Annotated in this window: 57 protein-coding genes and 3 tRNA genes (1 of these 60 running past the window's edge); 21 read left to right on the top strand and 39 right to left on the bottom strand. The window is 62.4% G+C overall.

Annotation, left to right across the window (positions count from 1 at the left end; genetic code table 11):
- On the top strand, positions 1–439 hold the 3' portion of the coding sequence (locus tag P8Q88_RS10335) for a peroxiredoxin (protein WP_278323756.1). It extends 41 nt beyond the left edge of the window; 439 of the gene's 480 nt are visible here — the last part of the coding sequence; its start codon lies beyond the left edge, outside the window; its stop codon occupies positions 437–439.
- Between the two features lie 34 nt (positions 440–473).
- Entirely contained in the window at positions 474–1,403 is a 930-nt protein-coding gene (locus tag P8Q88_RS10340; protein WP_278323757.1) for a phosphatase PAP2 family protein, read from the top strand.
- Here P8Q88_RS10340 and folE read toward each other — a convergent pair.
- The 3 genes from folE to P8Q88_RS10355 are packed head-to-tail and all read right to left on the bottom strand — an operon-like array spanning position 1,397 to position 4,060.
- On the bottom strand, positions 1,397–2,005 hold the full coding sequence (gene folE, locus P8Q88_RS10345; RefSeq protein ID WP_278323758.1) for a GTP cyclohydrolase I FolE: 609 nt from the start codon (positions 2,003–2,005) through the stop codon (positions 1,397–1,399). The genes P8Q88_RS10340 and folE overlap by 7 nt on opposite strands.
- Entirely contained in the window at positions 2,002–3,543 is a 1,542-nt protein-coding gene (locus tag P8Q88_RS10350) for a phospholipase D-like domain-containing protein (RefSeq protein ID WP_278323759.1), read from the bottom strand. The genes folE and P8Q88_RS10350 overlap by 4 nt, the downstream gene beginning before the upstream one ends.
- A gap of 25 nt (positions 3,544–3,568) precedes the next feature.
- Positions 3,569–4,060 carry a hemerythrin domain-containing protein gene (locus P8Q88_RS10355; protein WP_278323760.1) on the bottom strand — a complete coding sequence of 164 codons (492 nt, stop codon included), beginning with the start codon at positions 4,058–4,060 and terminating at the stop codon, positions 3,569–3,571.
- 124 nt (positions 4,061–4,184) lie between these two features.
- On the opposite strand from P8Q88_RS10355, the gene P8Q88_RS10360 reads away from it, so the two are divergent.
- On the top strand, positions 4,185–4,544 hold the full coding sequence (locus P8Q88_RS10360; RefSeq protein ID WP_278323761.1) for a metallopeptidase family protein: 360 nt from the start codon (positions 4,185–4,187) through the stop codon (positions 4,542–4,544).
- Between the two features lie 83 nt (positions 4,545–4,627).
- Here the strand turns inward: P8Q88_RS10360 and P8Q88_RS10365 are convergent.
- Together P8Q88_RS10365 and P8Q88_RS10370 are read right to left on the bottom strand one after the other, a co-directional pair.
- A tRNA-Arg gene (locus tag P8Q88_RS10365) sits at positions 4,628–4,704 on the bottom strand.
- 44 nt (positions 4,705–4,748) lie between these two features.
- Complete coding sequence (locus tag P8Q88_RS10370; protein WP_278323762.1) at positions 4,749–5,180, bottom strand: NUDIX domain-containing protein; 432 nt, start codon at positions 5,178–5,180, stop codon at positions 4,749–4,751.
- 73 nt (positions 5,181–5,253) lie between these two features.
- On the opposite strand from P8Q88_RS10370, the gene P8Q88_RS10375 reads away from it, so the two are divergent.
- Positions 5,254–5,433: a Flp family type IVb pilin gene (locus tag P8Q88_RS10375; protein ID WP_278323763.1), complete on the top strand. Its 180-nt coding sequence runs from the start codon at positions 5,254–5,256 to the stop codon at positions 5,431–5,433.
- 118 nt (positions 5,434–5,551) lie between these two features.
- Complete coding sequence (locus P8Q88_RS10380; RefSeq protein WP_278323764.1) at positions 5,552–5,731, top strand: Flp family type IVb pilin; 180 nt, start codon at positions 5,552–5,554, stop codon at positions 5,729–5,731.
- 75 nt (positions 5,732–5,806) lie between these two features.
- Here the strand turns inward: P8Q88_RS10380 and P8Q88_RS10385 are convergent, their stop codons facing one another.
- From P8Q88_RS10385 to P8Q88_RS10405, 5 genes are all read right to left on the bottom strand, one after another.
- Entirely contained in the window at positions 5,807–7,279 is a 1,473-nt protein-coding gene (locus tag P8Q88_RS10385) for a M48 family metalloprotease (protein WP_278323765.1), read from the bottom strand.
- A 108-nt stretch (positions 7,280–7,387) separates the two neighbouring features.
- A complete protein-coding gene (locus P8Q88_RS10390; RefSeq protein WP_278323766.1) occupies positions 7,388–8,332 on the bottom strand; it encodes an acetyl-CoA carboxylase carboxyltransferase subunit alpha in 945 nt (314 codons plus the stop codon).
- A gap of 10 nt (positions 8,333–8,342) precedes the next feature.
- Positions 8,343–9,230: a tyrosine recombinase gene (locus P8Q88_RS10395; RefSeq protein ID WP_278323767.1), complete on the bottom strand. Its 888-nt coding sequence runs from the start codon at positions 9,228–9,230 to the stop codon at positions 8,343–8,345.
- A gap of 30 nt (positions 9,231–9,260) precedes the next feature.
- The gene (locus P8Q88_RS10400) at positions 9,261–11,123 is read right to left on the bottom strand and encodes a hypothetical protein (RefSeq protein ID WP_278323768.1); all 1,863 of its coding nucleotides are present in this window, start codon (positions 11,121–11,123) and stop codon (positions 9,261–9,263) included.
- The gene (locus tag P8Q88_RS10405; protein ID WP_278323769.1) at positions 11,120–11,254 is read right to left on the bottom strand and encodes a hypothetical protein; all 135 of its coding nucleotides are present in this window, start codon (positions 11,252–11,254) and stop codon (positions 11,120–11,122) included. Before P8Q88_RS10405 ends, P8Q88_RS10400 begins: the two co-directional genes overlap by 4 nt.
- 75 nt (positions 11,255–11,329) lie before the next feature.
- Between P8Q88_RS10405 and P8Q88_RS10410 the strand changes: the two genes are divergently transcribed.
- Genes P8Q88_RS10410 through P8Q88_RS10425 form a run of 4 tightly spaced genes read left to right on the top strand, consistent with a single transcriptional unit; the run spans position 11,330 to position 14,369 of the window.
- Positions 11,330–11,896, top strand: coding sequence for a shikimate kinase (locus tag P8Q88_RS10410; protein ID WP_278323770.1), 567 nt, complete (start codon positions 11,330–11,332; stop codon positions 11,894–11,896).
- On the top strand, positions 11,887–13,008 hold the full coding sequence (gene aroB, locus P8Q88_RS10415) for a 3-dehydroquinate synthase (protein ID WP_278323771.1): 1,122 nt from the start codon (positions 11,887–11,889) through the stop codon (positions 13,006–13,008). The genes P8Q88_RS10410 and aroB overlap by 10 nt, the downstream gene beginning before the upstream one ends.
- Before the next feature lie 32 nt (positions 13,009–13,040).
- On the top strand, positions 13,041–13,811 hold the full coding sequence (locus P8Q88_RS10420; RefSeq protein WP_278324479.1) for a cyclase family protein: 771 nt from the start codon (positions 13,041–13,043) through the stop codon (positions 13,809–13,811).
- Entirely contained in the window at positions 13,812–14,369 is a 558-nt protein-coding gene (locus P8Q88_RS10425) for a chloramphenicol phosphotransferase CPT family protein (protein WP_278323772.1), read from the top strand. It abuts the gene before it with no gap.
- Here P8Q88_RS10425 and P8Q88_RS10430 read toward each other — a convergent pair.
- From P8Q88_RS10430 to P8Q88_RS10495, 14 genes are all read right to left on the bottom strand, one after another.
- Positions 14,366–14,626, bottom strand: a complete 261-nt coding sequence (locus P8Q88_RS10430) for a hypothetical protein (RefSeq protein ID WP_278323773.1) — start codon at positions 14,624–14,626, stop codon at positions 14,366–14,368. The genes P8Q88_RS10425 and P8Q88_RS10430 overlap by 4 nt on opposite strands.
- Positions 14,627–14,806: 180 nt before the next feature.
- A complete protein-coding gene (locus P8Q88_RS10435) occupies positions 14,807–16,861 on the bottom strand; it encodes an acetyl-CoA carboxylase biotin carboxylase subunit (RefSeq protein ID WP_278323774.1) in 2,055 nt (684 codons plus the stop codon).
- Between the two features lie 75 nt (positions 16,862–16,936).
- Positions 16,937–17,383 carry a hypothetical protein gene (locus tag P8Q88_RS10440; RefSeq protein WP_278323775.1) on the bottom strand — a complete coding sequence of 149 codons (447 nt, stop codon included), beginning with the start codon at positions 17,381–17,383 and terminating at the stop codon, positions 16,937–16,939.
- Positions 17,384–17,518: 135 nt separating this feature from the next.
- The gene (locus P8Q88_RS10445; RefSeq protein ID WP_278323776.1) at positions 17,519–18,301 is read right to left on the bottom strand and encodes a heme-dependent oxidative N-demethylase family protein; all 783 of its coding nucleotides are present in this window, start codon (positions 18,299–18,301) and stop codon (positions 17,519–17,521) included.
- Positions 18,298–18,516, bottom strand: coding sequence for a hypothetical protein (locus tag P8Q88_RS10450; protein ID WP_278323777.1), 219 nt, complete (start codon positions 18,514–18,516; stop codon positions 18,298–18,300). Before P8Q88_RS10450 ends, P8Q88_RS10445 begins: the two co-directional genes overlap by 4 nt.
- A complete protein-coding gene (bioB, locus tag P8Q88_RS10455; protein ID WP_278323778.1) occupies positions 18,513–19,535 on the bottom strand; it encodes a biotin synthase BioB in 1,023 nt (340 codons plus the stop codon). Before bioB ends, P8Q88_RS10450 begins: the two co-directional genes overlap by 4 nt.
- Positions 19,532–20,074, bottom strand: a complete 543-nt coding sequence (locus tag P8Q88_RS10460) for a hypothetical protein (protein WP_278323779.1) — start codon at positions 20,072–20,074, stop codon at positions 19,532–19,534. Before P8Q88_RS10460 ends, bioB begins: the two co-directional genes overlap by 4 nt.
- Positions 20,071–22,227 carry a methylmalonyl-CoA mutase gene (gene scpA, locus P8Q88_RS10465; protein WP_278323780.1) on the bottom strand — a complete coding sequence of 719 codons (2,157 nt, stop codon included), beginning with the start codon at positions 22,225–22,227 and terminating at the stop codon, positions 20,071–20,073. Before scpA ends, P8Q88_RS10460 begins: the two co-directional genes overlap by 4 nt.
- Positions 22,228–22,235: 8 nt before the next feature.
- A complete protein-coding gene (locus tag P8Q88_RS10470) occupies positions 22,236–22,847 on the bottom strand; it encodes a glutathione S-transferase family protein (RefSeq protein WP_278323781.1) in 612 nt (203 codons plus the stop codon).
- A gap of 23 nt (positions 22,848–22,870) precedes the next feature.
- On the bottom strand, positions 22,871–23,332 hold the full coding sequence (mce, locus tag P8Q88_RS10475; RefSeq protein WP_278323782.1) for a methylmalonyl-CoA epimerase: 462 nt from the start codon (positions 23,330–23,332) through the stop codon (positions 22,871–22,873).
- Positions 23,333–23,412: 80 nt separating this feature from the next.
- Positions 23,413–25,452, bottom strand: coding sequence for a S9 family peptidase (locus tag P8Q88_RS10480; protein WP_278323783.1), 2,040 nt, complete (start codon positions 25,450–25,452; stop codon positions 23,413–23,415).
- Between the two features lie 170 nt (positions 25,453–25,622).
- Entirely contained in the window at positions 25,623–26,093 is a 471-nt protein-coding gene (locus tag P8Q88_RS10485; protein WP_278323784.1) for a hypothetical protein, read from the bottom strand.
- Between the two features lie 9 nt (positions 26,094–26,102).
- Positions 26,103–27,635: an acyl-CoA carboxylase subunit beta gene (locus P8Q88_RS10490; protein ID WP_278323785.1), complete on the bottom strand. Its 1,533-nt coding sequence runs from the start codon at positions 27,633–27,635 to the stop codon at positions 26,103–26,105.
- Between the two features lie 54 nt (positions 27,636–27,689).
- Positions 27,690–28,427, bottom strand: coding sequence for a TlyA family RNA methyltransferase (locus P8Q88_RS10495; protein ID WP_278323786.1), 738 nt, complete (start codon positions 28,425–28,427; stop codon positions 27,690–27,692).
- A 34-nt stretch (positions 28,428–28,461) separates the two neighbouring features.
- Here P8Q88_RS10495 and P8Q88_RS10500 point away from each other — a divergent pair, with 34 nt between their 5' ends.
- Positions 28,462–29,019 carry a hypothetical protein gene (locus tag P8Q88_RS10500; protein ID WP_278323787.1) on the top strand — a complete coding sequence of 186 codons (558 nt, stop codon included), beginning with the start codon at positions 28,462–28,464 and terminating at the stop codon, positions 29,017–29,019.
- A gap of 433 nt (positions 29,020–29,452) precedes the next feature.
- Positions 29,453–30,532, top strand: a complete 1,080-nt coding sequence (locus tag P8Q88_RS10505; protein ID WP_278323788.1) for a branched-chain amino acid aminotransferase — start codon at positions 29,453–29,455, stop codon at positions 30,530–30,532.
- On the opposite strand, the gene P8Q88_RS10510 is transcribed toward P8Q88_RS10505, so the two are convergent.
- The gene (locus P8Q88_RS10510) at positions 30,529–31,458 is read right to left on the bottom strand and encodes a LysR family transcriptional regulator (protein WP_278323789.1); all 930 of its coding nucleotides are present in this window, start codon (positions 31,456–31,458) and stop codon (positions 30,529–30,531) included. The two genes, P8Q88_RS10505 and P8Q88_RS10510, sit on opposite strands and share 4 nt — an antisense overlap.
- Before the next feature lie 106 nt (positions 31,459–31,564).
- On the opposite strand from P8Q88_RS10510, the gene P8Q88_RS10515 reads away from it, so the two are divergent.
- Together P8Q88_RS10515 and P8Q88_RS10520 are read left to right on the top strand one after the other, a co-directional pair.
- Complete coding sequence (locus tag P8Q88_RS10515; RefSeq protein ID WP_278323790.1) at positions 31,565–32,266, top strand: pirin family protein; 702 nt, start codon at positions 31,565–31,567, stop codon at positions 32,264–32,266.
- A gap of 15 nt (positions 32,267–32,281) precedes the next feature.
- Positions 32,282–32,875 carry an FMN-dependent NADH-azoreductase gene (locus P8Q88_RS10520; protein ID WP_278323791.1) on the top strand — a complete coding sequence of 198 codons (594 nt, stop codon included), beginning with the start codon at positions 32,282–32,284 and terminating at the stop codon, positions 32,873–32,875.
- A 58-nt stretch (positions 32,876–32,933) separates the two neighbouring features.
- Here the strand turns inward: P8Q88_RS10520 and P8Q88_RS10525 are convergent, their stop codons facing one another.
- The 3 genes from P8Q88_RS10525 to P8Q88_RS10535 all read right to left on the bottom strand — a co-directional run bounded on the left by P8Q88_RS10525 (position 32,934) and on the right by P8Q88_RS10535 (position 36,963).
- Positions 32,934–33,821 carry a DMT family transporter gene (locus tag P8Q88_RS10525; RefSeq protein ID WP_278323792.1) on the bottom strand — a complete coding sequence of 296 codons (888 nt, stop codon included), beginning with the start codon at positions 33,819–33,821 and terminating at the stop codon, positions 32,934–32,936.
- Between the two features lie 4 nt (positions 33,822–33,825).
- Positions 33,826–35,895: an NAD(+) synthase gene (locus tag P8Q88_RS10530; RefSeq protein ID WP_278323793.1), complete on the bottom strand. Its 2,070-nt coding sequence runs from the start codon at positions 35,893–35,895 to the stop codon at positions 33,826–33,828.
- A 63-nt stretch (positions 35,896–35,958) separates the two neighbouring features.
- Positions 35,959–36,963 (bottom strand): DNA topoisomerase IB, encoded by a 1,005-nt coding sequence (locus tag P8Q88_RS10535; RefSeq protein ID WP_278323794.1) that lies wholly within the window; start codon positions 36,961–36,963, stop codon positions 35,959–35,961.
- A gap of 94 nt (positions 36,964–37,057) precedes the next feature.
- Here P8Q88_RS10535 and yghU point away from each other — a divergent pair, with 94 nt between their 5' ends.
- Positions 37,058–37,909: a glutathione-dependent disulfide-bond oxidoreductase gene (gene yghU / locus P8Q88_RS10540; RefSeq protein ID WP_278323795.1), complete on the top strand. Its 852-nt coding sequence runs from the start codon at positions 37,058–37,060 to the stop codon at positions 37,907–37,909.
- Positions 37,910–38,035: 126 nt separating this feature from the next.
- Here the strand turns inward: yghU and P8Q88_RS10545 are convergent.
- The 6 genes from P8Q88_RS10545 to P8Q88_RS10570 all read right to left on the bottom strand — a co-directional run bounded on the left by P8Q88_RS10545 (position 38,036) and on the right by P8Q88_RS10570 (position 41,442).
- A tRNA-Gln gene (locus P8Q88_RS10545) sits at positions 38,036–38,110 on the bottom strand.
- A gap of 44 nt (positions 38,111–38,154) precedes the next feature.
- Positions 38,155–38,231, bottom strand: a tRNA-Met gene (locus tag P8Q88_RS10550).
- A 124-nt stretch (positions 38,232–38,355) separates the two neighbouring features.
- Positions 38,356–38,880, bottom strand: coding sequence for a 2'-5' RNA ligase family protein (locus P8Q88_RS10555; RefSeq protein WP_278323796.1), 525 nt, complete (start codon positions 38,878–38,880; stop codon positions 38,356–38,358).
- A complete protein-coding gene (mltG, locus tag P8Q88_RS10560) occupies positions 38,877–39,851 on the bottom strand; it encodes an endolytic transglycosylase MltG (protein WP_278323797.1) in 975 nt (324 codons plus the stop codon). The genes P8Q88_RS10555 and mltG overlap by 4 nt, the downstream gene beginning before the upstream one ends.
- A gap of 1 nt (position 39,852) precedes the next feature.
- Entirely contained in the window at positions 39,853–41,112 is a 1,260-nt protein-coding gene (gene fabF / locus P8Q88_RS10565; RefSeq protein ID WP_278323798.1) for a beta-ketoacyl-ACP synthase II, read from the bottom strand.
- Between the two features lie 93 nt (positions 41,113–41,205).
- Positions 41,206–41,442 carry an acyl carrier protein gene (locus tag P8Q88_RS10570; protein WP_006834437.1) on the bottom strand — a complete coding sequence of 79 codons (237 nt, stop codon included), beginning with the start codon at positions 41,440–41,442 and terminating at the stop codon, positions 41,206–41,208.
- 151 nt (positions 41,443–41,593) lie between these two features.
- Here P8Q88_RS10570 and P8Q88_RS10575 point away from each other — a divergent pair, with 151 nt between their 5' ends.
- Both P8Q88_RS10575 and P8Q88_RS10580 read left to right on the top strand, forming a co-directional pair.
- On the top strand, positions 41,594–43,573 hold the full coding sequence (locus P8Q88_RS10575) for a serine hydrolase domain-containing protein (protein WP_278323799.1): 1,980 nt from the start codon (positions 41,594–41,596) through the stop codon (positions 43,571–43,573).
- A 97-nt stretch (positions 43,574–43,670) separates the two neighbouring features.
- Positions 43,671–44,102, top strand: a complete 432-nt coding sequence (locus P8Q88_RS10580; RefSeq protein WP_278323800.1) for a ferritin-like domain-containing protein — start codon at positions 43,671–43,673, stop codon at positions 44,100–44,102.
- 56 nt (positions 44,103–44,158) lie between these two features.
- Here the strand turns inward: P8Q88_RS10580 and aspS are convergent, their stop codons facing one another.
- Entirely contained in the window at positions 44,159–46,024 is a 1,866-nt protein-coding gene (aspS, locus tag P8Q88_RS10585; protein ID WP_278323801.1) for an aspartate--tRNA ligase, read from the bottom strand.
- A 156-nt stretch (positions 46,025–46,180) separates the two neighbouring features.
- Here aspS and rnd point away from each other — a divergent pair, with 156 nt between their 5' ends.
- From rnd to P8Q88_RS10600, 3 genes are all read left to right on the top strand, one after another.
- Positions 46,181–47,383 (top strand): ribonuclease D, encoded by a 1,203-nt coding sequence (rnd, locus tag P8Q88_RS10590; RefSeq protein ID WP_278323802.1) that lies wholly within the window; start codon positions 46,181–46,183, stop codon positions 47,381–47,383.
- On the top strand, positions 47,380–48,288 hold the full coding sequence (locus P8Q88_RS10595; RefSeq protein WP_278323803.1) for a hydrogen peroxide-inducible genes activator: 909 nt from the start codon (positions 47,380–47,382) through the stop codon (positions 48,286–48,288). The genes rnd and P8Q88_RS10595 overlap by 4 nt, the downstream gene beginning before the upstream one ends.
- 149 nt (positions 48,289–48,437) lie before the next feature.
- On the top strand, positions 48,438–50,435 hold the full coding sequence (locus P8Q88_RS10600; RefSeq protein WP_278323804.1) for an acyltransferase family protein: 1,998 nt from the start codon (positions 48,438–48,440) through the stop codon (positions 50,433–50,435).
- Between the two features lie 24 nt (positions 50,436–50,459).
- On the opposite strand, the gene pgsA is transcribed toward P8Q88_RS10600, so the two are convergent.
- A complete protein-coding gene (gene pgsA, locus P8Q88_RS10605; RefSeq protein WP_278323805.1) occupies positions 50,460–51,053 on the bottom strand; it encodes a CDP-diacylglycerol--glycerol-3-phosphate 3-phosphatidyltransferase in 594 nt (197 codons plus the stop codon).
- Between the two features lie 116 nt (positions 51,054–51,169).
- Here pgsA and P8Q88_RS10610 point away from each other — a divergent pair, with 116 nt between their 5' ends.
- The gene (locus P8Q88_RS10610) at positions 51,170–52,507 is read left to right on the top strand and encodes an MFS transporter (RefSeq protein ID WP_278323806.1); all 1,338 of its coding nucleotides are present in this window, start codon (positions 51,170–51,172) and stop codon (positions 52,505–52,507) included.
- A 5-nt stretch (positions 52,508–52,512) separates the two neighbouring features.
- Here P8Q88_RS10610 and P8Q88_RS10615 read toward each other — a convergent pair whose 3' ends face one another.
- Positions 52,513–52,707 (bottom strand): hypothetical protein, encoded by a 195-nt coding sequence (locus P8Q88_RS10615; protein WP_278323807.1) that lies wholly within the window; start codon positions 52,705–52,707, stop codon positions 52,513–52,515.
- A 133-nt stretch (positions 52,708–52,840) separates the two neighbouring features.
- On the opposite strand from P8Q88_RS10615, the gene P8Q88_RS10620 reads away from it, so the two are divergent.
- The gene (locus P8Q88_RS10620; protein WP_278323808.1) at positions 52,841–54,508 is read left to right on the top strand and encodes a thiamine pyrophosphate-binding protein; all 1,668 of its coding nucleotides are present in this window, start codon (positions 52,841–52,843) and stop codon (positions 54,506–54,508) included.
- 59 nt (positions 54,509–54,567) lie between these two features.
- Here the strand turns inward: P8Q88_RS10620 and P8Q88_RS10625 are convergent, their stop codons facing one another.
- Both P8Q88_RS10625 and P8Q88_RS10630 read right to left on the bottom strand, forming a co-directional pair.
- On the bottom strand, positions 54,568–54,738 hold the full coding sequence (locus tag P8Q88_RS10625; protein ID WP_278323809.1) for a CsbD family protein: 171 nt from the start codon (positions 54,736–54,738) through the stop codon (positions 54,568–54,570).
- A 130-nt stretch (positions 54,739–54,868) separates the two neighbouring features.
- The gene (locus tag P8Q88_RS10630) at positions 54,869–55,618 is read right to left on the bottom strand and encodes an SDR family oxidoreductase (RefSeq protein ID WP_278323810.1); all 750 of its coding nucleotides are present in this window, start codon (positions 55,616–55,618) and stop codon (positions 54,869–54,871) included.
- Between the last annotated feature and the right edge of the window lie 3 nt (positions 55,619–55,621).

The raw sequence follows: 55,621 nt of genomic DNA on the forward strand, positions 1-55,621 counted from the left end.
GGTCAAGGCGACCGAGGACGGCCCCGAACAGGTCCAGTCGAGCGAATACTTCAAGGGCAAGACCGTGGCGCTCTTCTCCGTTCCCGGCGCCTTCACGCCGACCTGTTCGGCGCGACACCTGCCCGGCTATGTCGACAAGGCAGACGAGCTTAAAGCCAAGGGCGTCGACGAGATCGTCGCGACAGCCGTGAACGACGCTTTCGTGATGAGTGCGTGGAAATCCGCCAACAATGCCGAACCCGTGACCATGCTGGCCGATGGCAATGGCGATTTCGCCGAGGCTATCGGGCTGACCATGGACGGTTCGGGCTTTGGAATGGGCAAGCGTGGCCAACGCTATTCGATGATTGTCGAAGATGGCGTGGTGAAGCAGTTGAATGTCGAGGCCCCCGGCGACTTTTCCGTCTCCAGCGCCGAACACATGCTCGGCCAGCTTTAGACTTCTCTAAGGCTTTGCGATTTATGGGGATGGCGTGTCCGATATAGCCATCCCCTATTCACCCGCGATCGCAGAGCACGGCCGCGCACAGCCTGATCCCGTTAGTCTTGCCATTGTCACTGCGCTTGTGGCGGGGCTTGCTGCCGCTTCGATGATCGTCGCAATCGGCGCGATTACAGTAGACTACCTCGATTTTCTGCCATTCGTGATCGTAGCCGCAGCCCTTCTTTTGCTTGCGCGGTATGCAGAGTGGCGCCGTCTCCATTATCTGACTTACGACGCGGCCCGGATGAGCGCTTACGCCACGCTGGGGCTGTTGGCGTGCGGTTTCGTCGCCAATGCGGGCCTGCGTCTGGGGTTTCCACTGATTGATGCCGACCTTGCGACAATCGACGCAGCGATAGGCTTGGACGTTGCTGCTGCCACACGTGCTGCAGCCGAGCATACAGCCGCAATTCAATTTCTTGCAGCAGTTTACAATGCCTCGCATATCGCTGTTGCGGCCCTGATCGTCGGACTTCTTTTTTGCGGACAGAGGGTCATTGCCTGGGAAATGGTGGCAACCGCCATCATAACGATGCAGGCCGTCGCCATCCTGTCCGTTTTCATGCCTGCTATCGGAGCGATGGCCCATTTCAACTTGCTTGACTTGCAGGGGAACGGATTGCCCGTGGGGGCCGGCGTCTATCATCTTGCCGCCTTCGAAGCCGCTTATTCGGGTTCAGATCAGGTGTTCGAGCTTGCCGATATGGAAGGCCTCGTGACATTCCCATCGTTTCATACGGTCCTGGCACTGCTCTTGACCCAAGGCTTGGCTCACACGCGTCTGCGTTTACTCGGCGTGGCCGCTACGTGCGCGGTGATTGTCTCAACCGTTCCGATCGGTGGGCACTACGTCATCGACCTGGTGGCGGGGTTCGCAATCTGGGCTCTTACCGTCACTGTCATCCGAAGAGTTCAATAGCCCATCAGGCTTAGCACTTCCTTGCGGCTGCGCTGGTCCTTCAGGAACGTGCCCATCATCCGGCTGGTAATCATGCCAACACCAGGCGTGCGGACGCCGCGCGCGGTCATGCAGCTATGCGCGGCTTCGATAACCACCGCGACGCCCTGGGGCTCAAGGTTCTGCCAGATACAGTCGGCAACTTCCGCCGTCAGCCTCTCCTGCACCTGCAGCCGCCGCGCGAAACCATGCAGCACGCGGGCGAGTTTCGATATTCCGACCACCCGATCCTTCGGCAGATAGGCGATTGCCGCCTTCCCGATGATCGGCGCCATGTGATGTTCGCAATGCGACTGGAACGGGATATCCTTCAGCAGGACGATCTCGTTGTAACCGCCGACCTCCTCGAACACCCGATCGAGGTGCACTGCGGGATCCTCGTCATAGCCGAGGCAGTATTCCTTCCATGCCCGAGCCACACGCGCCGGCGTGTCGAGCAAGCCTTCGCGCGAGGGATCGTCGCCCGCCCATTCGATCAGCGTGCGGACCGCGTCCTGTACATTCTCCGGAACTGGCGGCTTTCCCCGCGGATCGTCTTCGTCTGGTCCGACCAGGCTACTCATTTACCCCAGATCCTTTTCACTTTCCTGCGGATACGACCCAGGCGGCTTCCATTGCTGAACGGCCCGTCTTTTGCAAACGGCTCGAAGAGATCCTCGGGATCTTCGGGGTCGAGTATCCCGCTTTGCGCGATCGTTTCCTCAACCTCGTTAAGGTCGGGTGGATGATACCGGCATAGCCTGCGCCCGTCCGTTTTCGCCAGCTGGTCGATCGTCGCGGCCATCGTCTCGTGAACGTCGAGCATTTGCGCGATCGCATCAATGTCCAGACCGGTGTGTTCAGCCAGAAGCGTCAATCGGATGCGCCGTATCGCCTCTGCGGCATGCTCGTTTCCTTCGCGCGTCGCATCGATGAAGATGTCACATTCACTGTCGAGGCCCATGGAACGGTTGTTCATATTGGCCGACCCGATGCGAAGGACCTCGTCGTCCACGATCATAATTTTTGCATGAACATAGATGTCCGTATCCCCATTGCGAGGACACCAGATGGAAAAGCAGTGCTGCTCGTCCACCTCCTCGATGCAGCGGACGATTTCCGCGCGTGTGTGGTCCATCGCCTGCGATTCAAGCCAGCCGTCGGCCGAAGCGGGATGGACGATCAGCACTTCGGGCGGATCGTCTTCTTCCATCCGCTCGATGATGGCTTCGGCAATTGCCTGAGATGCGAAGTACTGACTTTCCGCGTAGATGAACTTCTTTGCCCGCTTGATATGCTGGACAAACAACGTCTCGATTTCGCGCACCGCTTCCCAGTCGCGGTATTTCGCGCGTGTGCGCGCAATACCTACCTCGACATTCTCGAAATCAGGCTCGAGCTCATCGGGCCACAGGCTCTCGTCCGGCGCTTTCAAGGGAACGAGTGGCTTGCCGCCAGCCCTGATCCAGCGATCCCGCGCGAGGTCGCTGATGGCATCGGAGACGTCCCCCTCCATCATCATCGAGGCATCGTGCCAAGGCATGTATTCGAAACCCGATGGCGTCTTGCGCCTCGGGTCATTCTCGCGGTGCTCGCTCGTGTCCCAGCGCCTGGCGGTCATGTCGATGCCGCCACACACTGCCAACGAATTGTCGAGCACAGCGATCTTCTGGTGATGGCTGCACCCCACGGGATGGGCCGTATCGAACTTGAAATCGATCCGTCGGTGCCGGAACCAGCGCAGCAGATCCCACCACATCGAACCGCGGAACGTGAACTTGAAGACGCCAAAACTCCATTTGAGAATCCGGATTTCGAGCGTCTTGTTGTGCCGCACCATCCACGCGAAGAAGGCGCCCAGTCTGCGCGGGTAGCCTTTCTTGAAGGGCCGTTCGTACCAGCGACGCCCCTGATCGAGGTGGATGCGGGTGTCGAAATCCCACCCGACCAGGAAAATACGATAGCGGGCATTCAACATGGCGCGCTGCATCGCCGCGAAATAATCTTCGGCGTCGATCAGAACCTTGGCGCGCTTGGCTTGCACGTAGCGCCAAACCCCCGGTTCGACGCCATCGTCGAGCCGGGAGACCGTTTTCGGATCGGGTTCCTCGTCTTTTGTCACACCCCTCCAGCGAACGCGCGAGCGCCTATTCCTTCGCCTCTTCCTTCTTCTCTGGCGTCACTTCGGCTTCCGCCTTTTCCTCTTCTTTGCGACGATCGAAGACACTGCGCATGTGGTCCATGTCCTTGTCGTCGAGGTAGTTTTCGAAGTCGGGGAAGTGATCTTCCTCTTCCTCGTTGATGTGGTGGCGGTACCGGTGGTCGAATTCCTTGAATTTCGTGAGCCAGGCCCCCGAAGCCATGTCGGTCGCGGCCAGATCGTTTAGCGCTTCGTCGATCTCATGGTGCTCGGCAACCGAGTGACGTGTCTCGTCGGTGGTAGGTGGCTTGCGCAGCATCGTCGAATACAAGGCCTGCTCCTCAGCTGCTGCGTGACTTTTCAGTTCCTTCGTCAGCTCGGTGAACAGCTTTTCGCGCTCATCTGTTTCGCCGCTGGTTTCAAGCAGCTTGTCGAGCAACTCGCGGTGGCGATCGTGATCCTGCTTGAGGCGATCGAAAATTTCGGTGGTGTCAGCCATGACTGCTCTCCTTTGCAACACTAACAGGCAAACCCAACGCCGGTTCCGCCAGCTTGCACACGAACGGAAGGCGTCCCATCTCTTCACGATGATGCACGACCGCCAGGGCCCGAGCGCCGTTCAGATGCAACAGATGGCAGAAGCGGTCGTCCGCTCTTTGCCCGAGGAATTCCGCGACCAGATGGGCGAGATCGTCCTGCAGGTGGAAGACTTCGCGACACCGGAACAGCTCGCATCGGTGGACCTGACTGACAAATGGACGCTGACCGGGCTGTACGAAGGGGAAGCCCTGCCCGATCGCTCGATCTGGACCAGTGGCCGAATGCCAGCGCGTATCTGGCTCTTCCGCGAGCCGCTCATCGCCGAATGGCGGGCGACCGGGGTTCAGATGGACGATCTGGTGCGCCATGTCGTGGTTCACGAAGCCGGCCATCACTTCGGCTTCAGCGACGATGACATGCACCGGCTGGAGGATGAAGCCTAGTAAGGCGCTCCGACTGCGGTTTCGCATTCGTTATAACGACCCACCAAAAAAGCCCACGACCCTAAGCGGGTCATGGGCTTTTTTGGCGCGCCAGGAAGGATTCGAACCTCCGACCGCCTGATTCGTAGTCAGGTACTCTATCCAGCTGAGCTACTGGCGCGTTGGAGGGCGCCACATAGGGGGGGCTTGCAAACTTGGCAATCCCTAAACCTCCACTTTTTCGAACAGACTGCGCGCCAAAGCAACATCCAGCGGTGGCTTGGCGAGAAGGCATATTTCAGCCGGCTCGAACCACCTGACCATCCCTCCCTCGCACGCACGGAGTTCGCCCCCGGTCCATCGGGAGGTGTAAAGAAGTATGACAATCGGCCGCGCACCGGCTTCCTGCGCAAATGCTGCTGGCACAAGCGTTTCAGGGTCAAGCCGGTAGTCGAGCTCTTCCTTGATCTCGCGGACCAGCGCAGCCACGGGCGTTTCGCCCGACTCGACTTTACCCCCAGGAAATTCCCACAGGCCCGCATGCGCCTTGCCCGGAGGGCGTTGATGCATCAGCCAGCGACCGCTCGCGTCGGAAAGCGCAAGGGCGACAACCGGTATCCATGTCGGAATATTTTCCAGGTTCTCTGCTCCCTTCAACTTTTTCTTAACGGACTGCCCCGTATCCAGCCGATGTCAGCTTCGACAAAGTGACAATTGGGGCAACGGAAAAATGGTCAAATTCCTGAATAAACTGGGACGCGACGAAAGCGGTGCCACGGCTGTCGAATATGGGCTGATTGTCGCTCTTATCTTCATCGCAATGCTTGGAGCAGTGACATCCTTCAGCAATGCGAACATCGCAACATACACCGCAATTGAAACCGCGGTAACCAGCGTGACTGGAGCATAGGGGCAGTTTTGTTGCGCAGGTGTTAGGAAATTCTCAACACCTCGGCTGCAAAACGGAAAACAGCTCGAACCGTATGTCGGAGCGAGCCGGGAATGAAGACTGAACCAGGAGACATATTATGAAGTTCATCAAGCAGCTGCGTCGCAACGAAGAAGGCGCCACCGCTATCGAATACGGCCTGATCGCCGCTCTCATCGCTGTCGCGGCCATTTCGGCGCTGACCGGCCTCGGTACCAAGGTTTCGGGCACCTTCAAGGCTGCCGGCGACGCAATGCCGGCGGCTGCTGCTAACGCCTAAGCCAAAGCAGCAACGCAAAAAAGGGCGGCGGGGAGCAATCCCCGCCGCCTTTTTTGTTTATCGACGCGATTTATCTCAACGCCCCCGAACCACGACCTTGACCTTCTGGCCCGGCGTCACGTTTTCGTTCGACGAAAGGCCGTTGAGAACCCGGAAGCGCGCCACCTGATTGTCGTCATAGGCCATGTTTCGCGCCAGCGAGGCGACGGAGTCTCCGCTGCGTACTGTGACGACGTCGATCTGCCGGGGAATTACGCGGGCCGCTTGTTGCGCGCCGATGCGACGCATTGACGAGAACATCGGATTGAACGCGCTCGCCTGTCCGGCCGGGGTGATGGCGAGAAAGTGGTAGGCCCGGTCGTTCGCGAACTCATAGGCGAAGACCGTCACATCCACATTGCCATTGCCCGACTGGACGCGCGTGGTGCCATAGGCGGCGGGCAGACCGTTCACAGTCGTGCGCTGGATCGAATCGGGCCGCAGATTGCGCTCTTCGGTCATACTGGCAAAGACCGTCCCGACATAATTGCCGAGATCGCCATTATAGGGTGCCAGCGTAAGCTGAGCGCGCCCACTCTGCCCGTTGATCGTGACCGCACGGGTGCCGTTGACCATGTAGAATCCTTGCGGTGCCGTGAAGGCGAGACGCAGATCGGGATGAATGAACTCCCGCCCCTCGATGACGCCCTGCGCCGGGTCATCGCCATACAGCAAGCCATCGATGCGGCTGAGGAAAGTGTCGCGATTCGTCACGCCGGTCATGCCCTGCGCCTTGGACAGCGCTGTCTGCACGCGACTTGCCGGATCCGGGTGAGTCGACGCCCATTCCGGCACGGTCGCATTATCGCGCCCCTGCACGCGCGCATCCAGCGCGTTCTGCGCGGCAAGGCTCGACAGCACGGTCGCCATGGCCCGCGGATCGTACCCCGCCTGATTGAGATAGCGGATGCCCAGCTCGTCAGCCTCCAGTTCCTGCTCGCGCGAGAAGCGCAATGTCAGGAGCTGCGAGCCCTGCAACAGGGTCTGGCCGACCTGCTGGCCGAGGCCCGAATTGCCGAGCAGAATGCCCGACAGGATTGCCCCGGCGGCGCCCAGCAATGTGTTGCGCTGAGCGGCCTGCTGGCGGCGTTGCGAGTGCCGTGCGGCCACGTGGCCGACTTCGTGACCGAGTACCCCGGCCAATTCCGCCTCATTATTCATCAGCGCGACGAGCTGCCGGGTCGTGTAAACGTAGCCACCGGGCACGGCGAATGCATTGTTGACCGAGCTGTTCAGCAGCGAAACGGTGAAAGCCGAGCGCGCATTCCCAAGCCCCGATTGAACAGCGATGTTCTGGCCCACCTGCTCGACATATTGCGCCTGGCTGCCGGTCATCGCGCCACCGAATTCCGCCAGCAATTGCGGATGGGCCTCCGCGCCAATCTGCGCCTCGCTTTGCGTGATGGGTGCGGAGGAATCGGGGATCGGTCCCCCAACCGCAGCGCAGCCTGCCAGCGAGAGCGATAGCGATGCAGTTGTTGCGGCGAGTAAGGTCTTGGTGCGCGACATTGAAGGGCTCCCCATGCGTCCGGGCGGCCACCAATGGCGCCCTTGGTTCAGTCTCTGGGTTGGAAAACCGGACTGTGGGGTGCTTTGTTCCCGCGCTGTTGCAAGGGCTTACCCGGCGATGCGCAGAAAGCGTTCCTCGCGCATGCGACGCAGTTCAGGGCCGGATTGGCGCGTGAGTTTGTCCAACTCCTCGGCGATGGCCCCGCCCAGCGAGATCGCCGCAGCGCGCGGATCGCGATGCGCGCCGCCGACAGGTTCCGGCACGATCCTGTCGATCACACCCAGTTCGGCGAGATCCTGCGCCGTTACTTTCATCGCCTCGGCCGCATCGGGCGCCTTTTCCGCCGTCCGCCACAAGATCGACGCGCATCCTTCGGGAGAGATGACGGAATAGACCGCATGCTCCATCATCAGCACGCGTTCCGCGCTGGCAAGCGCCACGGCGCCGCCCGAACCGCCCTCGCCCACGATCGCGGCGACCATCGGAACCGGAAGTGCCAGGCACGCCTCGGTAGAGCGGGCGATCGCTTCTGCCTGCCCGCGTTCCTCGGCCTCCACACCTGGAAAAGCACCCGACGTATCGACCAGCGTCACGACCGGCAGGCCAAACCGCCCAGCCAGTTCCATCAGCCGGATTGCCTTGCGATAGCCTTCGGGCTTGCCCATCCCGAAATTGTGCCGCAACCGGCTCGCGGTATCATTGCCCTTTTCATGGCCGATGAGGACGATCTTGCGCCCGTCGAGCTTGGCGAACCCGCCGAGGATCGCTTCATCCTCGCCGAAGGAACGGTCCCCGCCCAGCGGCACGAATTCGTCGAATGCGTGCTCCACATAGTCGCGAAAGTGCGGGCGCGAAGGGTGGCGCGCAACCTGCGTTTTCTGCCACGGGGTCAGCGCCGCATAGGCGGTTTCGAGCAGAGCGGCGCTTTTCAGTTCGAGGCGCTGCAATTCGTTCGAGATATCAACCTCGTCGCCTTCGGCAGCGGCACGAAGCTCGGCTATCCGCTGTTCGAGTTCGGCGACCGGTTTTTCAAATTCGAGGTAGGAAATCATCGCGCCGTCGCTAGTCCGATGTGCCCCGTTGCGCAAGCGGATGACGCTCGTTCACCAGCTTCACCAGGCGGGCCGCATCGACGTGCGTGTAAATCTGGGTCGTGGAAATGTCGGCATGGCCCAGCAATGTCTGAAGCGCGCGCAGATCCGCCCCACCCTCCAGCAGGTGCGTCGCGAAGGCGTGGCGCAGGACATGCGGGCTGAGTTTTTCGGGCGGCAGCCCGGCGCGAACCGCCAGAGCCTTGACCAGCTGGAACAGGCGGACGCGGGTCAGGTGGCTTTTGCGCGAAGGGAACAGCCACGGCGATTCGCTGTCTCGCTGTTCCAGCCAGCGCGACAGGGCGACCCGCGCGCGCCGGCTGACCGGAACGATGCGCGCCTGCCCGCCCTTTCCGGTGACAGTCAGGAAAGGCTCATCACGCGGCACGGCCGACAGCGGAAGCGAAACCAGTTCGGTTGCCCGCAAGCCCGATCCATAGAGCAGTTCGAGCAGAACCAGCATGCGAATGCCCGCAGCAGACCCGCCCGCTGCATCCTCCTCTGCCTGCGCAAACAATTCCGCGATTTGGTCGTGCGAAAGAATCTTCGGCAATGGACGCCGCGCCGCCGGTCGTGCCAGCGCGCTCGTCGGGTCGTCGCTGCGCAGTCCCTCGTCTGCCAGGAAACCGAAGAACTGCCGAAGCGCGGATAGCTTGCGGGCGACTGTCGATGGAGCCAGCGCAGACCAGCGTTGGGCCAGCTGGCCCAGTTGCGCGGAACTTGCGGCATCGAGCCGACCGACCTGCTCCTGCGCCAATTCGAGATCGCGACGATAGGCAAGGATCGTGTTGCGCGCGGCACCGCGCTCGGCAGCCAGCATTGCCAGAAAATCGTCGATCGATGCTCCCGAGGCGCTCATTTCCAGCCTGGAACCAAGTCAGGCATCATCTCAGGCGCGCGCGACCGCCTCCGCGGCGATCATGCGCGCTTCCGCCTCCAGCCCGACACGGCGCAGGGCAGAGACGATATGATAGAGGTGACGCGGGGTCATCCTCTCCCAGCTGTCGCCCTGCATGCCGAGCCCTGCGAGGATGGCGACAAGCGCCGGATTTTCGACGTCAGCCGCCGCGCTGATCATGCGCGTCCAGCGTGTCTGCCCTCCAAGGCTCATTGAAAGTCGCCGGCTGTATTCGCCGATCTCGTCCGAACCGGCCCGGTCGAGTCCGGCAAGCCCCGCCACGAGCATACGCGACTTCCGCTGCCCCGCAGATTGGTCGGCGTCCACGAAGCTGTCGAGTTCGCCATCGCTTATTGCGGACGCGTGACCTGGGGCAGCCAGCGCGAGCAGCGCCCAGCCAAGCGAGCCTTCTTCGACCACGCCCGACCAGCGCATGGCATCGCGATCGAGGCCGGCAGTCAGCATCGAAGCGATCAGTTCCCCGGCATCACTATCAAGCGCGTCGGAGGCGGGAAGCCGGGCGGCAGCGTAGGCGGTAAGGACCTTGCGACCGTAGGCGGTTTCACCGGCATCGTTCCAGAGGTCGCGAATGGCAGCGAAGCGGGCAGCAGGGTCGGCTCCGACATAGGCTTCGCGCAGACGCGAGGCGCGACGATAGGCGTCGCTATCATCCCCGCCCGCAGCATATATCTGGCTGTAGAGATCGACCATCGCATTCGCGGAATAGAGGCCGCTCTGGGCAGCAAGATCCGCGGCATCAACGCGCTCTGCCGGTGCGAGCGCGGGTGTGAGTGCCGCGCTCTTCAAGAGGTTGGCGCCGAGGTCTTCGGTGAGCCCCTCGGGCACCGGCTCGCCCAGCGCATTGGCCAGCGCAAAGCGCCACGGTGTCAGGTCCTCGACCCCGTCCCACTCGATCGTCACGGCCCGGCGACCGGTTCCAGCCGCTCCTGCAAATCGCTGTGCAAAGAGAATATCGATCGCCTCGCCCTCGCCACGAGACTGGAGGCGACGCAGATCGTTCTGGGCGCGCGTCTCCTCCCCCGCATAGGCGGCGCAGATGCCGGCCAGCATCTGCCACTGCGGAGTGTCGCGACCGCTCTGTGCGAGACGCACGGCCGGGCATGCTCCCACGATGTCCGCCGTGCCGATATAGGCATCGATCGCCGCATCGGTGAGTTCGGGCGAGTAATTCGCTGTGTCGATATCCTGCACCAGCGCGCGGGCAACCGCATGTTCGCCCATGGCATTGAGTGCCCGCACGCGCAGCGTGGCGAACTCGGCCGGGTCCATGCCGTCGGGCGCGGCAAGACGGCTGGCGAGCGCGCGGCGCAAGAGAATGTGGCCCCAGCGCGACACCACCGGCCCGGTCATCCCCGCTAGCGCCGCACGCACCAGGGCTGAAGGCTGTCGGCCCAGCGATCCGGCGGGCATGCCGCCTTCCGCGGGCGCCAGCAGACCGGCTTGCGCCATCGACCGTTGGGCAGCCGGTGGAATGTCGAACTTCGGCTTCAGCCCGAGCAACTCGTCAAGCTCGTCGGTGGACATGCGCTCGAGTTCCTCGAGCGTTGGAAGATTTGCCAGATCGAAGCCGTCGGCACTCGGAGTGGGTCCACCGTCCGATCGATCCGGAAGCGGCTGGACGATCTCGCCCGGGGTCCGGTTCACGCCGTCGGCTCCAGGCGTGGCGGTCGGCGTCGCCGATGGCGTTGCCGGGGATTGTCGCGGCGTCGGGCTCGGGCTGGGCGAAGGTTGGTCGAAGCCCGGCGGCAGAAGGTCCGCCGGCGCGGATTGTGCCCATACTATCGAGGAACACAGAGCCAGGGCGCCGCCGCCGATCAGCCAGCCGGTCTTCATCGCGCGGCTCCCGGCGTCGCAATCTCCTGCTCGATCGGGTGGAGCGGCTCCTGCCCGCCATCGATCCATGCAACGACCAGCAATACACCGATGATCGTCGCCACGACGCCCATGATACGCTTCGAGTTCATCGCCAAGATTTTCGCGTCCCGCCTGAAGTGCTGATACCTTGCCCGCGCCCTAGCGCATCTCTAGGCACGGCGGCAATGACCCACGCGCACGCCCTGCCCCTCGACCGTGTCGCCGCGATTGCCGGACGGATAGATCGCCCGATCGTGCTGGTCGGCCTGATGGGCGTGGGCAAATCGACCGTGGGGCGAAGGCTTGCCGCGCTTCTGGAGACCGGTTTCGTCGACGCGGATGAGGAGATCGAGCGCGCTGCCGACCGAAGCGTCGCCGAAATATTCGATGCGCATGGCGAAACCTATTTTCGCGAGGGCGAACGCCGCGTGATCGCGCGGCTGATGGAAGAAGACCATGGCGTGATCGCCACCGGGGGCGGCGCCTTCGTCAATGCCGAAACGCGGCGCCTGATCCTCGACACCGCGATTGCCGTTTGGCTCGATTGCGACATCGACACGCTGGTCGAGCGGACCGGTCGGCGCAACACCCGGCCGCTGTTGCAGAAGGGCGACCCCCGCGAAATCCTGACCGGGCTTAAGGATCAGCGCAGCGCCGCCTATGCCGAGGCGCAGATTCACGTCGTGACCGACGACGGTCCGCACCAGCAGACGGTGCTACGCATTCTGGAGGCGATCGACGCATGGCTATAATCCCGGTCGAACTGGCAGGCCGGAGCTACGACGTGCATGTCGGTCATGGCCTGCTGGACAATGCGTTGGTTAAGGCCCGCAAATTCGTGGAGCCCTTTTCCGGGCGCAAGGTGCCGGTCGTGGCCGACCGTAAAGCCATGGATCACCACGGCGAACGCCTGGCGCAGTCGCTGGCTGTGGACGGCTACGCAATCGAATGGTTCGTGGTCGAGCCGGGAGAGACGGCCAAGAGCTGGGCCGGCCTCGAAAAGCTCGTCGACTGGCTACTGGCACTCGGCATAACGCGCAGCGACCATGTTTTCGCCCTCGGTGGCGGCGTGGTCGGCGACCTCACCGGCTTTGCCTGCGCGATCGTGAAGCGCGGATGCGGGTTCGTGCAATTGCCGACCACCTTGCTGGCGCAAGTCGACAGCTCGGTCGGGGGCAAGACCGCGATCAATACCGCGGCGGGCAAGAATCTCGTCGGCGCGTTCCACCAGCCGTCGCTCGTACTCGCCGATCTCGATACGCTGGCCACCCTCCCGCCGCGCGAGTTGCGCGCAGGCTACGCCGAGGTGCTCAAATATGGCGTGCTGGGCGATGCGGAATTCTTCGATTGGCTGGACGATCGTGGCGGTGCAGTTCTCGCGCTGGGCGACGAGGCGCTGGAGCAGGCTGTCGCCACCAGCGTCGCAGCGAAGGCACGGATCGTCGCCGAGGACGAGCGCGAGACCACCGGGACCCGCGCGCTGCTCAATCTAGGGCACACGTTCGGCCATGCGCTGGAGGCGGAGACGGGCTTTTCAGACCGCCTGCTGCATGGCGAAGGGGTGGCGCTGGGAATGGTGCTGGCGGCGCGCTATTCGGCCCGCCGCGGCAATCTGAGCGACGATAGTGCCGCGCGCATCACGCGTGCTATCGATGCGGCAGGGCTTCCGGCAGAGATTTCCGCTCTTGGCCTCGACTGCGATGGGCAGGCATTGGTCGCACATATGCTGCACGACAAGAAGATGGAATCCGGCGGCACCCTGCCCTTCATCCTCCTGCACGATATCGGCTCGGCCTATCTTGCGAAAGACGTCGATCTGGCAGATGTCGCCACATTCCTCGATGGGCAGTTGCAGGCACATTGACGCGCGAAATTGCTGCGCCCATGCTGCGCAGCATGACGCGGTTCGTCGACCTTTCGATCCCCATCACGAACGAGGTCGTTTCCGACCCAGAAGTCATGCGCCCGAAAATCCAGTACATGACCCACGAAAACACGTGGGAGCAGATCGCGATGTTCTTTCCCGGGCTGGAGAAGGAGGATCTGCCGGACGGCGAAGGCTGGGCGGTCGAGATGCTGGAACTGTCCACTCACAATGGGACGCATATGGACGCCCCCTGGCATTATCACTCGACCACCGATGCCGGCGCACGTCCAGCTCCCAGCATCGACGAGGCGCCTCTCGACCGCTTCCTGCGGCCCGGGGTCAAACTGGACTTCAGCCATTTGCCGCACGGCCACGTGGTCAGCAGCGCCGAGGTTGAGGACGCATTCGACGCGATCGAATACGAACTCCGGCCACTCGACATCGTGCTGGTGCAGTCGGGTGCGGTCTATGGGACGGAAAATTTTACCGACCAGGGCGTCGGTCTCGGCGCCGAAGCGACGTTATGGTTGACGGAACGCGGCGTGGAGGTGGTCGGCACGGATGCCTGGAGCTGGGATGCACCGTTCAGCCACACGGCGAAACGCTGGGCCGAGACCCACGATCCGGCGATCATCTGGGAAGGTCACAAGGCCGGTCGCACCCGCCCCTATTACCAGATCGAGAAGCTGACCAATCTCGAGGCGCTGCCCCCTCATGGCTTCACAGTCAGCTGCTTCCCGGTCAAGATCGAACGCGCCAGCGCCGGATGGATCCGCGCAGTGGCGATGATAAAGGACTGATTGGCTCGGGTTATTGTCCTCAATGGGGTGAGCAGCGCAGGCAAATCCTCACTTGCAAAGGCCATGCAGGATCATGCCGGACGCGACTGGCTGCACGTTTCGCTGGACGACTTTATCTCGATGATTCCACCAAAACGAGAGTCTGCGCCCCGTTGGTTTCGCGTCGAGAATGTGGGAGAGCCCGACGCGCCTCCCGAGGTTGCCTTTACCAATGGCCGGTGCGGGGCCGCTCTTACGCAAGCAATGCGCGATTTTGTTGCCGCGGCCGCCAATCACGGGCTCGACATTATAGTCGACTACGTTTGCACGGAGGAGGAAATGGCGGACTATCGCCGCCAGCTAAAGCGACACGAATTGGCGATCGTCCGCGTCGATGTGCCGCTTGAAACGGCCGAGCGGCGCGAGCGGGCACGCGGAGACAGGATGGTCGGACTAGCCCGGCAGCAGCACGCTCGTATTCACGCTGACATTAAGTATGATTACCAGATCAACAACGAGGATGGCGGATTGCAGACGTGCGCAGCCGCAATCCTGGCCAAGTTCGATCGCCTCGACTAGCCTACCCGCGGCTCCAGCCGTGTGACCTTCGCCCCGGCACCGACCGGTTGATAATCGGCCATCATCGCATCGTGTTCGGCAAACAACCGCTCGATCTCGCTGCGCCGTTCAAGCAGCATCTGGGCGATGCCGGGCGCAAGGCTGTCGCCCTCGCCGATCTTGCCGAGGATACCGGCGAGGTCCGCGACCGTCGCCTCTTCCGGGGTCTTGTGATAGTGACCCCGAGTATCGAAAAACCCTGTTCCCCTGTGTGCCATGCGAAACTCCTGTGCGTGGTGCTGCAGAAGCGAACCGAAGGCCAACAGTATCTCCGGCTATGCGATTCGGTAAAAGTCGATTTACCAAGATTCGTAGCGAATCATGCAATTTCGCAAGGAAACGGACGTCTCGCTTTACGGAGATTTCACGCGATTTTCGTTAAGCGCGCGCGGCGCTTGTCATTCGAGTTCGAGAATCACCGCATCGACCGCGAGGCTATCGCCCTCCTCCGCGTTGATCTTGCTCACCACGGCTTCCTTTTCCGCACGCAGGATGTTTTCCATCTTCATCGCCTCGACCGTTGCCAGCGGCTGGCCGGGCTGCACCTCGTCGCCCTCGCCGACATGCAGTTTGACCAGCAGGCCGGGCATCGGACAGATCAGCATCTTCGAAAGATCGGGCGGCTCCTTTTCGATCATGTGCGAAGCAAGATGGGCGATCCGGCTTTGCAGGATGCGCAGTTGGTGCGTGGCGCCTCGCGTGGTCATCGCGTAGCCGGTGCGCGTCGGCGATAGCTGCAGGGTGAACGTTTCGCTCACCTCACCATCGCTCCCGCCAAATTCGACTTCTATCATGACGTCGCCGGGTGTGTATTCCATCTCCAGCGAAACCGGTTCGCCGTCGACGGTGATGGCGTCTTCACCAAGACGAACCTCGAAGGTCGAGGACTCCGCTTCGCGCTCGCCAATACGGATTGACCATTCGCCCGGCGCGTAAAAATCACCGTCAAGCTGCTGATCGATCCGCCGGGCACGGTCGGCATCCGCGGTGGCAATCACTCCGCCAACGGCGGCAAGCACACGCATCAGTTCGTCCGATGCCGGCGCGCCTTGGAACCCTTCCGGATACTCTTCCGCTATGAAGCCGGTCGTCAGGTCACCGGAACGGAAGCGCGGATGCTGCATGATCGCGCTCAGGAAATCGACATTGTGACCCAAGCCTTCGATCCGGAAAGCGTCGAGCGCCTGAACCTGCAGATCCGCCGCCTCGTCGCGCGTTTCGCCCCAGGTGACCAGCTTGGCGATCATCGGGTCATAGTGGATCGACACCTCTCCGCCCTCATAGACGCCATCGTCGACGCGGATGCCATCCACGCCGCGGCGGCCGTTCTCTGCCCCGTCGTCGGTCCAGGGTTCGACCGGGGGCTGGTAATGCACCAGCCGCCCGATGCTGGGCAGGAAACCGCGATAGGGATCCTCGGCATAGACGCGGTTTTCGATCGCCCAGCCGTCGATCTTCACATCATCCTGCGTCATGCCGAGCTTCTCGCCCGCAGCGACACGGATCATCCATTCGACCAGATCGACCCCTGTGATCATCTCGGTCACCGGGTGCTCCACCTGAAGGCGGGTGTTCATCTCGAGGAAGTAGAAGCTCTCGCCGGTCTTGTCGGCCCCGCTGACGATCAGTTCGACCGTGCCCGCGCTGTGATAGCCGACCGCCTTCGACAGGGCGACGCATTGCTCACCCATCGCCTTTCGCATCTTCGGCGTGACGAAAGGCGATGGCGCTTCTTCCACCACCTTCTGGTGGCGACGCTGGATGCTGCATTCGCGCTCGTTCAAGCAAAGCACATTGCCGTGCTTGTCGCCGAGGATCTGGATCTCGATGTGGCGCGGATCCTCGATGAATTTCTCGATGAAGACGCGGTCATCGCCGAAGGAATTGAAGCCCTCGCGCTTGGTCGCCTCGAACCCTTCGCGCACGTCCTTCTCGCTATAGGCGAGGCGCATGCCCTTGCCGCCGCCGCCAGCGCTGGCCTTCATCATCACCGGATAGCCGATGTCGTTGCTGATCTCGACCGCGTGATCGGTATCGCGGATTTCACCGACAAAGCCGGGTACCACATTGACGCCAGCCTCGCGGGCGATCTTCTTGGATTCGATCTTGTCGCCCATCGCGGCGATCGCGTCGGCCGGTGGTCCGATGAAGGCGATGTTCTCTTTGGAGAGCGCTTCGACGAAGCTCGCCCGTTCGGACAGGAAGCCATAGCCCGGATGCACCGCCTCCGCGCCTGTCTGCTTGCAGGCGGCGATGATCTTGTCGGCGACGAGATAGCTTTCGGATGCCTGCGCCGGGCCGATATGGACCGCCTCGTCCGCCATCTTCACGAAGGGCGCGCGGGCATCGGCATCGGAATAGACCGCCACCGTGGCAATGCCCATCCGCTTGGCGGTCTTGATCACGCGACAGGCAATCTCGCCGCGGTTGGCAATCAGAATTTTCGTGAACATTCAGGCTCCGGAAGGCGGCTCGGTTCTTGAGATGCCTATGCCGCCCCCGGGATGCCACTTCAAGTCGAACGCGCCTCAATAGGTCGCGTGGGCATGTCCGACATAGCTGGTCTGCGTCTGAATCAGCGAATCAAACTCCTCGATTATCGCCATCGCCTGTTCCTGCCCGCCGGCCAGCTTGGCCATTTCACCCATCCACGCAATATCGTCGGGCGAGGTGGCCCACGTCATGTCGCTGGGCCCGCCATTCATCGGAAAAACATAAACCGCGTCCCAGTCGCCAGTGTCGAAGTGGATGCCATGGATGCCGCTGTCCCGCCCGGTCTGATTGTCGGCCTTGGCAAAATAATTCTCGATGATCTCCATCGCGCGGGCCCGCTTGCCCTGCTTGAATTTCGTCATGACGACGCGCGCCCAGGTTACGTCCTCCATGCGCTGCGGTGTGTTTGCCTCCTGCGCGGCGGCGGGCACCATCGGCATGGCCAGGCCAAGCGCGGCGGCGATCATAACAAGCTTCTTCATCAGTCCTCTCCCCTTTCGAAGGATAACGACCCTGGAAGCGATCCGGTTTTTATTGTGATGCTGCGTAACCAGCAGGCTTGAGAACAGGCCCAATTCGAGAGCGAGTCAAGCCGCCCGTTCAAGCGACTGGAACCGCTAGACTTTCCCTGCGAAGCCAATCAACGCCTGCGCATAGTGCTCGGCGCCTCGGCGCTCTCCCTCGCCCTCGAGCAGCTTCTCTATGGCGGAGGCGAGTCGCTCGATATTCATCGCGGACAACTGGCCGAGTGGCGAGACGTAGATGCCGATGGTAAAAAGGATAGCGCCGGTTTCGGGCAAGCGGCGCAGGGTCTGGCGCTCGGAGCGCACGAACAGCGTCTTCCCCGCGTTCTCGGGCGTCACGTGCGCAAAGGCGCGTTCGGGCGGTTCGGCAATCCAGCGGCGCTTCCCGGTCGCGGCGATGAACCAGTTGCAGCGCCCGTAAATCGCACCCGGTTTCAACTTGGCCATGAAATTGTCGACGCCGCTTGCCAGCTGCTCTTCATAGCCCTGGATCGGAGCATGAAGCGCGCGCAGCGGCAGGCCCAGTTTCTCGGCAGGCACCCAGTCGGATGGCCATGCGACTGCCGCACCGACAAGCCGGTACTGCTCCTCGCAGGGCGCGAGCGTTAGGAGGCACATGTCCTCGTGATGCGCACGCGCCGCTTCGGGCAAACCGCCGGACAGGCCGAGCAAGGTGGCGAGCTCCGCGCCGGGCGCTTCTGCTTCAGGTGCGAGCTGGATGCCGTCGGGATATGTGGCAAACCCCTCGGCGCGAGCGGCGAGATCGGGTTCGGGCTGGAGCCATTCGCTCTCGTCCAGCCTGGCGAGCCCCATCTTGAGCGTCCCACCACCGCGGGCACGCGGAAGCAATTCATCCACCGAAAAACCGAGACTCATTTTCTCGCTTCGGTCCGGAAGACAAGCAGAAACAAGACGCTCAACGCAAGGCTGGCAATCGCGAGGCCGCCGTAAAGCGGGCCGTAATCGCTACAGAAATCCTGCCCCCACTGGCACTCGAACCGCGGAACGGCGCTGAACCAACCGACAGCGAAAACCAGCGCAACCCCTGCCATGACCGCGCTGGCCAGAAGTGTCGCAGCGCGACGGATCACTCAGCTGGCTCGCCAATCCTGCATGCCTGGCCGGCGGCCCGCATCGGTTCTTGCTGCGCCAGTGCCGTCAGTCCCAGCTTGGCAAACAGCGCAGCATCGCTGTCGTCACCCGCATTGGGCGCTGTCAGCAGCTTGTCGCCGGTGAAGATCGAATTCGCGCCCGCCATGAAGCACAACGCCTGCGTGGCCTCGCTCATGCTCTCGCGGCCTGCGGACAGGCGCACCATGCTCATCGGCATCGTGATACGTGCCACTGCCACGGTGCGGACGAATTCGATATCGTCGATCTTGGCGAGCGGCGTATCGGCCAGCATGTCGCCCAGCACCGTGCCCTTGACCGGCACCAGCGCATTGACCGGCACGCTTTCGGGATGGCGTTCGAGCGTGGCGAGCGTGTGGACGAAGCCCACCCGGTCCTCGCGCGTTTCGCCCATGCCGACGATCCCGCCGCTGCACACATTGATGCCCGCATCGCGCACGTTCTGCAGCGTGTCGAGCCGGTCCTGGTAATTGCGGGTCGAGATCACGCGCTCGTAATATTCCGGCCCGGTGTCGACATTATGGTTGTAGTAATCGAGGCCCGCTTCCTTCAGCATATCCGCCTGTTTCGGCGTCAGCATGCCGAGCGTCATGCAGGTCTCCAGCCCCATCGCACGCACGCCCTTCACGATCTCGACGATGGCGGGCATGTCGCGGTCCTTGGGGTTGCGCCATGCCGCGCCCATGCAGAAGCGCTGGCTACCCTGATCCTTGGCCCGCGCGGCAGATTGCAACACCTCGCGCACATCCATCAGCTTGGTCGCCTCGACGCCGCTATCGGCTTTCACCGACTGCGAGCAATAGCCGCAATCCTCCGGACACCCGCCGGTCTTGATCGACAGCAGCGTGCACAGCTGGACCTGCTCGGGCGGATGGAACTCGCGGTGGACCGTGGCGGCCTGGAAAAGCAGCTCAGTGAAGGGAAGGTCGAACAGCGCCGCGATTTCATCGCGGGTCCAGTTCATGCGGATTTTGTTCATTCAGCAACCTTGGAAATAAATAGGAATAGCTCGGGTTCTTTGTCAGCCAATATTCCGATGTAATCCGAGCCAGAAAAATTTGTGTAGTGACCGATATCCGACGCATCAAAAACCGGTGCTAGAACTGCGCCGAAGTAATGATCAGCCTCATCGGCCTCAATCCGCTCAGCATCGTTGATCGCCAAGCGCATACATTCGTGAAGCTGACTTTCAGTTGATCTGTTCCAGGCTCTTTTGAACTCGAATGCATAGGATTCGGTACCCGCGACGAACCATAGGTCGCCTCTTCCGTCAGCAACGCGCCTTTTATCTGCAGTCTTCCGTTTTTGCGTCTGGTATTCTGAGATTGGATAGTATCCTGCAGAAGCGGCGGCACCCAACAAAAGGCTTACTCCGGGAACTTCGAGTTCTTCGAATGGACGGTAGTCTGGAGCATAATAACGAATTCCTTGAAGGAGCGTGGCTGCTTCACGCAACCATCGCTCTAGGATGCGGTAGTCGTCATCATTCTCTTTTTTTGGCAAAAGGGAGTGCTTCACTCCGCCGCCTCGTCCAAATCTTCGCCCGCAGGCGGCATGTTGTGCCCCAACAGCCGCAGCACATCCGCCGCGCATTCGACCACGTTGCTGCCCGGGCCGTAGATCCCCTGCACTCCGGCATCGCGGAGGAAGTCGTAGTCCTTCTGCGGGATCACGCCGCCGGCGATCACCTTGATGTCTGCGCGGCCCGCGTCCTTCAGCAGGTCGATCAGTTCGGGGATGAGCGTCTTGTGGCCCGCCGCGAGGCTGCTCGCGCCGATGGCGTCAACTTCGTTCTCCAGCGCCATGTCGCGCGCTTCTTCGGGCGTCTGGAACAGCGGGCCGGAGACGACCTCGAAGCCCATGTCGGCAAAGGCGCTGGCGATGACATTCGCGCCGCGATCGTGCCCGTCCTGCCCCATCTTGGCGACCATCAGCTTGGGCGCGCGGCCAAGACGGCGCTCGACCGCCTTCACGCCCTCGACCACCTGTGCGTAGCGCTCGTCGTCCGAATAGGCTTCGGAATACACGCCGCGCACAGGCTTCGGCATGGTATCGTAGCGGCCATAGGCGTCTTCCATCGCCTGGCTGATTTCGCCCAGGGTGGCGTCGTGACGGGCGGCCTCGACCGCCAGCGCAAGTAGGTTGCCCTCGCGCTGCGCCGCGCCGCGAGCCAGCGCGTCGAGCGCTGCCTTGCAGGCGAACTCGTCGCGGCCCGCGCGGACCTGTTCGAGGCGCGCGATCTGGCTCTGGCGGACGGCGTGGTTGTCGATATCGAGCGTGTCGATCTCGTCTTCCTTGTCGCGGCGATATTTGTTCACCCCCACGATCACCGTCTCGCCCCGGTCGACGCTAGCCTGCTTGGCAGCGGCGGCCTGCTCGATCTGCGCCTTGGGTTTGCCGCTGGCGACATATTCGGTCATGCCGCCCGCTGCCTCGACCTCGTCGAGCATCTTCTTCGCCTCGTCCACCAGTGCAGCGGTCAGGCTTTCGATGTAGTAGCTGCCGCCCAGCGGATCGGCGACATTGGTGATGCCGGTCTCTTCCTGGATCACCAGCTGCGTGTTGCGGGCAATGCGGGCAGAGAAGTCGGTGGGCAGCGCGATTGCCTCGTCCAGCGCGTTCGTGTGGAGCGACTGCGTGCCGCCCAGCACCGCCGCCATTGCCTCGATCGTGGTGCGGATGACGTTGTTATAGGGGTCCTGCTCCTGCAAGCTAACGCCGCTGGTCTGGCAATGCGTGCGCAGCATCTTCGACTTGGGGTTCTGCGCCCCCAGCCCGTCCATCACATCGTGCCACAGCGCACGCGCGGCGCGCATCTTGGCGATCTCCATGAAGAAGTTCATGCCGATGCCCCAGAAGAAGGACAGGCGCGGCGCGAAGGCATCGATATCGAGCCCCGCTTCCATGGCGCGCTTGGCGTATTCCTTGCCGTCGGCAATGGTGAAGGCGAGTTCCTGCACCGCGGTCGCCCCGGCTTCGTGCATGTGATAGCCCGAGATCGAAATGCTGTTGAATTTCGGCATGTTGGCCGATGTATATGCGATGATGTCCGAAACGATCCGCATGCTCGGCTCGGGCGGATAGATATAAGTGTTGCGGACCATGAACTCCTTGAGGATGTCGTTCTGGATGGTCCCGGCGAGCTTATCCTGGCTCACTCCCTGACGTTCCGCCGCGACGATGTAGAAAGCCAGCACCGGGATCACCGCGCCGTTCATCGTCATGCTGACGCTCATGGTGTCGAGCGGGATCTGGTCGAACAGGATTTCCATGTCGCGAACGGTGTCGATCGCGACGCCCGCCTTGCCGACATCGCCGACCACGCGCGGGTGGTCGCTGTCATAGCCGCGGTGGGTTGCAAGGTCGAAGGCAACGCTCAGACCCTTCTGTCCTGCGGCAAGGTTACGGCGATAGAAAGCGTTCGATTCCTCGGCGGTGGAGAAGCCCGCATACTGGCGGATGGTCCACGGGCGGCCGGTGTACATCGAGGCATAGGGCCCGCGCGTGAACGGCGCGATGCCTGGGACGCCCGGGTCGAGATCTGCGGTGTCCTCGCTCGTGTAAAGCGGCTTCACATCGATACCCTCGGGCGTGTGCCAGGTCAGATCGCGGCCCTTCACCTCCTTGTCGGCGCGGGCTTTCCAGTCGTCATAAGTGGGTTTGTCGGTCATGGTCGCACTCAGGCTTTTGCACTCGGGCGGGCGGACACGCGCTTGTGCCAGCCGCGCAGGTTTTCGCACTCTTCTGGCATGCCGCAGCCGACGAATTCGGCGAAATCGGCTGTCGTCAGCAGGAGGATGTCGGCCGCGCTATAGGCCGATCCGGCGAGGAAGTCGCGGTCCGCCAGCGACTGGTCGAAGAAGCGGAAGGCCTCGGCCACGCGGGGGCGGTTGGCCTCGCCCCACTCGGCATTGCGGCCGGGCAGCGCAGCGGTGAAGGGATGCGTGTGGACCCAGACTGCGCCGATCGGCGGCATCGCGATCATCTCGACCCGGCGGCTCCACATCTCGATCTCGGCGATTTCGAGCGGCGTGGTACCGAACAGCGGCGGCTCGGGGTGCAGCGCCTCGAGATAGCGCATGATCGCCACGCTCTCGGCAATCACCATCCCGTCCTCCAGCTCGAGGATCGGCGTCTGCCCGCGCGGGTTCTTGGCGACGTATTCGGGCGCCTTCTGCTCGCGCTTGGGGATCGAGACTTCCTGCATCGGCAGGTCGATGCCCTTCTCAGCCGCAAAGATGCGCACGCGGCGCGGATTGGGCGCCGGGTTCGGGCTGTCGTAGAATAGCATTGCGATCCTCTCTCCCGCGCCGGTCAGTTCGACCAGTGCGCATTGTCCTTGGGCGTTTCCATGATCTCGGTCAGCTGGCCCATCATGTCCTTGGGATGGAGGAAGAAGATCGGCGTCCCGTGCGCGCCGATGCGCGTCGGGCCAAGGATGCGCTTGCCCAGTTCCTCGAACCATTTGCGGGCATCTTCGATGTCCTCGACCTCATAACACAGGTGGTGCTGCCCGCCGGCCGGGTTCTTGGCAAGAAAACCGGCGATGGGCGAGGCATCGGACAGCGGCTCGATCAGCTCGATCTGCGTGCCGAAACTGGGTCCGCTCTCGGTCGGATCACCCGGCGTATCGACGAAACAGACCTTCACGCCCTGCTCTTCGAGATCGAACGGTTCGCGTATCTTCGTCGCGCCCATGACGTCGCGGTAGTAGCGGATCGATTCCTCGATCGAGGGCGTCGCGACGCCGACGTGGTTGAGACGACCGAGTTTCATGCACCTGCTCCCGCAAAAACGAATGGCGCGATCCCGCTAACGGAACCGCGCCACTCAATGCAATGCCTATGCTAGCTAAATCACTCGCCGGTGGAGATATCGCCCAACCCCTGGACGTATTCGGCGCCTGCCAGGATTTCCGCCGAGCTTCCTTCGAAGCTCTCGCCGATCGGCTGGACGCGCCCACCGAGGCAGGTGCCAAGGAACCCTTCCATCGCAGCGAAGAAGCTCAGCCGATTCTCCGGCTTTTGGAAGCCGTGTCCCTCATCGGGATAATTGATGTAGGTCACCGGCAGATTCTTTGCCTGCATCGCCGCGACGAGATTGTCGGCCTCTGTCTTGGTCACACGCGGATCGTTGCCGCCCTGCCCGACCAGCAGGGGCACCTTGATGTCGTCGATGCGGCTGATCGCGGAGCGCGCCAGCAAATCCTCGCGCTGCTCGGGATCGGCCGGATCGCCGACATAACGGAACCAGGTCCCTGCAAGGAATGGCTTCCAGTATTCCGGGAAGCTCTCGATCAGCGTCACGAGGCTGGACGGCCCCACGATGTCGACTCCGCAGGCGAACTTGTCGGGCGTGAACGTAACGCCGATCAGCGTGGCGTATCCGCCGTAGCTTCCGCCGCCGATGGCGACCTTGTCCTCCTGCGCGATGCCCTCGCCCACGGCCCAATCGACCGCGTCGATCAGATCGTCATGCATCTTTCCGGCGAATTCGCCGACCGCCGCGTTGGTGAAATCCTTTCCGAAGCCGGTCGAGCCGCGGTAGTTCACGCTAAGCACGGCATAGCCGCGGTTCGCCATCCACTGATGGATCGTGTTGTAGCCATAGCCATCGCGCGCCCACGGCCCGCCATGAACCCACAGCAACATCGGCACCGCCTCGTCGGGGCGACCATCCCCATCGGCATCGCTGCCCGGTGGAAGCGTCAGATAGGACACCAACGTCTTCCCGTCGCGCGACTTCAGTTCCAGCGGATGCATCGGCTGGAGCGGCGCATCGGAAAGATCGGGGCGCGTGGCAAACCACGGCGTCAGCGTGTCGGCGGTACGATCATAGACATAATACTGGCCGGGCGCCTGCGCCGAGCCATCATAGACGATCCAGGTATTGTCGTCCTCCGACCGCGAGGTGACCGAGAATTCGCCTTCCAGATTGGCATCGAGGAAGTCGAGCTCGGCTTGCGCCTCGTCGTTAAGGGCGGTCCACTCGCTCTTCAGATAATTGGTCGAATAGGCGATGGGCTCATAGGTGTCGTTGTCTACCATGATGCCGCTCAGATCGGCATGTTCCGGCTCCACGATCACCCGCCGCTCGCCACTCGTCAGATCGACCGCGACACCTGCTGCAAGGTTCCGGTCGCGGCTGTCGATCATGTAGACCGTGTTGTTGTCGCGCGAAAACTGGACGATGTTGGTGTTGAGCATGTCCTCGCTGGGAATGTCCGCGAAGACTTCTCCCGGCGTCATATCCTCGTTGAGGTAGACCGCCTTCATACCACCGTCGGGCTGGGGCACCATGGCCATGCGCGGCTTGTAGGTATTGTCGGTAATGAAGGCCGCATAGCCGGGGTTCTCGGCGATCAGCGTCCGCTCACCAGTCTCCAGATTGTATTCGTAGAGATCGGTCAGCTGCGGATTGCGCTCGTTCGTGCCGACCAGGATCACGCCCGGACGGTCGCGGCTTGCGCCCATCAGCTGCGCGCGAATGCCGTCGGGCAGCGGGGTGAGGTCGCGGGTTTCGCCGGTGCGCGGGTCGGTGGCATAGACATGGAAGTTCTCGTCCCCGTCATTGTCCTTTACGAACAGGACGTACTTGCTGTCGACCGACCACAGATGATTGGAAATGCCGCGGTGGCGGTCGTCGGTGACGACCTTGCCGTTGGAGGGATCGGAGGCCGGCGCGACCCAGACGTTCATCACGCCTTCGTCCGGCGCGATCCAGCTGACCCATTCGCCATCCGGGCTGATGCGACCCTGCGAGGCAACCGGATTCCCGAACAATTCGCTCCGGTCGATCAGTTCGTATTCGGACAGCGCGTGGTGCTCGGCATGGCCCACACCGGTCATCATGGTCGAAGCGGCAAGCGCCGAGGCTGCCAGCAAGGTTGTCTTCATCGAAATGCCTCCTCCTGATTACGGTAGGGAGGCTATCGTGGAGGGGGTGGGGAGTCTAGGCTACGGAATTGGAAAAACTCACGCATTCGAGCCCATGACATCGCGGTGATAGCGCACTGATTCCGCGATCGAGGGCATCCAAACGCTGATACGGTTGAGGCGTCCGAGTTTCACATTGCACCTAAGATACTAGAAATCGAATAAAATCCATAGATGAAAAGGCCAGTGCTAGCCAAGAGACTCAAAAAGCCAATTCCAAATGGCCAACTATGCTTCTTCAAGCTTCCAAATAATTCCTGATAAGTCGCGAAGTCAGAGACACTATCGGACCAAACAATTCCCACCATTTCATTGGCAGTCGCTGAATAGCCCAAAGATATAAAAAATCCTGAAAAGATCGCAAGAACCATACTCGCAGCGAAAGGCCACAGTTCTCCAACTGACAAGCCTGCCTGTATTAATTCGACCTTTGTGAGGGCAAAAAGTGCTCCGCTATCGACAACGAGAAGTGATGCAATAATCCACTTAAAAAGCGCTGCGGAAGTCGCTTCAGAATCCTCTATTACCTTTTTGACAATCTCTATCCTGAGCGACTTTTTCGCGTCGTCCTTTACAATCTGCTTCGCCGCTTCGTCGACCATTAGCAATCCTCACAGCGGAATGTTATCGTGCTTCTTCCACGGGTTCTCGAGCTGCTTAGTCCGCAGCTTCCTTAGCCCCAGCGCGATCCGCCGCCGCGTGGAGTGCGGGTAGATTACCTCGTCGATATAGCCGCGCTGAGCCGCCACGAAGGGGTTGGCGAAGCGGTCTTCGTATTCCTTCGTTTTCTCGGCGATCTTTTCGGGATCGTCGCGGTCCTGGCGAAAGATGATCTCCACCGCCCCCTTGGCGCCCATCACCGCGATTTCGGCGGTTGGCCAGGCGTAGTTCAAATCACCGCGCAGGTGCTTGGAGGCCATCACGTCATAAGCGCCGCCATAGGCCTTGCGGGTGATCACGGTGATCTTGGGCACGGTCGCCTCGGCATAGGCGAACAGCAGCTTCGCGCCGTGCTTGATGATGCCGTTGTGCTCCTGCGCCGTGCCGGGAAGGAAGCCAGGCACATCGACGAAGGTCAGGATCGGGATTTCGAAGGCATCGCAGAAGCGCACGAAACGCGCGGCCTTCTTGGACGAATTGATGTCGAGCACGCCAGCGAGCACCATCGGCTGGTTCGCCACCACGCCCACCGTGCGCCCTTCAACCCGGCCGAAGCCGCAGATGATGTTGGCGGCGTGGTTCGGCTGAATTTCGAAGAAATCGCCCTCATCCAGCGTCTTCCGGATGACCTCGTGCATGTCGTAGGGCTGGTTGGCATTGTCGGGGATCAGCGTGTCGAGGCTCGGCTCCTCGCGGTCCCAGGCGTCTGCGGTCGGTCGCTCGGGCACTACCTCGCGGTTCGACAGTGGGAGATAGTCGAAGAAATTGCGGGTCGCGAGCAACGTCTCGATGTCGTTCTCGAAGCTGTTGTCGGCGACGGAGGTCTTGGTGGTGTGCGTCTTCGCCCCGCCCAGTTCCTCCTGCGTGACGACCTCGTTGGTCACCGTCTTCACCACATCGGGGCCGGTGACGAACATGTAGCTGCTATCCTCGACCATGAAGATGAAGTCGGTCATCGCGGGGCTGTAGACCGCACCGCCCGCGCATGGCCCCATGATCAGGCTGATCTGCGGAATGACGCCGCTCGCCAGCACATTGCGCTGGAAGACCTCGGCATAGCCACCCAGCGAGGCAACGCCTTCCTGGATGCGCGCGCCACCGCTGTCGTTGAGGCCGATGACGGGCGCGCCGACCTTCATTGCCGTGTCCATCACCTTGCAGATCTTTTCCGCATGCCGCTTGGAAAGAGAGCCGCCGAAGACGGTGAAATCCTGCGAGAAAACGTAGACCAGGCGTCCGTTGATCGTGCCCGACCCGGTAACCACGCCGTCACCCGGGATCTTCTGGTCCTCCATGCCGAAATCGACGCAATCGTGTTCGACATAGCGGTCGAGCTCTTCGAAGCTGCCCTCGTCGAGCAGGACTTCCAGCCGCTCCCGCGCCGTCAGCTTGCCCTTGGCATGCTGCGCATCGATGCGCCTTTGTCCGCCGCCCAACTCGGCAGCTTCGCGGCGACGTTCCATTTCGGCGATATTGGCGGACATGCTCTCTCCGTGAAATCTCTCGGCGATGCGCCTAGAGCCGAGCGAGCCGCAGCGTCAATGTCGGAGCGCACTTATCAGGAATTCGATATTGCCTTCCGGTCCGGTGATCGGGCTTTCGATGATGCCCTGCACCGAAAAACCTAGACCATCCGCCCAGTCTCGCACTTCGTCGCAGACACGGCTGTGCAGCGCCGGATCGCTGACTACGCCCTTCTTGCCGACCTCTTCGCGCCCAACCTCGAATTGCGGCTTGATCAGCGCGACGAGGCGGCAGTCGCGTTCGGCCAGTTCGAGCGGGCGTTCCAATACCTTGGCGAGACCGATGAAACTCGCATCGCAGACCACCCAGCCGACCGGACGATCGATCATCTCGCGCGTCAGGATGCGCGCGCTGGTTTGCTCCAGCACAGTCACCCGCTCGTCCTGCCGCAGTTTCCAGGCGAGTTGATTGGTCCCGCTGTCGACTGCGAAAACATGTTCCGCCCCGCCCTGCAGCAAAACGTCGGTGAAGCCGCCGGTCGAGCTACCGACGTCCATCGCCGTGACGCCGCTGGGGTCCAGCCCGAAATGCTCGATGGCGTGGGCCAGCTTGATCCCGCCGCGGCTGACCCAAGGGTGGTCGCGCCCGCGCACGTCGAGCGGCGTGTCCTCGGCGATCTGCTGTCCGGGCTTTGCCAACTTCTGCTCGCCCGAAAAGACCAGCCCTGCCATCACCAGCGCCTGGGCCCGCGTACGGCTCTCGACCAGCCCGCGGTCCACCAGCATCTGATCGAGGCGCTTCTTTTTCGGCATCGGAAAGAAAGCGCCTAGCGAGCATTGTGGACATATGAAACCGATCTATGCCCATGCCGCAGGCGCGCTTGCGCTGAGTTCCACCATCGCCGCTTGCGTGCCGGCTCCCGACTCGACGCCCGCGCCCGAGCCGGTAGCGACCAGCACCCCGACCCCGACGCCAAGTGCCGCCCCGCTGCCACCACCACCAATGGAAAGCGACTGGATCGACCAGCCGCAAACGGCCGGGAGTTGGAGCTATCGGGCAACCGGCAACTCGACGCGGGCCTATTTTGGATCGGCATCCTCCCCCGGCGGCGCATTCTCGCTCGAGTGTAAGACGCCCGGGAGGATTATCGAACTCGGCCGGCCCGGTCGCACATCGCAAAGCATCACCATCCGCACGGAAACCGCCAGCCGGACGCTTGCCGCAGGATCGGGCGAGATAGCGTCGCCCGCCTCCACCGTCGCGCAACTCTCGGCGAACGATCCGCTCCTCGACGCAATGGCGCTTACGCGGGGGCGGTTCGCAGTTGAAACTCCCGAAATGCCAACCCTTTACCTGCCCGCATGGGCGGAAGTAACCCGGGTTATCGAGGATTGCCGACGATAGGGGAAAAGCCCGCGAAATTCGACGGGCCACAAAAAACAATTCTGACGTGGGAAAACTTTTTTTCAAGGCTTGAATTGCGCGCGCCAGCGCAACAAATTGATAGCCAAGATCAGCGGGTAGCGCGGTCTTGGCCCCCGGTGAAACGGGGATCTAGCTCACAAGCTTGAAAGGAGGTGATCCGATGTCTCATGGTTCAGTAGCGAGGTCGGTGAAGATCCCTACGGAGCATATTCGGTAACATTTCCTGCCGAGTAAGGCTACGTGAGCGGCGCTTCCGGCCGCTGACCATGCGAAGGCCAGTCTCTCCTTATGGCGAGGCTGGCCTTCTCATTTTTGGGATGCGCCTTGAACATCCGCTGGAGGCTTGCGACTGGTCTCACCCTCCCCGCTGACAGACCTTGCCCTCGCACTCGCTGCGGATTAACCGCGCTGCATGGACTTCCAGCACCTTTCCCACCCCGCCCCGGTCCCCGGCGAAACCCGCCAGCAGGCCCTGCAGGATCCCGGTTTCGGCAAACTCTTTACCGATCACATGGTCGTGATCGAATATGATGCGGACAAGAAAGGCTGGCATCGGGCGACCCTGGGCCCGCGCGAGGCTATCAGCCTCGATCCGGCGGCAGCAGTCCTGCACTACGCGCAGGAAATCTTCGAGGGCATGAAAGCTTACAAGCATGCCGATGGCGGGCTTGCCCTGTTCCGGCCAGAGCAGAACGCGCGCCGCTTCAATGCCAGCGCCCGGCGCATGGCGATGCCTGAACTGCCGGAAGAACTGTTTCTCGAGTCGATCCGCCAACTGATTACGAAAGATCGCGACTGGGTGCCGGACGGGCCCGACAGTGCGCTTTACCTGCGTCCCTTCATGTTCGCATCGGAGGCGTTTCTCGGCGTGCGACCGGCGCGGCAGTACAAATACATCCTTATCGCCAGCCCGGTTGGTCCGTATTTCAAGGGCGGCGCCAAGCCGGTCAAGATCTGGGTCAGCCGCAATTACACCCGTGCCGCCCCCGGCGGGACAGGCGCCGCAAAGACCGGCGGGAACTACGCCGCGAGCCTCGTGCCTCAGGCGGAAGGTATCGAAAACGGCTGTGACCAGGTCGTCTTTCTCGACGCGGTCGAAAAGAAATGGATCGAGGAGCTGGGCGGCATGAACCTGTTCTTCGTTTTCGACGATGGCAGCGTGATCACGCCGCCGCTGACCGGCACGATCCTTCCCGGTATCACGCGCGACAGCCTGATCGCCTTGCTCCGTGAAGAGGGCCTGCAGGTGCGCGAAGAGCCTTACAGCATCGACCAGTGGCGCGCCGATGCGATCGAGGGGAAGTTGCTCGAAACCATGGCTTGCGGAACCGCTGCAGTCGTGACCCCGGTCGGCACCGTGCTCGGCCCGGATGGCGAGTTCACCATTGGCAGTGGCGGAACCGGCCAGATGACCAACAAGATCCGTGAAAAGCTGGTGGGCATCCAGAAGGGCACGGTCGAGGACACCCACGGCTGGGTGATGAAGCTCTAGGGGACTCCCGTCACCGAGGGTTCGACCCCGGTACAATCGGTCAGGCGCTCCCTGATCGCATCGATCAGCCAGCTGGTTGCGGGGCCGGGCCGCGCATCGCGGCGCCACAGTGCGCTCAGCGTGTAATTCGCGCCCGGCCTTTCCGGCAGGTCCAGCTCGCACAAACGGCCTTCGGCAATGTCTCCGCTCACCATGTGGCGCGGCATGTTGCCCCAGCCGATGCCCTCTTTCAGCAAGGCGTGTTTCGCGCCGAGATCGGCGAGGCGCCAGCTTTCCGGCGCGAGGACCGAAAACTCGCGACCCTCCGTCAGGGGCGACCGATCGGTCAGCACAAGCTGGAGATGCCGGCGACTCTCGCCAGGCTTGATGCCTGCGCGCGACAGCGGGTGATCGGGCGCGGCGACGGGCACGAGCTCGACGGCACCGATCGCCTGCCGCTCCAGCTCCGCATGATCGGCGAGCACCGGCCCACCGATGGCCAGATCCGCCCCGCCATCGAGCAGGCAGGCGGCAACTGCCCCCAGCGCCTCGACCTGCAAGCGGAGCCCGACATTGGGGTACATCCTGCGGAATTCGCGCAGGACACCGGCGGTCACTTCGCCCGGCAGCATGACATCCACCACCAGCGAAACCTCGCTTTCGAGACCCGCGTGCAGCCCCTGAGTCTTGGCCAGCAGAGTGTCGATGCCGTCCGCAACTGCCTTCGCCTCGGCCAGCAGACCCTTGCCCTCGTCGGTCAGCACCGGCCGGCGAGAGCCTTGGCGGGCGAACAGCGTCACGCCGAGCTGCGCCTCCATCTGCGAGATGCCATAGCTGATTGCGGAGACGGCCCGCCCCATCTTGCGCGCCGCGGCGCCGAAGCTGCCCTCTTCCGCCACCGCAAGAAAGATCCGCAGCTGGTCGAGGCTTGGCTCACCCAGTTTCACTGTTCTGAATTTCCGAACATCTTGGCACGTTTTATCGCAGTTATCGGAACGGGGAGCAATGGCTATCTCCAAGTCCAACAAACCCATCCTCGAAAGGAATAGGACCATGATCGAACATCGCCCCTTCGACAGTCTCGGCAACGCCAACCACGGCTGGCTCGATGCGAACCACCACTTTTCTTTTGCCGGCTATCACGATCCCGCCCGCGTGAACTGGGGCGCTCTGCGCGTGTGGAACGACGACACCATCGCGCCGAAGAGCGGTTTCCCGACCCACCCGCATCAGGACATGGAGATCATCACCTATGTCCGCACCGGCGCCATCACCCATCGCGATTCGATGGGCAACGAGGGCCGCACCGAGGCAGGCGATGTGCAGGTGATGAGCGCAGGTCGCGGCGTTGCCCATTCGGAATTCAATCTGGAGGACGAGGAAACCACCCTCTTCCAGATCTGGATCATCCCCTCAGAACGCGGCGGCGAGCCCGGCTGGGGCGCACGCAGGTTCCCCAAAGGCGACCGCGCAGGCCAGTTCGTCCCCCTCGCCAGCGGCGTTGCGAATGACGACGACGCGCTGCCGATCCGCACCGATGCCCGCGTGCTCGGCGCGACGGTCAAGGCAGGCGAGACCGTTACCTACACGCCGCGTACCGCCGATCGACACCTCTACCTCGTTCCTGCCACCGGCCGCATTCGCCTTGGCGATATCGAGGCGCAGGCGCGCGACGGCCTGGCCATTACGAAAGAAGACAGCATCACCATCACCGCGCTCGAGGACAGCGAACTCGTCCTCGTCGATGCGGCCTGAACAGGAGATACAATCATGAGCACCATCCTTCATATCACCGCCAGCATCCGCGATGGCGAGAGTGTTTCGCGCAGCCTCGGGACGAGACTGGTCGACCGCCTCGCCTCGCATGATGGCGCCAAGGTCGTTACTCGCGATCTGTCGAAAAACGATCTGCCCTTCATCGATCAAGCGCGTTTTGCGGCCAACCTCGCACCCTATGCAGACCGTTCGGCAGAGCAGCACGACCTGGCGAAAATCGCCGATGAATTGATCGACGAGCTGCAAGCCGCGGACACTGTGGTTTTCAGCGTCCCGATCTACAATTTTTCGGTTCCCGCCACGGTCAAGGCCTGGGCCGATCTGGTCGCCCGCGCCGGCACGACCTTTCAGTATACCGTCAACGGTCCCGAAGGCCTGCTCGCTGGTAAGAAGGCGTATATCGCGGCCGCATCCGGGGGCACCCCGGTCGGCAGCGACACGGACTTCATGACGCCGTGGCTGACCTTCTTCCTTGGCTTCCTCGGGATCAAGAATGTCGAGCTTGTCGCCGCCGATGGCATCATGGGCGAAGGCGGCGAGGAGAAGATCGCCGAAGCGCACCGGCAAGTGGAACGGCTCGCGGCCTGACGAAAGCGAGTGGAGTACGGGCGGACCGCAGCAACGGGCCGCCCGTTTCTACATGCAGCTACAATCGGGGCCGAACCAGCAAAGGTTTGAAGACATTGCGCGTTGGGCGCAACACGATGATCGCCACACCGACAAGCGCAATGGCTCCGCCTGTCACCAAACGCACCCCAACCGCATCGCCGGTCAGCCAGGCACCGAAGGCGATCGTGAGGATGGGCGTCAGCAGGGTCAGCGGGACGAGCAGGTTCGCATCGTTCTGCTGCAGCAGGCGGTAATAGGCCGTATGCGCGCCGACTGAGACTACGATCGCGGCGAAGAAGAGGCAGGCGGCGAGTCCCCACGGCGCCGCTTCCCATGAGGTCGCCTGCCCCGTTTCCATGACCAGCGAGAGCGGGAGCAGGACCATGACCGATGCGACTGCCGCCCAGGCTTGCAGGCGGATCGAGGGAAGGTCCAGTTGCTTCACGAACACGGTGCCCAGCGCGCCGACGACCGCCGAGGCGAAGATGAGGATCAGGCCGCTGCCCGCCTCCAGCTGTGCCCCGCCAGTCATTGCGTAGAGCACGCCGCCGAAAGCCAGCGCAATGCCTACGCCGCGTTTCCAGCGAATGCGTTCACCCAGGAAAAGGATGGCGAACAGCACCGTCATCGGCGCACCCGAGAGACTGACGACGCCCGCCGCGGCGGGGCTCGCGGTGGCAAGTCCCATGAAGAGCAGGGCAAAGGAGCCGCCACTGATCGCCAGACCGAGGAGCATGACCTTGCCGAGCTGCCGGGGAACGGGCCGCAGCAGCGGCAACAGCACCAGCGCCACAATGGCCGAGCGCATGAATGCGTAGAACAGCGGCGGCGTGTCGAGATCGCTGACCGCGATCTTGCTGACCACGACGTTGAGCGCCCACACGATGTTGCACGCCATGATGACGGCAAAAGCGCGGGCCGACATGGGCTCAGTCGTTCATCGGGGGCAGCGCGGCCCGGAGCTCTTCGAGCCACAGATCGGCAACCGCGTCGCTCGGCGCGCGCCAGTCGCCGCGGGGCGACAATGCACCGCCGGCGCTGACCTTGGGCCCGTTCGGGATCGCACTGCGCTTGAACTGGCTGAATTCGAAGAACCTCTTCAGGAAGTTCTCCAGCCATTTGCGGATAGTAGCCAGATCGTAAGCATTCTTCGCGTCGTTCGGGAAATCGATCGGCCACAAGCCTTCGTCGATATCGTGCCAGGCATGCCAGGCCAGGAACGCGACGTGCCCCGGACTTTGTCCGTACCGCGCGATATGGTGGAGGAAAAAGTCGTTGAGTTCGTAAGGGCCGATGATCGACTGCGTGCTCTGGATTTCGCCATCTTCGCCTGCCGGCACAAGTTCCGGGCTGATCTCGGTATCGAGAATATCCGCGAGGATCGCATCGACCCCGCTGTCGAACTGTTCGGTCGAAATAGTCCAGCGGATCAGATACTGGATGAGCGTCTTCGGAACTCCGGAATTCACCGCGTAATGGCTCATCTGGTCGCCGACGCCATAAGTGCACCAGCCCAGCGCGAGTTCCGACAGGTCGCCCGTCCCGATAACGAAGCCAGAATGATGTCCGGCTAGGCGGAAGAGATAATCGGTGCGCAGCCCCGCCTGCACGTTCTCGAACGTCGTATCATATTGCGGTTCGCCATCGGAAAACGGGTGATCGATATCCTCCAGCATCTGCAGCGCGGCAGGCTTGATATCGATCTCCTCGGCCGTGATGCCGAATGCCTCCATCAGCTTCCACGCGTTCGATTTCGTGGCGTCGGAAGTCGCGAAACCCGGCATGGTATAGCCGCGAATATCCGTGCGTGGCCGGTTCAGCCGGTCCATCGCCTTGGCGGCGACGAGCAGCGCATGCGTGCTGTCCAGCCCGCCCGAAATGCCGATAACCAGCGATTTCGCCGAGGTCGCCTGGATCCGCCGCATCAGCGCGTCGACCTGGATGTTGAACGCCTCGTAACAATCCTCGTCCAGTCTGTCGGCTCGGTTCGGCACGAAGGGGAAGCGCCGGATCGGACGGTTCAGCCCCTTGTCCCCGCTCGCCGGCGCATGGTCGAATGCGATGCGGCGGAACCAGTCCTCCGGGCGACCGGCGGCCTCGGCCGCATCGCCCCAGGTCTGCATCCGCATCCTTTCAGCAAGAATGCGCTTCGTATCGATGTCGCTCACGCATAATTCGGGATGGAGGTCGAACCGCACGCTTTCGATCAGGAGATCGCCCAGTTCATAGACCATGCCCTGCCCGTCCCAGGCGAGGTCGGTCGTACTCTCCCCGTGGCCGCTGGCCGAATAGGCATAGGCACAGACCGCCCGGCTCGAGCTTGCGCGGCACAGCATGTGGCGTTCGTCCGACTTGCCGATGGTGATGTTGGACGCCGACGGGTTGAGCAGAATTGTCGCCCCGGCAAGCGCAGCCAGCGTTCCGGGGGGATTGGGCGCCCAGAAATCCTCGCAGATTTCGATGCCGAAGGTGAAGCCAGGCAAATCCCGGGCCGCAAAGATCAGGTCCGTGCCGAAGGGAACTGCCGTCCCGCCGAGCTCGATCTCCAGCCCTGTGCACTCGCGCCCGTGGCTGAAATAACGCTTCTCGTAATACTCGCGATAGTTCGGCAGGTAGCTCTTGGGCACGACCCCCAAGACCGCGCCCCCGGCGACGACGACCGCGCAATTGTAAATCCGGCCATTGCGACGAAGCGGTGCTCCCACGACCAGCACTGGCGAAAGGTCCGCTGTCGACTCGCACAGCTTCGCAAGATGCCGCTCAACCGCGTCGAGCAAGGCGGTCTGCAGATGAAGATCGTCGATCGCATAGGAGGACAACGATAGTTCGGGATACAGCAACAGATCGACTTGCTGCCGATGTGCGGCCTCTGCCTGTTCGACGATGCCCTGCGCATTGAAAGCGACATCGGCCGTCCGGGTTGCGGGCGTTGCCGTCGCAACGCGCACGAAACCGTGAGTGTGCAGGTCGAAGAACGGATGGTCGCGCGGCTCGGTCATGGCGCTTCGCTATCCGCTCAAGCGCGGGGTGGCAACGCTCCTCACAGGCTTGCGCTGCGCGGCTCAGGCCGCGGCAAGCAATTCCGCTGCGCTGGGGCTATGCTGGAGCAGCTCGATCAGCCCGCGCTCTTCACGCGTAAGCCAGCGCGTCGCGCGCGGCAGGCGCAGCTTCGCTCGCCACTCCTCCTGCCGGTCGACGAGATCGATGACCGCAGGGTGGATGTAGCTTCTGCGGGTCACCGCCGGAGTATTGCCGAGATGGCCAGCGACGCAATCGAGCAAGGCCTTCATCGGCACGCGCCCCTCGCCTTCCCGCAGGCATTCGAAGCCCATCACGCTGGCATGCCAGGTTCGGAAATTCTTCGCGGTAAACCTCTCTCCCATGCACGCCTCCAGGTATTCGTTCACATCGCTCGAGCCGACGGTCTGAACGGTGCCGCCCTCGTCGATATACTTGAAGACATTCTGCCCTGGCAGGTCCTGCATCTTGCGCACCGCACGCGCCAGGCTGCCATCGGTCAGCGTGACTTCGCGGACCTTGCCCGACTTGCCCTTGTAGCGCAGCTTGAGCGTCTTGCCGGTGATCTCCGCATGCTGCCGCCGCAACGTGGTTGCGCCATAGCTCTTGTTCCGCTCGGCATAGCCTTCGTTGCCGACCCGGACCGCGCCGAGATCCAGAAGACGCACCACGCTGGCCACGGCGCGCTCGCGGGTGAGCGTTCGCCCGCTCAAATCCTCTTCCACCTTCTTGCGGACCAGCGGCAGCAGATTGCCGAATGCTATGCAGCCATCGAACTTCTCGCCCTCGCGCTCTGCCCGGAAATCCGGGTGATAGCGATACTGCTTGCGCCCTTTGGCATCGATCCCGGTTGCCAGAATATGGCCGTTGGGCGCAGGGCAGAACCAGGCGTCGACATAGGCGGGCGGGAGCGCAATCGCATTGAGCCGCTTTTTCTCGGCAGCGTCGGTGATGAGCCTGCCCTTCGAGTCGTAATACGCCCAGCCCTTTCCAGCCCCCTTGCGGGTGATCCCGGGCAAATCGTCGTCGACATAGATGAGCTTCGTCATAGCGAAGGCTTTAACCGTGGCGGCATTGAAGCGGTTCCCCACCTTGCGACGAACGGGTGAGTAACCTAGCCCGGATGCCGAAAGGATATGCTGCATGGCCGATGCTACCTACACTCCACCGGAAGTCTGGACCCACGACGCTGAGAACGGCGGCAAGTTCGCCAATATCAACCGGCCAACGGCGGGCGCACGCGAGGAGAAGGACCTCCCCGCAGGCGATCACGATTTCCAGCTCTATTCGCTGGCGACACCGAACGGCGTGAAGGTCACGGTGATGTTCGAAGAACTGCTCGAAGCGGGACACGCGGGCGCGGAATACGACGCATGGACCGTGAATATCGGCGATGGCGAACAATTCACCAGCGGGTTTGTCGGCGTCAATCCGAACAGCAAGATCCCGGCCCTGCTAGATCGCAGCGGAGAAACGCCGGTCCGCATTTTCGAAAGCGGCGCGATCCTGCTGCACCTTGCGGAAAAATTCGGTGCCTTCCTGCCGACCGACGATACGCGCCCCGAGGTACTGAGCTGGTTGTTCTGGCAGATCGGCAGCGCGCCCTTCATCGGGGGCGGGTTCGGCCATTTCTATGCCTACGCACCAGAGAAGTTCGAATATCCGATCAACCGCTACGCCATGGAAACCAAGCGCCTGTTCGACGTGGCCGACCAGCGGCTTGCGCAAAGCGAATATCTGGGCGGCAATGATTACACGATCGCCGATATGGCCGCTGCGCCTTGGATGATCCCGTTCGTCGAGGGCAAGATCTACAACGAAGCGCGCACGTTCCTCTCGATCCACGAATACGCCCATGTCGAGCGCTGGGCGAAGCAGGTTGCCGCCCGCCCCGGCTTTCGCCGCGGCCGGATCGTCAACAAGGCCTGGGGCGACGAGGATGCGCAGCTGCTGGAGCGACACTCGGCAGCCGACTTCGACGGCAAGGTCTTCTAGTCGCGGGGGTTGGCTGGGGTGGCAGGATTGGCCGACGGCCTTCTTCGCGCTGCGCGCTCCGAACCCCGAACCTGCCGGTCGCTTCGCGAGCAGGTTCGATCCTGGGCGAGACCTGTCCAAGAAGGTTGGCTGGGGTGGCAGGATTCGAACCTGCGCATGCCGGTACCAAAAACCGGTGCCTTACCGCTTGGCTACACCCCACCAGGCCCGCAGGACCTGCGCGAACCACCCGGTCGCCGGTCTTCTGGTAGCGGAGGAGGGACTCGAACCCCCGACACGCGGATTATGATTCCGCTGCTCTAACCACCTGAGCTACTCCGCCCCGAAGAGGCACGCCGGATCACGTTCCCATGATTGGACCCGCTCGGCAGGCGGCGCATTTAGGCTGCGTGCTGCATGCGGTCAACTGCACAATGCAGCATCGCGAAATTTTGTGGCGCAGGCTGTCAGGCGCGCTCGCTACCGCGGAATGCGAAGGTTTTCACGTGCTCCCACGGCCCGCCGCGATAGCGAAACAGGGACAGACCCCGGAAGGCGAAGGCGCGGGGCTGGATGGTCCCTTCCATCTGGGCCTGAAGCGCTTTTGCCTCCTTGCCCGTAACCTTGTTCTGGATGGTCACGTGCAGGCGGGGACGGTGCTGATCCTGCTGAGTCAGCAGGCCGTGGAAGCCGTCGGCCAGCCGTTCGCGCAGGCGCAACATGGCCGGACTTTCCAGCTTGATTGCGGTCCCCCGCCCCAGCGACATGAGCCCGACGACCTCCCCCGCCACAGGCGCATGGTCGCGCGCCATCCGCTCGCAGACCGACACGACTTCGCCCTCGCACGGACCAGGAAGCGCGTGGAAAAGCGTGACGTGGGCTTCGAGATAATTGCGTTCGGGCGGGAAGTGTTCGTCGCGCAGCGCGGTGTAGCGCGCATGCAGATCGTCGGGCAGTTGTGCCGTCAGGATGAGCGGGGCGTCCTCGCTCACATCTCGCCGCGCTGACGGCGGATTTCGAACCATTTGGCGACGTTGCGATTATGCTCTTCCAGCGTCTCCGCAAAGGCATGGCCACCAGTGCCGTCGGCGACCATGTAGCGCGCCGCGGTTTCCGCCGGATTCAGCACCGCAGCAATGGATTCGCGCCCCGGATTGGTGATCGGACCCTTGGGCAGGCCGACCATTGTATAGGTGTTGTAGTCGTTGACCGCGGCGATCTCCGACTGGCGGATACGGCGGCCGAGCGGCTTGCCCTTCGTGATCGGGTAGATGATCGTCGGGTCGGCCTGCAGCAGCATCCCGTCCTTCACGCGGTTCGAATAGAGCCCGGCAACCATGCGGCGCTCACGCGCAACGCCTGTTTCCTTTTCCACGATCGAGGCGAGGATGACCGCCTCCTCGATGCTGTCCACCGCGATGTCGTCGCCGCGCTTTGGCCAGGCTTCGGCAAGGTAGTTCTGCATCGCCGCCTGCATCCGTGCGAGCACTTGCGCCCTGCTCTCCCCGCGTTCGAAGTCATAGGTGTCGGGAAGGACCGATCCTTCCTCGGGCACCGGTATCTCACCGGATAGCAGGTCCTCTGCCATCAGGCGTTCATAGACCATGACCGAGGGCAGTCCTTCGGGAATGGTTACGAAGCGGCGGATGACTTCGCCGTGCTGGAAAGTGTCGAGGATGCGCGAGGCGCTCGCCCCAGCAGGCAGCAGGAATTCGCCCGCCTTTATCGGATCAGAGGAGCCGAGGATTCTCGCGCGCAGGAGGAAACCGTCGGCCGAGGCGATCAGCCCCTCGTCTTCCAGCTTGTTCGCAACGGAGGTCAGGGTCGCGCCCGACGGGACGATGAAACTCGTGTCCTCCTCGACATCCGCGCCGCCCCACCAGCCGGACACGAACCAGATCGCACCGATCGCCAGAACGAGCGCGAAGATCGCGCCGATAATCAGCGCTCCGCTGCGTTTCACGTCAGTCGACTTTCTTCAGGATCAACGATGCATTCGTCCCGCCGAAGCCGAAGCTGTTGTTCAGCGCCGCCTTGACCTCACGCTTCTTCGCTTTCTTGGGCACGAGGTCGACACCCTCGGTCCCCTCGTCCGGATCGTCGAGATTGAGTGTCGGCGGTACGATCTGGTCGCGGATCGCGAGGATGCAGAAGATCGCCTCGACCGCGCCGGCGCCGCCGAGGAGGTGGCCGATGGCCGATTTGGTCGAGCTCATCGACGCGCCGCCGAGATCATCGCCGAGAACGCGCTTGACCGCGCCGAGTTCGATCGTGTCTGCCATGGTCGAAGTGCCGTGAGCGTTGACATAGTCGATGTCGCCCGGCTCCATCCCAGCCTTCTTGAGCGCCATGCGCATGGCCAGTTCGGCACCCTTGCCCTCAGGGTGCGGTGCGGTGACGTGATAAGCGTCGCCCGACAGACCATAGCCGACCACTTCGGCATAAATCTTCGCACCGCGCGCCTTGGCATGCTCGTATTCCTCGAGCACGACGACGCCCGCGCCCTCGCCCATGACGAAACCGTCGCGGTTCTTGTCGTAGGGACGGCTCGCCTCGGTCGGACGGTCGTTCATGCTCATGTTGAGCGCGCGCGCCTGCGCGAAACCGGCCACGCCGAGTGGATTGATGGTCGATTCCGCACCGCCCGCCAGCATCACGTCGGCATCGTCGAGCGCGATCATGCGCGCTGCGTCGCCAATCGAGTGCGCGCCGGTGGAACAGGCCGTCACGACCGCGTGGTTCGGGCCCATCAGTCCGTATTTGATCGAGACCTGCCCACTGATGAGATTGATCAGACGGCCGTGAACGAAGTGCGGACTCACCCGACCCGGACCGCGTTCATGCAGGACGATGCTTTCGCTCTCGATGCCCGGCAGGCCCCCGATGCCCGAACCGATCGAAACGCCGGTGCGCAGCTTGAGGTCATCGTCCATGTCGACCAGGCCGGCATCTTCCAGTGCCTGACCGGCGGCGTCGATACCGTAGACGATGAAGGGATCGACCTGACGCTGGACCTTGTGGTCGACACGCTTGTCGGGGTCGAAACCCCATTCGTGATCCTTCGCCTTCACCTCGCACGCGATGGTGCATTTCTGGCCTTCGGTATCGAACCGAGTGATCTGCCCCGCCCCGCTCTTGCCGGCGATCAGGTTCGACCAGCTGGTCGCGACATCGGCGCCCAGGGGGGTGACGAGGCCAAGACCGGTAACGACCACACGACGCATTGAATTCTCCGCGTAAATAAGACGACAGGCCCGGCCCGGTATCGGGTCGGGCCTGTCTATCGCCGCACTGGACGGCAGCTGAAAAGCCGGTGTTTAGCCCTTGTGCTCTTCGATATACTTGGTCGCATCGCCAACGGTGGTGATCTTCTCCGCCGCATCGTCGGGAATTTCGACGCCGAATTCTTCTTCGAAGGCCATGACGAGTTCCACAATGTCGAGGCTGTCGGCACCGAGATCGTCGATGAAGCTGGCTTCCTGGGTGACCTTGTCGGCCTCGACACCAAGGTGTTCGACGACAATCTTCTGCACGCGGTCGGCAGTATCGCTCATTTTTGTCCCTCTCGAAATTTGGGGGTTGGCAAATTGGCTTTCGCCCTAATGAACGCCGCGGGCGAGCGCAAGGGGCTGGCGCATCGCACCTGCAATTGACCTGTCATCGGGCTGGCGTATTGTGGATGCAACACGCAAGGAGACCATGTTCATGAAACGCTTCGCCATTGCCGCTTCCGTTCTGCTCGCGACCGCCTCGCCACTGCCCCTGTTCGCGCAGGAAGCCGCGCCCGCGGCGACGGCGGAGATGCTGGACACCGGAACCGGCGCTCGGATGGCCCCGATCCCGGGCTGGAGCCGCGAGATGCGCGACGGCATGATCGTTTTCACGGCGCCGGAAGGCGATGCGACCGCCGCGATCGTCGGCGTCGACAAGGCGGAGGACGGAGCGGCGGCCGTTGCAGCGGGATGGGCAAAGCTCGATCCCGATTTCTCGCGTGAGGTCCTGATCGCGCAGGACCCGCCGGCGCGCGATGGCTGGGACCAGATCACGGTGGTCAATTACAAGAGCTCGCCGGAAGAAAAGCTGGCCGTCCAGGGCATCGGCTTGCGCAAGGGCGATACCTGGACCGTGGTCCTGATCAACGGTGCGCTAGCAACCGTCGCGAAGCGCGGAGCGCAGCTCAACCAGGCCTTCGGATCGCTGCGGCCGACCGATTTCGAACGCGAAAGCTTCGCCGGGCGCGAAGCGAAGGAACTCACGAGCGAACGGATTGCCGAACTCACCGACTTTCTCACCCGCGCGATGGATGGCCTGGAAATCCCCGGCGTAGGGCTTGCGCTGGTACAGGACGACCGGATCGTCTGGGAAGGCGGACTCGGGACGACCGACCACGCTGGCGGGCAGCCGGTCGATGAGAACACCAGCTTCATGGTCGCATCCAACACCAAGGGCATGGCAACGCTCCTGCTTTCAACCCTGGTCGATGAAGGCAAGCTCGCCTGGGACCAGAAGGTCACCGAAGTCTATCCGGAGTTCCGCCTCGGCAGTGCCGAGACCACCGACAGCGTGCTGGTCGAACACCTGATCTGCGCCTGCACCGGCCTGCCGCGCAAGGACATGCAGTGGGTGATGAACACCAGCAGCGACACGCCGGCGAGCGACACTTTCGTCCAGCTTGCCGCAACCGAACCGACCAGCGGTTTCGGTGAAGTGTTCCAGTACAACAATCTTATGGCCAGCGCCGCCGGCTATATCGGCGGGCACCTGATCTATCCCGACATGGAAATCGGCGCCGCCTTCGACCGTGCCATGGACGAGCGGATCTTCGAGCCGCTCGCCATGACGCGCACGACGTTCGACTACACCGCGGCGATGGACGACAACTGGGCCCGGCCGCATGCGCGCGGCTTTTCCGGCAATGTCGAGACCGCGCCGATGGACTGGAACTACATGGTCCGCCCCTATCGACCCGCGGGCGGCGTCTGGTCCACATCGCATGACATGGCGCTCTATGCTCTCAACGAATTGCGTGAAGGCACGCTGGCCGACGGCACCGACCTCGTCTCGGCGGAAAACCTGCTCAAGCGGCGCGAGCGCTACGTGCCCATCGGCGAGGACAGCTGGTACGGTATGGGCCTGATGGAGAGCGCCAATCTGGGCAAGTCGATCTATTTCCATGGCGGCAGCCTGATCGGCTACAAGAGCAACTTCTGGTTCATTCCCGAAGATGGCGTGGCAGCGGTCCTGCTCACCAATTCGGATACCGGGCAGGCCCTGCTCGGCCTGTTCCAGCGCAAGCTGCTCGAAGTGCTCTACGACGGCGACGAAGAGGCGGAGGAAAACCTTGCGGCGGCCGTCAAGCTTGGCGCGGAGGCACGCGAGAAGGGGCGCGAGGGGATCATCGAGAAGGGTGACCCGGAAGTGCTCGCGGCACTCGCCCCGCGCTATGTCAATCCGGAGCTCGGTCCGCTAACCATCAGCCGCGAGGGCGACACCTACTACGGCACGGTGACTTCGGGCCGGACCGCGATCGGCACGAAGGCCAATGACGATGGCACGACCTCGATCATCATGATGACCCCGGGGTTCTTCGGCTTCCCGCTCGTCATCGGTGAAGCCGAAGGCAAGCGCACGCTCAAACTGATCGACGCGCAACACGAATATGTGTTTGTCGAGGAGACAAGCTGAACCGGGTCCGGATTGCGCCATGATGCTATAAGGGCCGGACCGATGCTCGCCGTCGAAGGTTGGTTGAATATCAACCTGTTACAAAAGGACGACGACCATGACCAGTTCAGTATTCAAGAGCCTGACCGACACGACCTTCGATTCGGTCGAAGGCTACCGCAAAGCTGCCGAGAAGGCAGACAGTCCGCAGCTGAAGCAGGCTCTCAACCAGCGCCTGCAGCAGCGCGAACAGACCCTCGCCCAAATGAATGCCCAGCTTGAGCGCCAAGGCGAGGAATTGGTGACCAAGGGCACGATTTCGGGCTCCGCCCACCAGATGTTCGCCAGCATCGCCGATGCCTTCGAAAGCGGCGACGAAGCTGCTGCCGAACGCGTCGAGGAAGGCGAGGACTATATCCGCGGAAAGTTCGAAGAAGCCCTCGATGGCGATCAGCTCGAGGCGAGCGAACGCGGCGTGGTGCAACAGTGTCTCGGCGAAATTCGCGAAGGTGAACAGTTCGGGGACATGATCGAACGCCAGTACGACTGACGCCAAATCCGTAATCGGAAATTGAAGGGCGCGGAGCGATCCGCGCCCTTTTCGTATCACCTGTCGTCGCTGCGTTCGGGCGCGTCCCGCGTCGCGGCGTTGCTGTTCATGTCGGTCTTCTCGGCTTCGGTGGCAGCTTTTTGCGCTTCGAGTGCGGCCCCGCCGAGGCGGATGTGGACATCGCGCAGCTGGTTCGGCGCGACCACGCTTGGCGCGCCCATCATCAGATCCTGCGCCTTCTGGTTGAGCGGGAAGGCGATGACCTCGCGGATGTTCGGCTCGTCGGCGAGCAGCATGACGATGCGGTCGATACCGGGCGCCGAGCCGCCGTGCGGCGGCGCGCCGAGTTTGAACGCCTCGATCATGCCGCTGAAGTTCGCATCGACATCTTCCTGCGTGTAGCCGGCGATCTCGAAGGCTTTGTACATGATGTCCGGGCGGTGGTTACGGATGGCGCCCGATGACAGCTCGTAGCCGTTGCAGACGATGTCGTACTGCCATGCAAGGATATCGAGCGGGTCCTTGGTCTCCAGCGCTTCCATCTCGCCCTGCGGCATGGAGAAGGGGTTGTGGCTGAAATCGACCTTCTTGGCGTCCTCGTCATATTCGAACATGGGGAAGTCGACGATCCAGCAGAACTTGAAGCAGCCTTCCTCGATAAGGCCGAGCTCTTCTGCGACGCGGGTGCGTGCAGCACCGGCCAGCTTGGCGGCGTCCTTTTCCTTACCCGCGGCGAAGAACAGACCGTCGTTCTCGCCAAGGCCGAGTTCGGCATAAAGCTTCTCCATGCCCTCCGTGCCGTGGTTCTTGGCAATGGGGCCACCGAATTCGCCGCCCTTGCGAGTGACGTAGCCGAGGCCGGCGAAACCTTCGCGGCGCGCCCAGTCGTTCATCTCGTCGAAGAGCTTGCGGCTCTTCTCATGCGTGTTCGGCGCGGGGATCACGCGCACCCGGCCACCGCCGCCGACGATCTTTTCGAACAGGCCGAAGCCGCTCTTTTCGAAATGCGATGTGACATCCGAGATGATCAGCGGATTGCGCAAATCGGGCTTGTCGCTCCCGTATTTCAGCATCGCCTCGGCATAGGGAATGCGCGGAAATTCACCCGCGGGCGTCACGCTCTTGCCGTCTGCGAATTCTTCGAAGACGCCGGCGAGAACCGGTTCGATCGCCTGGAAGACGTCTTCCTGCGTCACGAAGCTCATTTCGAAGTCGAGTTGGTAGAATTCGGGGCTGCGGTCGGCGCGCAGGTCTTCGTCGCGGAAGCATGGCGCGATCTGGAAGTAGCGGTCGAACCCGGCGACCATCAGCAGCTGCTTGAACATCTGCGGCGCCTGCGGAAGCGCGTAAAAGCGGCCCGGGTGAAGGCGACTGGGCACGAGATAGTCGCGCGCGCCTTCGGGGCTGGATGCACCTAGGATCGGGGTCTGGAACTCACTGAAGCCCTGATCGATCATGCGGCGGCGCAGGCTGGTGATGACGCGATTGCGCAGCATGATATTCGCGTGGACGCGCTCGCGGCGCAGATCGACGAAGCGATACTTGAGGCGCGTTTCCTCGGGATAATCCTCGGCGCTGTTGACGATCAGCGGCAGTTCCTCCGCGCGGCTCTGCACTTCGACCGAACGGGCGAAGACCTCGATCTCGCCGGTGGGCAGGTTCTTGTTCACCGCCACATCGTCGCGCGCCTTCACCGTCCCATCGATGGTGACAACCGATTCCAGCTTGATCCGGTCGAGGATCGGCAGCGCCTCGCTATCCTCGTCAGCCACGATCTGGGTGATGCCGTAATGGTCGCGCAAATCGACGAACAGTACGCCGCCATGGTCGCGCTTGTTGTGCACCCATCCCGACAGGCGGACGGTGTCGCCGACATTGTTCTTCGTCAGCTGAGCGCAGTTGTGGGTACGGTAAGCGTGCATCTGGAAGTCTTTCCAATTTCGGATGTATGGCGCTAAGGGCGCGAACGACGCGCTCCTCTAGCAGGAATCGCGCGCGCTAACAGGGCACCTGCAGCTTTTTGTCAAGGCTCGCAGCGGCCGAGGACGGTACTCCGTCCCACAGATAGAAAAGACACGATGAAGATACACGATCTGATTACCACCACCGACGCCCTCGCCGATATGTGCGAGCGCCTGGCGAAAAGCGATTTCGTCACCGTCGACACCGAGTTCATGCGCGAGAACACTTACTGGCCCGAGCTGTGCCTGGTGCAGATCGCCAACGAGGAAGAGGCCGCGGCGATCGATCCACTGGCCGACGGGATCGACCTTTCGCCGCTGTGGGACCTGATGTGCGACAATGAGGACGTGCTCAAGGTCTTCCACGCCGGCGGGCAGGACGTGGAGATCGTCTATAACTTCACCGGAAAGACCCCTCATCCGATCTTCGACACGCAGATCGCGATGATGGCGATCAGCCAATCCGAACAGATCGGCTATGCCAATCTCGTCGAAAGCTGGCTCGGCATCACGGTCGACAAGGGCGCGCGCTTTACCGACTGGAGCCGCCGCCCGTTGACCGACCGCCAGATCGAATATGCCATCGGCGATGTGACGCACCTGTCGAAGATCTTTCCCAAGATCCTGAACAAGCTGGTCAAGACCGGCCGTGGCGCATGGCTCGATGCCGAAATGGACAAGCTCGCCGATCCCGCGAATTACGCCAATGACGCGGCCAGCGCATGGCACCGCATCCGCTCGCCGGGCCGCAACCCCTCCGTCCTCGGCCGACTGAAGGCGCTTGCTGCCTGGCGCGAGGGCGAGGCGCAGCACAAGAATATCCCCCGCGGCCGCATTATGCGTGACGAAACCCTGGCCGACATTGCCAGCCATCCGCCCAAGAAACAGGCCGATCTCACCAAGGTGCGCGGCCTGTCCAATGCGTGGAAGGACAACGATATCGGCAAGCGCCTGATGAAGGTAATCGACAAGGCGGAGCCTTTGCCGAAGGACGAGATGCCGGCCAAGAGCAAGCCTGGAGCGCCGCTGGGCAAGGAAGGCGCACTGGTCGCAGACCTGCTCAAGCTGTTGCTCAAGATCCGGGCACGGGAAATCGACGTCGCTGCGCGCCTGCTGACCCGTGCGGACGAGATGGAGGCGCTCGCAGCCGGCGTGCGCAACCTGCCGATCCTGCAGGGCTGGCGCTACGAAGTGTTCGGCAAGGACGCGCTCGACCTGGTCGAAGGCAAGCTGGCCTTCGCGGTCAAGAAGGGCCGTCTCCACATGACCCATGTAGACGATATGCAGGCCGACATGGTCGAGACGCAGGCGGCAGAGTGAGTACCTACCTACCCACCCTCAAGCAGTTGCAGTATCTGGTCGCACTGCACGAACACGGCCATTTCGGCCGCGCGGCCGAGGCGAGCTTCGTGTCGCAATCGACACTCAGCGCCGGCATTCGCGAGCTCGAATCGCTGCTCGGCGTGACGCTGGTCGAGCGAAGCCGCCGCGTCGTGCGGTTCACCGCGCTCGGCAATCAGGTGGTGGAGAAGGCGCACCGTATCCTGCGCGAGGCGGAGGAGCTGGCTGACCTGGTGCAGGCTGCGGGCAAGCCGCTGGCGGGCCAACTACGCATGAGCGTGATCCCGACGATCGCGCCCTTCCTCCTGCCGCGTTTCCTGCCGCGCCTGCGCAAGGAACGTCCGGACCTCAAGCTCTTTTTGCGCGAGGAAACCAGCCACGACGCCGTCGAATCGCTGCAACATGGGCGAGTCGACTGCGTGCTGCTGGCCCTCCCCTTTGCCACCGGCGAGGTGGAGATGGCGCATATCTCGGACGACGAACTCTACGTCGCACTGCCCAAGGACGATCCGCGCGATCCCCCCTCCGAGGTGTCGGCGAGCATGATCGATTCCCTGAGCGAAGGCGGGCGCCTGCTGCTGCTGGAAGACGGCCATTGCCTCAAGGAACATGCGCTCGCCGCCTGCAACCGGCCCGAATTGCGCGCCTCCGCCACGATGATCGGCACCAGCCTGCATACGCTGGTCCAGATGGTGGACAATGATCTCGGGCTGACCATGCTGCCGAAAATGGCGGTCGACGCCGGTATCCTCAACGGCACCGACGTGGTTGCCCGCCCCCTGAAGAACAAGGACGCCAAACGCGAGATCGCGCTGATCTGGCGGAAGAATTCCCCGCGCCGCGATGATTTCGAGCTGCTGGCGGAGGAATTGCGGGCGGGGTGAAAATTTCTCCCGACATTCGACAAGACCGACCCAGCCTGTGACGAGCCGAAGTATCGGCGAAATACGACTAAAGTGATCCGTCAGGGTTCATTGGGATAGGGCCGCACAATTAACTTGTCGCGGCCGTTCCGGCGGCTTCAAATTACGGCATGAAACACCGGCCCGATATCGATGGCATCCGCTGTCTCGCGGTCATGCCTGTTGTACTGTGTCACGCGGGATTTCCGCTGTTTGCGGGCGGTTTCATCGGAGTCGACGTGTTTTTCGTCGTCTCAGGCTACCTGATCACCGGTATTCTGCTGGCTGATATAAATCGGGGCTCATTTTCGCTGGCCCGATTCTACGAGCGCAGGGCGCGGCGAATCCTGCCGGCAGCCCTCAGCGTCATTCTCGCCTGCCTCGTTGCGGGATGGTTCATTCTTCTGCCCGATGAATACGCTTCTCTTGGCGTTTCCAGTATCGCGGCGATTGGCTTTGTATCTAACATCAGGTTTTTCGGGGCAGGATCGGACTATTTCGGAGCCGGGGTCGCTTTCGATCCGCTGCTGCATACTTGGTCGCTGGCAGTAGAAGAACAATTCTACCTTTTCTTTCCCGCTCTTTTGGTGATGCTGTTGGGACCATTATCCCGCTATCGACTCGCGATACTGAGCGGTCTGTGCATCGCTTCCTTTGCCCTGTCTGTTTACGGACTGTCCCGCGACCAGATCGCGACGTTCTACCTCCTGCCGACCCGGTTCTGGGAATTGGGCTTCGGCGCTCTACTTGCTATCGGCGTCATTCCCGCTGCGCGCAATCGAGTGACGGCAGAAGCGTCAGCCTTGTTCGGCCTCTTCCTGGTTGTTGGCAGCGTTCTGCTGATTGATGAAACGATGCCCTTCCCGGGATGGCTTGCGCTTCCTGCATGCCTGGGGACCTGCCTTCTCATCTGGAGCGGTAGCGACCGGCCGACCACGATAGCAAAGGCTTTGGCATGGCGACCGTTCGTTGCCATCGGCCTTATTTCTTACTCCCTCTATCTCTGGCATTGGCCGTTGATCGTCTTCACGCGAATCTGGTTTGCCACCGCAGATCTTTCCCTTGAAGTTGCCCTCGCCTGTGTCTTGTCATCTCTGATCCTTGCCGCCTTGTCCTGGCGCTTCATCGAGCAGCCTTTCCGCGTTAGAGGTGGTAGACCGACGGTCGGCCCGAAGCGAGTGCTGGCATGGTCCGCATCGGGCATCGCCGCCGCGTCCGTAGTCGCCCTGTTGCCCTTTTCCTTCGCTGGATTTCCGCATCGGGTGCCGCCGGAAACGCAGATGTCTTACCGCCTGGCCAAGGATCGCGGCACGCTTTCGATCGAATGCGAAGAGCGGTCCGCTGCGGGATCGGGATGCAGGATTGGGGAGCAATGGGACGAAGAGGGCGAACCGGATGTTGTCGTATGGGGCGATTCTCATTCCCTAGCGATGCTGAATGCTTTCGACGAGGTCTTGGACGAGCACGATTTGACCGGCGTTGCGTATGTCCGGCCCGCCTGCGCTTCCCTTATCGGCGTGGTTCGATCGGACAAGCATGACGGGCGAGAGTGTGCTACGCACAATGAGCGAGTGCTTGGAGCAATCCGGCTAGTTCCGGAAGACACCACCGTTCTTCTCATCAGCCGGTGGGCGCTGCTCGCCGAAGGAGATCGCGCGGCCGGTGAGGCCGGAACGGAGGCGCATTTGGCGCCGGTCGAAACCGCCGGTAGCGACTTCGGACTATCTCGGGAAACCCTGATGTTCCGCGGCCTGGATTCCACTGTGCGAGAACTGAAGGAAGAGGGACTGCGGGTCATTGTCATGCGTCCGACGCCCGAATTCGGCTATGATGTCCCCAAAGCACTGGTACGTCAGGCATGGACCGGCAACGAGATCACTAGTCTGGATCGTAACGACTACGTTCGCCGTGCGCGCGACACGAACGCAATTATCGACGCCGTGGTTTCGCGTCATCAGGCGCAGGCAATCGCGCCCGGGGATATTCTATGTCCGAAAGAATGCGTCGTCCAACTTGGCGAGACTATACTTTACCAGGACGACGACCATCTTAGCCAAGCGGGGTCCGAATGGCTCCTTCGCAGATTGGTGGGCGACGGGCTTCTGAACCTTCCCCAAAACGATGGTTGAATTCAGTCTGTAGGTCCCCCGCCGCTAGTCCATGTGCTTCAGGCCGACGCGCAAATAGTCCCAGCCGGTGATCACCGTCAGCACTGCCGCCGCCCACAAGGTGGCAAGGCCGACGGTATGCGGCACGTTCGCTGCGATGCCGCCGACCGTCACTTCCCAATTCGGCAGTCCTCGCCCCAGAATAAGCGATCCCAGCGCGACCATCTGGAAGGTCGTCTTCCACTTGGCGAGGCGGCTGACGGGGACCGAGACCTGCAGCGGGCCAAGGAATTCGCGCAGGCCGGAGACGGCAATCTCGCGCATCAGGATGATCAGCCCGGCAATCACATGGGCGTCGCCGACATACGGTCCGCGCAGCACGCCCTGCGCCGCGAGCACGAGAATCACCGCCGCCACCATGATCTTGTCGGCGATCGGATCGAGGAAGATGCCCAGCTTCGACACCGTCCCGCTCGAGCGTGCGAGATAGCCGTCGAAATAATCGGTGATGCCCATCGCACAATACAGCAGGAAGGCGGCGAGATAGCCCTCTTCCCAGCCGGGCCACCACAGCAGGAAGGCCAGCACCGGGATGGCGAATATGCGCGACAATGTGAGAATGTTCGGCAGGCTCAGCATGGCGCTATCCCCCTAGCCGCTTACGTCCTGCCGCAAAAGCCGCCGATTGTCCTTGTCCGCCACCGCGTTGGGCCTCTACTAGGGTCGCCGAGAAACGGGGCCATTCCCGGGGGGTCATGCTTACATCCACGCATTTGCTGCGCACCCGGCGGTTCCTGCCGCTGTTCGTCACGCAGCTGTTCAACGCGTTCAACGACAATCTCTACAAGACCACCATGGTCCTGTTTGTCGTCTACGCGGTCTATAGCGACCCGGCGACCGAGGCGAGTTTCAGCGGCCTGGCATCGGGCCTGTTCATCCTGCCCTTCTTCATCCTGTCGGCGCTGGCCGGACAGCTGGCCGACATGCGCGACAAGGCGAAGATCATTCGCACGGTGAAAGCCTGCGAGATCGGGCTGATGGTGATCGGGGCAAGCGGCCTCTACCTCGCCTACAATGGCATTATGGTACAGAGTGTCGCCATCCCCCTACTGCTGCTGGCGCTGTTCCTCACGGGCGTCCAATCGACCTTCCTCGGTCCGATCAAATACGCGATCCTGCCGCAGCACCTAAAAAAGGACGAGGTTCTCGCGGGGACCGGCCTGGTCGAAGCGGGAACCTATGTCGCAATTCTCGCCGGCACGATCCTCGCCGGGCCGATCGCGGTTGACTATACCGGCTGGGCGGCCATCGGCATCATCGTAACCGCCTGCATCGGCTATCTCGTCAGCCGCCAAGTGCCCCCTGCCCCGCCGATGGGCGAGGTGGAGAAGCTCGACTGGCATATCATCCGCGCCTCGGTGAAGCTGGTGCGCGACACGATGCACAACAGGGAAGTCTATTACGCCATCCTCGCGATCAGCTTCTTCTGGACCATCGGCGCGGTGCTGTTCATCCAGTTTCCGCCGCTCGCCAAGAACACGATCATGGCCAGCCCGGAAGTCGCGAGCCTCTTCCTCGTGGTGTTCTCAATCGGCGTGGCCATCGGTTCGGTCGCAGTGAATGCACTGCTCAAGGGCCGAGTTTCGGCGCGCTATTCGCCGGTGTCGGTAATCGTCATGGGGCTGTTCGTCGTCGCCTTCTACATCGTCGCGAAGATGTGGCAGGCCGACCAGCCCGAGACGCTATTGTCGGTCAGCGAATTCATCGCCTGGCCCATGGCCGCGGTGCTGCTGCTCTGCCTTCTTGGCATTTCAGTGGCCGGGGGCATGTTCGTGGTGCCGCTCTATGCTTTCCTCACCACACGCGTGTCGCCCGACCGCGCATCCCGCACGATTGCGGCGAACAACATCGTCAATTCGGGGGCGATGGTCGCCGGTTCGCTCGCCGCCATGGCGCTGAGCGCGGCAGGCGTGCCGATCACCGAGCAGGTGCTGCTATGTGCCGCCATGTGCCTGTTCGCGGCCTGGCTTGCACGCCGCCTGATCGCGGCCGAGAATGCCGCTGCGGAAGCGGCGGCGGCTGCTGGCGCCTGATCGACCTAGATTATGAAGGCCAGGACCGCCGCAAGCGTGGCGAAATAGGTCGTCGCGACACCGCGGACATCGCTGGCACTCAATGTCCAGTCGACCGGCTCATTGTCCGGAATGTCCGCAAATCCGAGGCGACGTTGGGGAAGGCTGGCCCGGAACCAGTGCCGGGATGCCTCGCTCGATAGGACCAGTGCGCGTCTCATAGTACCGGGTTAACGCTTTTTTAACGTTTTGGTATCCCGCCGAGACCGGGCTGTCGCAAAACGAAACGAAAGAGACGAAATTAACCATGTTGGCCGATTGTAACCCGCTCGGCTGCGGGCTACGCGCAGCGCGATGAGAGAGACGAAAACGCCCGCTGCTGCGCGCCTGTTGGTCGATTGCCTGATTGAACAGGGCTGCGACCGGATCTTCACCGTTCCGGGGGAGAGCTTCCTCCAGGTCCTCGACGGACTGGGCCAGCAAGACGCCATCGATGTGGTGACCTGTCGGCAGGAGGGCGGCGTCGCCTTCATGGCTTGCGCCGACGGGGCGATGACCGGAAGGCCGGGCGTTGCGTTCGTGACCCGCGGGCCCGGCGCAACCAATGCCAGCATCGGCGTCCATGTCGCGATGCAGGATTCGCAGCCGATGATCCTCTTCGTGGGCGATGTCGACAGCGAAATGCGGGATCGGGAGGGCTTCCAGGAAGTCGATTTCGCCGCCTTCTTCACGCCGATCGCGAAATGGGCCGCACGGATCGACAGCGCCGACCGCATTCCGGAATATGTCGCCCGCGCCTATGCAACAGCGATCTCGGGTCGCCCGGGGCCGGTCGTGCTCGCCCTGCCCGAAGACATGCTCAGCAGGGACACCAGGGCCATGCCACGCGCGAGGGTGGAGCGGCCGGCGCAGGCACCCTGCCCCGACGCGATGCAGGCGATGATGGCGCTGATCGGCGATGCGGCCTCACCCGTCGCCATCATCGGCGGCGCGGGTTGGAATGCGAAAGCCCGCAACCATTTCCAGGTCTTCGCCGAACGCCTCGGGATACCAGTTGCCACTGCGTTCCGGCGGCAGGACGCGATTTCGCCGAGCAGTCCGGTCTATGCCGGAAACCTGGGATATGGCCCCAGCCCCAAATTGGTCGAGCGCGTGAAAGCCGCCGACCTGATCCTTGCGGTCGGCGCACGGCTCGGCGAGGCGACGACCGACGGCTACACCGTCCCGCCGCTGCTCGATGCTGAGCGCAAGCTGATCCACGTCCATCCCGATCCAAACGAGCTCAACAGCGTGTATCCGACCGATCTCGCCATCTGCGCAAGCATGGATGAGTTCGCCGAGAGCGCGGCGCTGTGGGACGATGGCGAGGCAATCGATTTCGATGCCGGGCGCCACGCGCATGCCGAGTGGGAGGATTGGGCGACCGCACATCCGAACGATCACACTCTCGATATGGGCCTTGCCGTCCAGTTCATGCGCGATACGCTGCCCGCGGATACGATCGTCTGCAACGGCGCAGGCAATTTCGCGGGCTGGTGGCATCGATACTGGCGTTACAACGGCTTTCCGAGCCAGCTTGCGCCGACGTGCGGCGCGATGGGCTATGGCGTGCCTGCCGCCGTCGCCGCCGCCCTGCGCTTTCCCGAAAGGACCGTCGTGGCCGCTGCGGGTGATGGCGATCTCCTGATGAACGGACAGGAACTGGCTACCGCCGTCCAGCATGGCGCGAACCTGATCGTGATCGTTGTCGACAACGGGGCCTATGGCACTATCCGCATGCATCAGGAGCGCGAATTCCCCGGCGATAATCGGATCAGCGCGACGCGCCTCTCAAATCCAGACTTCGCACTCATGGCCGACGCATTCGGCGGCTGGTCCGCCATTGCGGAAACGACCGAGCAGTTCAAGGACGCACTTGTCGCTGCCGAGGGTCGCAGCGGATTGCGGCTCATCCATTGCCGCATCGACATCGAGCAACTGGCCGCCAGCGGTGCCAGCGTCAGCGGCCTGCGAGGGCGCTAGGCATTAGAAAGGCCGCCCCGGAAAACCGGCGCGGCCTTTTCAGGCTTGCTTGAGCAGCCTCAGATGTCGTTGCCGAGCTTGCCCTCGACTTCGCCCTTGAACTGCTGCGCCTCGCCCTTGGCTTCCTGCTGGCGGCCTTCCGCGCGCGTTTCGGGATCGTTCGACCGCTGCTTCAGATTGCCGACGGCTTCGTTGGCATTGCCTTTGATCTTTTCGGTAAGTTCACCCATGGCTCGTCTCCTCTAAAGTGAAGCGCAATTTCCTGCGCCATAACAATACATTAATGGGCGCCCGGGAATGGTGTTCCGATCACATGCGTCGATGCGGTCATGGATCGCGATCAAACGAAGTCAGCCAACTTCAGCGCTTGGTCATGCCGCCGTCGACGAAGTATTCGCTGCCGGTCACATAGCTGGCCCGGTCGGACAGCAGGAACAGGGCGACCTCCGCAACCTCGCGTGATTCCCCGAAACGGCCGAGCGGGACCTGGTTCTGGATCTGCTCCATGAACTGGTCCTTTTCCTCATCGGAAAGACCCATGCCTTCCATGAAATTGGTGTCGATCGGACCGGGGGCGACCGAATTCACCCGAATCTTCCGCTCCGCCAGGGCGCTCGACCAGCTGCGAGCCAGGGCGAGACACGCGGCCTTGGTCGCCGCATATACGGCCCCCTGCGCCTGCCCAAGATACGGCGCGACAGAGGATGTGAGCAGCACCGCGCCGCCCTCCGAGATATCGTCGATCAACTCGGCCATCTGCAGCACCGGCCCGCGCACGTTGGTATTCATCATCTTGTCGAAGAATTCGGCGTCGTTTTCATCATTGGGGCCGAATTTGCCGTAGCCGGCGTTCAGCCACAGTCCGTCCAGCTTCTCGAACTTGTTGCGTACGGCCTTGGCCAGTTCAGTGGCCGCCTGGGGATCCGATGCGTCGTTCTGGAGCACGAGCGCATCATCGGGCAGCGCCTTGCGCGCATCCTCGAGATGCCCCTCGCTCATGCCGGTTACCGCGACATGGCCGCCCTGCGCGGCGATCATCTTCGCCGCCTCCAGCCCGAAGCCGCTGGTGCCGCCGGTGATGAGGAAACGCTTGTCGGTAAAGTCTGCCATTAT

This window comes from Qipengyuania marincola, from assembly GCF_029688625.1.
GTDB lineage: Bacteria > Pseudomonadota > Alphaproteobacteria > Sphingomonadales > Sphingomonadaceae > Qipengyuania.

Bases quoted from the DNA above. Each gene is read 5' to 3' on its own strand.
- folE (WP_278323758.1), bottom strand. From the start codon at position 2,005: ATGAGTAGCCTGGTCGGACCAGACGAAGACGATCCGCGGGGAAAGCCG.
- P8Q88_RS10355 (WP_278323760.1), bottom strand. From the start codon at position 4,060: ATGGCTGACACCACCGAAATTTTCGATCGCCTCAAGCAGGATCACGAT.
- P8Q88_RS10360 (WP_278323761.1), top strand. From the start codon at position 4,185: ATGCAACAGATGGCAGAAGCGGTCGTCCGCTCTTTGCCCGAGGAATTC.
- P8Q88_RS10375 (WP_278323763.1), top strand. From the start codon at position 5,254: ATGGTCAAATTCCTGAATAAACTGGGACGCGACGAAAGCGGTGCCACG.
- P8Q88_RS10380 (WP_278323764.1), top strand. From the start codon at position 5,552: ATGAAGTTCATCAAGCAGCTGCGTCGCAACGAAGAAGGCGCCACCGCT.
- P8Q88_RS10385 (WP_278323765.1), bottom strand. From the start codon at position 7,279: ATGTCGCGCACCAAGACCTTACTCGCCGCAACAACTGCATCGCTATCG.
- P8Q88_RS10390 (WP_278323766.1), bottom strand. From the start codon at position 8,332: ATGATTTCCTACCTCGAATTTGAAAAACCGGTCGCCGAACTCGAACAG.
- P8Q88_RS10395 (WP_278323767.1), bottom strand. From the start codon at position 9,230: ATGAGCGCCTCGGGAGCATCGATCGACGATTTTCTGGCAATGCTGGCT.
- P8Q88_RS10400 (WP_278323768.1), bottom strand. From the start codon at position 11,123: ATGAAGACCGGCTGGCTGATCGGCGGCGGCGCCCTGGCTCTGTGTTCC.
- P8Q88_RS10405 (WP_278323769.1), bottom strand. From the start codon at position 11,254: ATGAACTCGAAGCGTATCATGGGCGTCGTGGCGACGATCATCGGTGTA.
- P8Q88_RS10410 (WP_278323770.1), top strand. From the start codon at position 11,330: ATGACCCACGCGCACGCCCTGCCCCTCGACCGTGTCGCCGCGATTGCC.
- aroB (WP_278323771.1), top strand. From the start codon at position 11,887: ATGGCTATAATCCCGGTCGAACTGGCAGGCCGGAGCTACGACGTGCAT.
- P8Q88_RS10420 (WP_278324479.1), top strand. From the start codon at position 13,041: ATGACGCGGTTCGTCGACCTTTCGATCCCCATCACGAACGAGGTCGTT.
- P8Q88_RS10430 (WP_278323773.1), bottom strand. From the start codon at position 14,626: ATGGCACACAGGGGAACAGGGTTTTTCGATACTCGGGGTCACTATCAC.
- P8Q88_RS10435 (WP_278323774.1), bottom strand. From the start codon at position 16,861: ATGTTCACGAAAATTCTGATTGCCAACCGCGGCGAGATTGCCTGTCGC.
- P8Q88_RS10440 (WP_278323775.1), bottom strand. From the start codon at position 17,383: ATGAAGAAGCTTGTTATGATCGCCGCCGCGCTTGGCCTGGCCATGCCG.
- P8Q88_RS10445 (WP_278323776.1), bottom strand. From the start codon at position 18,301: ATGAGTCTCGGTTTTTCGGTGGATGAATTGCTTCCGCGTGCCCGCGGT.
- bioB (WP_278323778.1), bottom strand. From the start codon at position 19,535: ATGAACAAAATCCGCATGAACTGGACCCGCGATGAAATCGCGGCGCTG.
- scpA (WP_278323780.1), bottom strand. From the start codon at position 22,227: ATGACCGACAAACCCACTTATGACGACTGGAAAGCCCGCGCCGACAAG.
- P8Q88_RS10470 (WP_278323781.1), bottom strand. From the start codon at position 22,847: ATGCTATTCTACGACAGCCCGAACCCGGCGCCCAATCCGCGCCGCGTG.
- mce (WP_278323782.1), bottom strand. From the start codon at position 23,332: ATGAAACTCGGTCGTCTCAACCACGTCGGCGTCGCGACGCCCTCGATC.
- P8Q88_RS10480 (WP_278323783.1), bottom strand. From the start codon at position 25,452: ATGAAGACAACCTTGCTGGCAGCCTCGGCGCTTGCCGCTTCGACCATG.
- P8Q88_RS10485 (WP_278323784.1), bottom strand. From the start codon at position 26,093: ATGGTCGACGAAGCGGCGAAGCAGATTGTAAAGGACGACGCGAAAAAG.
- P8Q88_RS10490 (WP_278323785.1), bottom strand. From the start codon at position 27,635: ATGTCCGCCAATATCGCCGAAATGGAACGTCGCCGCGAAGCTGCCGAG.
- P8Q88_RS10495 (WP_278323786.1), bottom strand. From the start codon at position 28,427: ATGCCGAAAAAGAAGCGCCTCGATCAGATGCTGGTGGACCGCGGGCTG.
- P8Q88_RS10500 (WP_278323787.1), top strand. From the start codon at position 28,462: ATGAAACCGATCTATGCCCATGCCGCAGGCGCGCTTGCGCTGAGTTCC.
- P8Q88_RS10505 (WP_278323788.1), top strand. From the start codon at position 29,453: ATGGACTTCCAGCACCTTTCCCACCCCGCCCCGGTCCCCGGCGAAACC.
- P8Q88_RS10515 (WP_278323790.1), top strand. From the start codon at position 31,565: ATGATCGAACATCGCCCCTTCGACAGTCTCGGCAACGCCAACCACGGC.
- P8Q88_RS10520 (WP_278323791.1), top strand. From the start codon at position 32,282: ATGAGCACCATCCTTCATATCACCGCCAGCATCCGCGATGGCGAGAGT.
- P8Q88_RS10525 (WP_278323792.1), bottom strand. From the start codon at position 33,821: ATGTCGGCCCGCGCTTTTGCCGTCATCATGGCGTGCAACATCGTGTGG.
- P8Q88_RS10530 (WP_278323793.1), bottom strand. From the start codon at position 35,895: ATGACCGAGCCGCGCGACCATCCGTTCTTCGACCTGCACACTCACGGT.
- P8Q88_RS10535 (WP_278323794.1), bottom strand. From the start codon at position 36,963: ATGACGAAGCTCATCTATGTCGACGACGATTTGCCCGGGATCACCCGC.
- yghU (WP_278323795.1), top strand. From the start codon at position 37,058: ATGGCCGATGCTACCTACACTCCACCGGAAGTCTGGACCCACGACGCT.
- fabF (WP_278323798.1), bottom strand. From the start codon at position 41,112: ATGCGTCGTGTGGTCGTTACCGGTCTTGGCCTCGTCACCCCCCTGGGC.
- P8Q88_RS10570 (WP_006834437.1), bottom strand. From the start codon at position 41,442: ATGAGCGATACTGCCGACCGCGTGCAGAAGATTGTCGTCGAACACCTT.
- P8Q88_RS10575 (WP_278323799.1), top strand. From the start codon at position 41,594: ATGAAACGCTTCGCCATTGCCGCTTCCGTTCTGCTCGCGACCGCCTCG.
- P8Q88_RS10580 (WP_278323800.1), top strand. From the start codon at position 43,671: ATGACCAGTTCAGTATTCAAGAGCCTGACCGACACGACCTTCGATTCG.
- aspS (WP_278323801.1), bottom strand. From the start codon at position 46,024: ATGCACGCTTACCGTACCCACAACTGCGCTCAGCTGACGAAGAACAAT.
- rnd (WP_278323802.1), top strand. From the start codon at position 46,181: ATGAAGATACACGATCTGATTACCACCACCGACGCCCTCGCCGATATG.
- P8Q88_RS10600 (WP_278323804.1), top strand. From the start codon at position 48,438: ATGAAACACCGGCCCGATATCGATGGCATCCGCTGTCTCGCGGTCATG.
- pgsA (WP_278323805.1), bottom strand. From the start codon at position 51,053: ATGCTGAGCCTGCCGAACATTCTCACATTGTCGCGCATATTCGCCATC.
- P8Q88_RS10610 (WP_278323806.1), top strand. From the start codon at position 51,170: ATGCTTACATCCACGCATTTGCTGCGCACCCGGCGGTTCCTGCCGCTG.
- P8Q88_RS10615 (WP_278323807.1), bottom strand. From the start codon at position 52,707: ATGAGACGCGCACTGGTCCTATCGAGCGAGGCATCCCGGCACTGGTTC.
- P8Q88_RS10620 (WP_278323808.1), top strand. From the start codon at position 52,841: ATGAGAGAGACGAAAACGCCCGCTGCTGCGCGCCTGTTGGTCGATTGC.
- P8Q88_RS10625 (WP_278323809.1), bottom strand. From the start codon at position 54,738: ATGGGTGAACTTACCGAAAAGATCAAAGGCAATGCCAACGAAGCCGTC.
- P8Q88_RS10630 (WP_278323810.1), bottom strand. From the start codon at position 55,618: ATGGCAGACTTTACCGACAAGCGTTTCCTCATCACCGGCGGCACCAGC.